Below are 55308 nucleotides of genomic sequence, written 5' to 3'. Positions count from 1 at the left end.
AAGCCGTTGCTGGACCCGCTTGGGCTGACCTATCCACAGTTTCTGGTGATGATGGTGCTGTGGGCCAGCGACCATCATTCGGTGGGCGGTATCGGCGACAGCCTTGGTCTGGACAGCAGCACCCTGACGCCGTTGCTCAAGCGGCTGGAGGCGGCCAATCTGGTGACGCGCAAGCGCGATATGCGAGACGAGCGGCGGGTGATCGTATCCCTGACGCCCCAGGGTGCCGCGCTCCACGGTCAATCGGAACGGGTACGCACCTGCGTTGCGGGCAATACGGGCTTGAACCAGGAGACGGCACAGGCGTTACGCGAACAGCTGCGCCGCCTGCGACATCGGCTGCAACAGCCCTCGCAGGACTAGGCTGACCCTTGCGGTTTTCCCCGTGGCGGTGCAAGGGACGAACACGATGACCCGGATCCATGACATTCCCGACATGCCCGCGCTGCGGGTTGAAATCGACCTGTTGGACGAACAGCTGATGGCGCTGCTGGCACGGCGCCACGCGTTGATCGATCGTGCGGCGCAGATCAAGGCGGGCAACGGCATGCCCGCCCGCATCGACGCCCGCGTGGAGGAGGTGGTGGCCAACGTGCGCCGCCATGCCCAGGGCCATGGCCTTGACCCACAGCTGTACGACCGCTTGTGGCGCCAACTGATCGACGCGGCCATCGCCCAGGAAGAACGACAGCTGAACAAGGACCGCCCATGACTGCACAGACCCTTGATGGCAAGGCCTTTGCCGCCCGCCTGCGTGCCCGAATCGCGACGCAGGTCGCCGACCTTGCGGGCAAAGGCATCGTGCCGGGCCTGGCTGTGGTTCTGGTGGGCGAGGATCCTGCAAGCCAGGTCTATGTCCGCTCCAAGGGTCGCATGACGCGAGAGGTCGGGATGACCTCGTTCGAACACCGGCTGCCGGCATCGACCGATCAGGGCACTCTGATGGCGCTGATCGCGCGCCTGAACGCCGATCCGACGGTGAACGGCATCCTGGTCCAGCTGCCCCTGCCCAAGGGCATGGACGAGGCGGCGGTCATCAACGCCATCCTGCCCGAAAAGGACGTGGACGGGTTCCATATTCTGAATGTCGGGCGGCTGGCAACCGGGCAAAAAGCGATGGTGCCCTGTACGCCTCTGGGCTGTCTGATGATGCTGCGCGATCATCTGGGGTCGCTGGCCGGGCGTCATGCCGTGGTGATCGGGCGCAGCAACATCGTGGGCAAGCCCATGGCGCAACTGCTGCTGCGCGACAGCGCGACGGTCACGGTTGCGCATTCGCGCACGACCGATCTGGCGGGTCTGTGCCGTCAGGCCGATATTCTGGTCGCTGCGGTCGGTCGGCCACATTTCGTGCAGGGCGACTGGATTAAGCCGGGTGCTACGGTCATCGACGTGGGCATCAACCGGACCGATGACGGGTTGGTGGGCGATGTCGATTTCGCGGCCGCATCCCAGGTTGCCCGTGCGATCACACCGGTTCCGGGGGGCGTGGGGCCGATGACCATCGCCTGCTTGCTGGCCAATACGCTGACCGCCACCGCGCGCACCCACGGCCTCCCCGACCCCGAGGGGTTGACCCCCTAGGCGCCCAAACGCGCCGACAGCCGGAACGCATGGGCGGGCTGTGTTGCGGCCACCGGCAGCACCGGGTCATAGGCGGCCCTGATCAGCCCGGCCAGTGCGGGGGAAGGCGTCACGTCGCCCGAGAAGGTCAGGGTCGATTGCATCGTGATCCGCTCCGCAAGGGCGGCCGGGTGCGCGTCTGCCAGTGTGCCGCCCATTGACACAAAAGTCAGGCAGGCCCGGATGCCCCCGTCTTCGTCAAAGCGGAACAGCCGGTACTGGTCAGCGCTCTGCCCCGCCAGCCGGTCTGGCAATCCCGGGATCCCCGTCAGCCGGTCCAGGTCGGGCACGGTGCCAAGTTCGGACCAGTTCCGCACAAAGAACAGCATCAGGTTGGCGCCGGTTTCCGGGTCGGCATCGACGACCGGGTGGCGCGCATGGGCATAACCCGCCCGGATTGCGCCGCGAAAGATGTCCAGACTGTCATCGGCCAGACCGAACACGACCGGTGCGACCGGGCGACCCCAACGTGCGCACAGAAAGCTGTTGTCGGGGCGGGTGAACAGGGTTTCGATCGTGGCGGGGTCCATGGCGTCCTTTTCCAAGCATGAGAACGGGGGGCGAATGCCCCCCGGTCGGTTGTCAAAGCAGATCGGTCAGACCAGCGTTGCCTGTGTCGCGGCGCGCATATCGTCTTCGGTAATGCCATCTGCCAGCTGAACGATGCGCAGCCCGCCCGGCACGACGTCCAGCACGCCCAGGTTGGTGATGATCCGGTCCACGACCGCCTTACCGGTCAGTGGCAGGGTGCACGATTTCAGCACCTTGCTGTCGCCCGCCTTGTTGGTGTGGTCCATGACCACGATCACGCGGCCAACGCCCGCGACCAGATCCATCGCGCCGCCCATGCCCTTGACCAGCTTGCCGGGAATCATCCAGTTCGCCAGGTCGCCCTCCTCGGAGACCTCCATCGCGCCCAGGATAGCCGCCGCGATCTTGCCGCCGCGGATCATGCCAAAGCTGGTGGCGCTGTCGAAATAGCTGGTGCGGGACAGTTCGGTGATGGTCTGCTTGCCTGCATTGATGACGTCAGGATCCTCGTCACCCTCGATCGGAAAGGGGCCCATGCCCAGCATGCCGTTTTCAGACTGCAGGGTGATGTCCTTGTCGCCGACATAGTTCGCGACCAGCGTCGGGATGCCAATCCCCAGGTTCACGTACCATCCATCCTGCAACTCCTCGGCCGCGCGTGCGGCCATCTGGTTGCGATCCCAGCCTTTTGCTGCGTCGGCCATCACACAGCCTCCTTCTTGCGGGTGGTGCGCTGTTCGATGCGTTTCTCATGCGTGCCCTGAATGATCCGGTGGACATAGATGCCCGGCAGATGGATCAGGTCGGGGTCCAAGCTGCCACGCGGGACGATCTCCTCGACCTCGGCAACGCAGACACGCCCGCACATGGCCGCCGGCGGGTTGAAGTTTCGCGCCGTCTTGCGGAACACCAGGTTGCCGGTGTCGTCGGCCTTCCACGCCTTGACGATGGACAGGTCGGCAACGATTCCGCGTTCCAGGATGTAATCCTGACCGTCGAAATTCTTGACCTCCTTGCCTTCGGCAATGACGGTGCCGACGCCGGTCTTGGTATAGAACCCCGGGATGCCGCTGCCACCCGCACGCATGCGTTCGGCCAACGTGCCCTGCGGATTGAACTCCAGCTCCAGCTCTTTGGACAGGTACTGGCGCATGAACTCGGCGTTCTCACCGACATAGCTGCTGATCATCTTTTTGATCTGGCGCGTGTCCAACAGCTTGCCCAGGCCGAACCCATCGACGCCGCAATTGTTGCTGGCTATGGTAAGATCGCGAACCTTGGACGCGACCAGCGCGTCGATCAGCAGCTCGGGGATGCCGCACAGACCGAACCCCCCTGCCGCAATCAGCATCCCGTCATGCAAAAGCCCGTCCAGAGCCTCGCCTGCAGTGGCATAGACCTTTTTCATCGATCCCCCGTCCTTGATCCCGTTCTCCGCGCAAACTGTTGCGTGCGCTGGCCAGACTGTCAATCGCGGGGGCGATCTGTTAGCGCCGCCACCCGGTCCTAGCCCTCGTCAGACTTGGCCGCAGGCTTTTTCGCGGCCGTCTTTTTCGCGGCAGGTTTCTTGGCCGCGGGCTTTTTGGCAGCCGCTTTGGGTGCGGCCTTCTTGGCGGCGGGCTTTTTTGCCTTGGCGGGGGACTTGGCGGCCTTGGCCGCGATCAGCTCCAGCGCCTGCTCAATGGTCAGATCCTCGGGGGTGACGTCACGGGGCAGGGTCGCGTTGACCTTGGCCCATTTCACATAGGGACCGTACTTGCCGCCCATGATCTGGATCGGACCGCCGTCCGGATGATCGCCCATTTCGCGCAGGGGGGCGGCTGCGGCACCGCGGCCACGGGTCTGTTTGGCCGCCAGAACCTCGACCGCACGGTTCATGCCGATGATAAAGACCTCATCGACATCGGCGATGTTGGCGTATTTCGACCCGTGTTTCACATAGGGTCCGAACCGACCGATCCCCGCCTCGATCAGCACACCGTCCTCGGGGTGGGGGCCGACGGGACGGGGCAGGGCCAGCAGTTGCACAGCCTGATCCAGCTCCAGGCTGGCGACCTCCCACCCCTTGGGGATCGACGCGCGGGGCGGCTTGGGGGCCTCTTCGGTGGCGTCGCCGCGCTGGACATAGGGGCCGAACCGGCCCGTCTTCAGGCTGATCTGGTCGCCCGCATCCTCGCCCAGCACGCGGTCGCCGATGGGTGCCTCTCCGTCCGGGGCGGACAGGGGGCGCGTATAGCGGCATTCCGGATAGTTGGTGCAACCGATGAAGGCCCCGCCCGACCGCGCGGTCTTCAGGTTCAGGCGGCCCTGTCCGCAGACCGGACAGACGCGCGGGTCACCGCCATCCGCGCGGGGCGGATACAGGTGCGGGGCCAGCGCGTCGTCGATGGCTTCCAGCACCTCGGTGATGCGCAGCTCGGACGTGCCCTCCAGCGCCTTGGAAAAATCTTTCCAGAACCGCGACAGCACCTCGCGCCACAGGCGGTCGCCGGCGCTGATCTCGTCCAGTTCATTTTCCAGATCGGCGGTAAAATCATAGCTGACATAGCGCGGGAAATATTTCAGCAGAAAGATCGTGACCAGCCGCCCCTTGTCCTCGGCAATCAGGCGGTTCTTGTCCTTGCGGACATATTCGCGGTCCTGAATCGTGGTGACGATGCTGGCATAGGTCGACGGGCGGCCGATCCCCAACTCTTCCATGCGCTTGACCAAGGTAGCTTCGGTATAGCGCGGCGGGGGCTGGGTAAAATGCTGGCGCGCGGCGGCCTGCGCCGCCTCGCTGACCAACATGCCGGGTCCGCCCTGCAGGCCCGCGGGTGCCGCGATCACATCGCCGCCCTTGTCGCGGGCCTTGGCCAGTTCGTCGTCGAACGCGTTGGCGACCAGACGCGCGGCCTCACCCTCGGTGATCGCCGGCAGGCGGGCGCTGTCCTCGCCGTCGTCATCATCGCGGCCCTGATCATAGACCCGCAGAAAGCCGTCGAACAGCATCACCTGACCGGTCGCGCGCAGGCCGACTTGATCGTCGGGGCTAGCGATTTCAACCGTGGTCCGCTCCATCCGGGCGGCTTCCATCTGGCTGGCGATCGTGCGTTTCCAGATCAGATCGTACAACTTGCGCTGATCGTCGGCGGTGATCTTCGCCTTGTCGGGCGACGCCATCATGTCGGTCGGGCGGATGCATTCATGCGCCTCTTGGGCGTTCTTGGCCTTGTTCTTGTACATGCGCGGTGATTTCGGCAGGTATTTCTCGCCAAACTTTGCCTTGATCGCGTCGCGTGCCGCCATCACGGCCTCGGGGGCCATGTCGATCCCGTCGGTCCGCATGTAGGTGATCAGCCCGGCCTCGTACAGACGCTGCGCCGCGGACATGCAGGCCTTGGCCCCCATGCCCATCTTGCGGCTGGCCTCCTGCTGCAGGGTAGAGGTCATGAAGGGCGGCCAGGGGTTGCGGCTGGCAGGCTTGGCCGCAACCGATGCGACCTTCAGGTCGCGGCTGGCCACCGCGCTCAGCGCCATGGCGGCCTGATCGGCGGCGGCCAGATCGAACCGGTCCAGTTTTTTCCCGGCCAGCGACACCAGCGTGGCGTCGTATTCGTCGCCGCCCGGCGTGGCCAGACGCGCATGGACGGACCAGTATTCGCGCGCCTTGAAGGCCTCGATCTCCATCTCGCGGTCGACGATCAATCGCAGGCAGACCGACTGCACCCGACCCGCCGATTTCGCGCCGGGCAGCTTGCGCCACAGCACCGGAGACAGCTTGAACCCCACCAAATAGTCCAGCGCGCGGCGCGCCAGATAAGCATCGACCAGCGGCTGGTCGATCTGGCGCGGCTTGGCCATGGCCTCGGTCACGGCGGTCTTGGTGATGGCGTTGAAGGTGACGCGACTGACCGCGCTGCCCTTTTTCAGGGCAGGTTGAAGCGCCTCCAGCAAATGCCAGCTGATCGCCTCGCCCTCGCGATCGGGGTCGGTGGCCAGGATCAGGGTCTGGTCGTCCTTCAGCGCGTCCTTGATCGCCTTGAGATGTTTGCGGCTGTCGGCCGCAACCTCCCATTTCATGTCGAAATCATTGTCGGTATCAACGCTGCCGTCCTTGGGCGGCAGGTCGCGGACATGGCCGAAACTGGCCAGAACCCGATAGTCGGAACCCAGGTATTTCTCGATGGTCTTGGCCTTGGCCGGGGATTCGACGACGACGACGGGCATGATGACCTCGGACAGCTGCAATGGGGCGGCAAGATGGGTGCCGGGCGGCGCAGTGTCAACGGGGGGTGACAGCACAACACCGCAAGACGCGGGTCACGACAGCGCCAGCCGCCCCCCCGCCAGTCGCGTGACGCGGCCTTGCAGCTCCAGCGACAGGATCACCGCGCTGGCCGTTGCCGCCGCGACGCCCAGATCGCGGATAAGGTCGTTTTCCTCGGTCGGGGACGGGGACAGACGCTGCAGGATGCGGCTTTCCAGCTGAATCGGACCGCCGTGGTCGCGGGGCGGCGGCAGGGGTTCGGGCGTGGCAATGGCGATCGGTTCGGGCAGGGGCCGCGTCTGTGCCAGCGCATCGGCCACGTCGGCGGCGCTGCGCACCAGCGTCGCCCCGTCGCGGATCAGTGCGTTGCAGCCCGCAGCACGGGCATCCATCGGGTGACCGGGCACCGCCATCACCTCCCGGCCCTGATCCAGGGCGTTTCTGGCGGTGATCAGGGTGCCAGAGCGCTGCGCGGCTTCGATCACCACCACGCCTCGGGACAGGCCCGACACGATGCGGTTGCGGGTCGGGAAATGCCGCGCCGCCGGTTCGGTGCCCGGCGGCTGTTCCGACACCAATACGCCGCAATCGGCGATCCGCGCGGCCAGTTCGGCGTTTTCTGCCGGATAGATCACATCGACGCCCCCGGCCATCACGGCGATGGTTCCGGTGGGCAGGGCGGCGGCATGGGCCGCGGTATCGACGCCGCGCGCCAGCCCGGCGACGACGGTGAACCCGGCCTCACCCAGACCAACGGCCATGCCGCGCGCCATGCGCAGCCCCAGGGACGAGGCGTTGCGCGCCCCGATCACCGCCATCACGTCGCGCGACAGCCATGCCGGGTCACCGCGCACCCACAGGATTGCGGGCGCGCCGTCGATCTGGCGCAGGCTGTCGGGATAATCCGGGCTGTCGTGGCGAACCAGCCGTGCCCCTGCGCGCCGGCCTGCGGACAGTTCGGCGGCCGCGACGCCTTCGGGGCACACGGCATAGTCGGCGATGCCGGACTGGGCCGCGATGCGGGGCAGCGCATCCAGTGCGGCGTGCGCGCTGCCGTGTTCGGCGATCAGGCGGTGAAAGGTCGTTGGTCCGACCCGTCGCGACCGGATCAGCCGCAGGACGGACAGGTCGTCATCGACCGCCGACGCGGGCAGGCCGAAACGGGCAGGGGCAAATCCGATCGTCATGGGTCACCTTGGGCTGGACCGCCTCAGCATAACCCGGTGGTGGTTAACAATCCGTTAGCATGCCCTCAGGCGGCTGATCCGCCGACCGTCAACCCGCCGATCATCAACGTCGGCTGGCCCACGCCCACCGGAACCCACTGGCCTTGCTTGCCGCAATTGCCGATGCCGGGGTCCAGCGCCATGTCGTTCCCGATGGCACGGATCTGCTGCAGCGCAGTTGCGCCGTCGCCGATCAGCGTTGCGCCGCGAATCGGGTCGCCCACGACGCCGTTCCTGACGCGATAGGCCTCGGTGCAGCTGAACACGAACTTTCCGTTGGTGATGTCGACCTGACCGCCGCCGAAACCCACCGCATAGATGCCGTCGCGCAGCTCGGCCAGAATCGCCGCCGGATCCGCGTCGCCGCCCGGCATGAAGGTGTTCGTCATCCGCGGCATGGGCACGTTGGCAAAACTTTCGCGCCTGCCGTTGCCGGTCGGTTCCACACCCATCAGCCGTGCGTTCTGGCGGTCCTGCATGTATCCGGTCAGGATGCCGTCCTCGATCAGCACGTTACGAGCCGGGGGCGTGCCCTCGTCGTCGATGTTGATGCTGCCGCGGCGGCCCGCGATGGTGCCGTCATCAACCACGGTGACGCCGGGCGCCGCGACGCGCTGGCCCATCAGCCCGGCAAACGCAGATGCCTTCTTGCGGTTGAAATCGCCCTCCAGGCCGTGGCCCACGGCCTCGTGCAACAGGATGCCGGGCCAGCCGGGCCCCAGCACCACGTCCATCACGCCCGCGGGCGCAGGCACCGATCGCAGGTTGACCAGCGCAATGCGCAGCGCCTCGTCGACCAGTCCCTGCCAGTGGTCCGGGGCCATAAGCTGCTCCAGCCGATGCCGCCCGCCGCCACCCGCGCTGCCGCTTTCGCGACGGTCGTTGTTCTCGACGATCACCGCAACGTTCAGGCGCGCCATCGGACGGATGTCTGTGGCAAGCCCCCCCTCCGGACGCAGAATGGCGACTTCCTGCAGGCTGCTGCCCATGGATATCGTCACCTGAACCACGCGCGGGTCCAATGCCCGGGCAAAGGCGTCGATTTCCCGCAGCAGGGCGATGCGACGGGCGATCGAAATTCCTTCGGCCGGGTCGATCGCGGGATACAGGTTGACCGGCCGCATGGCGGGCTCCATCGCTGCCGTGCCGCCACCACGCCCCACGGCCAGCCGCGCGGTTTCCGCCGCCCGGCGCAGTGCCGCCGCAGACAGGTCGGTGGAATGGGCATAGCCCGTGACTTCGCCCAGAACCGCGCGCAGGCCGAAACCGCGCCCGGCCGAGAAGCTGGAATTGCGCAACCGCCCATCGTCGAACACCAGCGATTCATGTTGGCTGCGTTCCAGGAACAGCTCTCCATCATCGGCGCCGGCCACCGCATCGCGCAGGATCTGCAGTGCGCCGTCCCGGTCCAGATCGGTCGAGAACGGGTCGAAGGACGGGCTGGGCATGGCGGATCTCCTGGCGTTTGGCGGGCGGGCTGGGCCTGCGGACAGGCGCGGCAGGGGGTCGCGTTTCCTTTGGACGGGGAAATGCTGTAGGTATGTCTTGCCCGTAAGGGCGAGATATGGTCATAGAACGGTCACTGTGAAAGGAAAAGGGGCAGCCTCCCGGCAGCCCCTGCGGTCATTGGGACCGGGCCACTGCAACGGGATGGAATGATGGCAAAAGCGATGATGGGCCGTGCATTCGCGGCAGCGACAGGGTTCGCGACGGCGGGCATGTTGGCCGGGGCTGCGACGGCGCAGGGCGTGCTGGGCGATCTGCCCACGATCGGCAAGCCGGTCGCGGGGGGCATGGGCTTTCAGCCGGCATCGACGGAATTGGCGCGCGATCAGCAATGGCTGGACCATTTCGTGCTGATCATCATTACGGTCGTGACCGTATTCGTCTGCCTGCTGTTGCTGTTCGTGATCTTCCGGTTCAACGCAAAATCGAACCCCGTGCCGGCAAAGTACACGCACAACACGCCGCTGGAAATCGGCTGGACGCTGGTTCCCGTGCTGATTCTGGTGGCCATCGGTGCGTTCTCTCTGCCGATCCTGTTCCGCAGCCAGGAGATGCCGGAAAACCCCGATGTCGTCATCAAGGCGACCGGCCAGCAGTGGTTCTGGTCCTATGAGTATCCCGACAACGGCATCGCCTTTGATTCGCTGATGCTGCCCGAGGACGAGTTGGCCGAAAACGGTTATTCGCCTGACGAATACCTGCTGGCGACCGATACCGCCGTGGTGGTGCCGGTCGGTCAGACCGTGCTGTTGCAGGTGACCGCCAGCGACGTGATCCATTCCTGGACCATTCCGGCATTCGCCGTAAAGCAGGACGCCGTCCCGGGCCGCATCGCCCAAGCCTGGTTCAACGTCGAACAGGAAGGCACCTATTTCGGCCAGTGCAGCGAATTGTGCGGCATCAACCACGCCTACATGCCGATCGTCGTCAAAGCCGTCAGCCCCGAGGTCTATGCGGCCTGGGTCGCCGAGCAGGGCGGCACCCTGGGCGACGAACCCGCGCCAACCGCCAGCCTGGACGCCGATGCGCAGGTCGATCTGGCCCGCGCGGACTGAAGGCTGACCCACCCAGGTCCGCGGCGGCATCCTGCCGGCGCGGCCACGGAACACAGATTGCAGGCCCGATGACCGATATCAACGCATATGACGCCGCCCCCGAGGGCGAGTTCGGCGACTATGTCGCGCTGCTAAAGCCGCGTGTGATGTCGCTGGTCGTGTTCACGGCATTCGTCGGGCTGTTCGTGGCGCCGGTGACGGTGCATCCGTTCATCGCCTTTTGCTCGGTGCTGTTCATCGCATTGGGTGGCGGCGCGTCCGGTGCGTTGAACATGTGGTACGACCGCGACATCGACGCGATCATGAACCGCACGCAAAGCCGACCCATCCCGTCGGGTCGGGTCGAACACAGCACGGCCCTGGGTCTGGGGCTGGTCCTGTCGATCATTTCGGTGATGATGCTGGGGCTGGTCGCGAACTGGTTCGCGGCCGGGTTTCTGGCATTTACGATCTTCTTTTATGCTGTGGTCTATACGGTGTGGCTGAAACGCTGGACGCCGCAGAACATCGTCATCGGCGGTGCTGCAGGCGCGTTTCCTCCGATGATCGGATGGGCCTGCGCCACGGGCGGCATCAGCGTCGAATCGCTGCTGATGTTTGCGTTGGTGTTCTTCTGGACGCCGCCCCATTTCTGGGCGCTGGCGCTGTTCATGAAGGAAGACTACCACAACGCGGGCGTTCCGATGCTGACCGTGACCCACGGTCGGCGTGTCGCGCGCCGTCATATCTTTGCCTATACGCTGGTGCTGGCGCCCTTTGCGCTGTGGCTGGGGCTGACCTCTGTCGGCGGGCCGCTGTACATGGCGGTCGCGGTCGTGCTGAACGCGGCGTTCATCCATGGCGGCTGGCAGATCCTGCGCCGCGAAGAGGATGCCGCCATCGCGGACGGCTATCTGGTCGAGCGGCGGGTCTTCAAGTTGTCGCTGTATTATCTATTCCTGCATTTCCTGGCACTGCTGGTGCAAAGCTGGATGGGAGGCTGGTAAATGGCTCTGAGAACCGAACATGAAATTCATGGCCGCCGCCGGTCCCGCAACGTGGGGCTGGGCATCGTGCTGCTGGGCTTTGTCGCGCTGGTCTTTGCGCTGACCGTGGTCAAGGTGCAGGAGGGCGGCTTGGTCGAGGGCTACGACCACCAGCCCCGCGTGTCGTTGACACCGATCGAGCCTCAGGCCGCGACCAACGCCCCGGCCCCCGCGCCGGAGGTGCCGGAATGAGACGTCTCAGCCCCGAGGGCCGCACCGTCGCCATGCTGCTGGGCGTCGTCATCACGATGGGCGCATTGGCATGGGCCGCCGTGCCTTTCTACAGCTGGTTCTGCCGCGTCACTGGTTTCGGCGGCACCACGCAGGTGTCCCAGACGACCTCCGACCAGATCCTGGACGAGGACGTGCGCATCCGGTTCGACGCAAACATCGATTCCAACCTGGAATGGACGTTCCGTCCGATGCAGCGTCGCATGGACCTGAAGATCGGCGAAAGCGGGCTTGCCTTCTATGAGGCCGTGAACAATTCCGACGTGCCGCTGACCGGAACGGCCAGCTACAACGTCGCGCCCGAGATTACGGGATATTATTTCATCAAGGTCGAGTGCTTCTGTTTCACCGAACAGACGCTGCAGCCGGGCGAGCGGGTCGAGATGCCGGTCAGCTTCTATGTCGATCCTGAACTGGTCGACGACCGCGATGCCGGTCATGTCCGCGACATCACTCTCTCCTATACCTTCCATCTGACCGAGCCGCGCAGCGCTGCGCTTGACAGCGGCGCGGCCGACACCATCAACTAAGACGAATACACGAGGGAGCCGACGGGGATCCGACATGGCGCATGCAAAGAACCACGACTATCATATCCTACCGGCCTCGGTCTGGCCGTTCCTGACCGCCATCGCGGTCTTTGTCATGCTGTTCGGCGCCGTGGCCTGGATGTCCGGGGACGTGACCGTCATGGGCGCACCGATCACGGGCCCCTGGATGTTCGCGATCGGCCTGGTCGGCACGTGCTATATCGCATTCGCCTGGTGGGCCGACGTGGTCCGCGAGGCCGAGCAGGGTGACCACACCCCGGTGGTCCGCATCGGCCTGCAATACGGCTTCATCCTGTTCGTGATGTCCGAGGCGATGCTGTTCGTGTCGCTGTTCTGGAACTTCATCAAGCACGCCATGTACCCAATGGGAGAGAACAGCCCCATCGTGGACGGTGTCTGGCCGCCCGAGGGGATCGAGACGTTTGACGCATGGCACCTGCCGTTCATCAACACGCTGATCCTGCTGTTGTCGGGCGTGGCCGTGACCTGGGCGCACCACGCCTGGGCGCACGAGGGCGACCGCAAGACCACGATCAACGGCCTGGCCGTCGCCGTGGTTCTGGGCCTGATCTTTACCGGGCTGCAGGCCTATGAATACAGCCACGCGGCCTTTGGCCTGGCCGACACCGCCTATGCGGCTGCGTTCTACATCGCGACGGGCTTTCATGGCCTGCACGTGATCATCGGGACGATCTTCCTGGCCGTCTGCCTGCTGCGCTTTCAAAAGGGCCAGATGACCAAAGACCAGCACCTGGGGTTCGAGGCCGCTGCCTGGTATTGGCACTTTGTCGACGTGATCTGGCTGGTGCTGTTCGCCGTCATCTATGTCTGGGGCAGCTGATCCCCGACGGTGACCGTCCAAGGCGCGCGGGGCATTCGTCCCGCGCGTTTTCCATTGTCCCTGGCCCTGGAACGCTCGCATGCGTCGCTATCTGTTTCCCCTGATCCTCGGCATCGCCGGCTGTGCCGTCCTGATCTATCTGGGCCTGTGGCAGCTGGATCGCCGCGACTGGAAAGAGGGGATGCTGGCCCAGATCACCGCCGGCATTCAGGCGGACCCCGTGCCGCTGCCCGACACCATAGACCCATCGATGAAGTACCTGCCCGTGACGGTCACCGGGACCACGACCGGCGCCGAAATCGACGTGCTGTCCCACACCCGCGAGGAAGGCGCCGGCTATCAGGTCGTGTCGCGTTTCGTCACCGATGACGGGCGTGCCATCCTGCTGGACCGGGGGTTTGTGCCGCAGGAGGCCCGGCGCCTGGATCGCCCGCCCGTCCGTCTGCAGGTGACCGGAAACCTGCACTGGCCGCAGGATGCCAGCAGTTCGACCCCGGCGCCGAACATGGACGAGAACATCTGGTTCGCCCGTGATGTCGACGCAATGGCCGTAACGCTGGACACATTGCCCGTGCTGGTCGTGGCCAGCGCCATCACCGGCGACAATCAGGGTGCCCGCCCCCTGCCGGTCGCCATTGATGGCATCCCCAACAACCACCTGTCCTATGCAATGCAGTGGTTCATGATCGCGGCCACCTGGGCGGTAATGACACTGGCGCTGATCTGGCGTATCAGGCAGCGCAGCTACTGAAGGATTTCCGATGCGTTACGTCTCGACGCGGGGCCAGGCCCCGGTGCTGAATTTCGAACAGGCCATGCTGTCGGGGCTGGCACGCGACGGGGGCCTGTACCTGCCCCAGACGATCCCCGTCTTCGAGGGGTTGGACCAGCTGGACGGCCTGTCCTATGAGGAGGTCGCGTTCCGCGTGGTGCGTCCGTTCACGGGCGACAGCTTTACCGACGACGAACTGCGCAGCGCCATCGACCGCGCCTATGCGCGCATCGCGCATGACGCCCGCGCGCCGCTGGTGCAACTGGCCCCGGGGCACCACCTGCTGGAGCTGTTCCACGGCCCCACGCTGGCGTTCAAGGATTTCGCGATGCAGCTGATCGCGCAGCTGTTCCAGATCGCCCTGACGCGGTCCGGCCAGCGGATCACCATCGTGGGCGCGACCTCGGGCGATACCGGGTCGGCGGCGATCGAGGCGTTCCGCGGCATCGACAATGTCGACGTGATGATCATGTATCCGCATGGCCGCGTCTCTGATGTGCAGCGCCGCCAGATGACCACGCCGCCCGCGGCCAATGTCCATGCACTGGCCGTGACCGGGCATTTCGACGATTGTCAGGCGCGGCTCAAGGACCTGTTCAACGACCATGCCTTCCGCGACCATGTCGGCCTTGCGGGCGTGAACAGCATCAACTGGGCCCGCGTCGTGGCGCAGATCGTCTATTACTTTACCGCCTGCGCGTCCTTGGGCATGCGTCCCACCGATTTCTGCGTGCCTACCGGGAATTTCGGCGACATCTTTGCCGGATCGATCGCGCGCCAGATGGGCCTGCCGATCCGCCGCCTGATCGTGGCCACGAACCAGAACGACATCCTGCACCGCGCGCTGAGCACCGGCGAACATCGGATGGGCGAGGTCGAACCGACCATCAGCCCGTCGATGGACATTCAGGTCAGCTCCAATTTCGAACGCGCGCTGTATCTGGCCTATGGCGGCGATGCGAACGCGATCCGGCAGTTGATGGAAGAGCTGAAGTCCGGCGGTTTCACGATCAGCCAGGGTGCGCTGGAAACGCTGCGCGAGCAATACGTGTCAGGCCGCGTGTCCGAACAGCAGACGTTGGACACGATCCGCGACATGCGCGACCGGACCGGAGAGATTTTGTGCCCGCACAGCGCCGTCGGCGTCGCCGTGGCGCAGCGCCATCTGGAACCGGGCGTGCCGATGGTCACGCTGGCCACCGCGCATCCGGCCAAGTTCCCTGACGCCGTGGAACGCGCTATCGGGGTCCGCCCCGGCCTGCCGCCGCATATGGCGGACCTGTTCGACCTGCCCGAGCGCGTGACGCGGGTTGAAAACGACGTGGACGCGATTAAGTCCCTGATCCTTGAACGGAGGACCGCGTGAGCCAAGACCCCACCCCGCGACTGACGACGCTGCCCAACGGCTTGCGCATCGTGACCCGGCAGATGCCCGGCCTGCATTCGGCTGCCCTTGGCATCTGGATTGCGGCCGGCGGCCGTCACGAACGCGCCGAACAGAACGGCATCGCCCATTTCCTGGAACATATGGCCTTCAAGGGTACCGCGACCCGCAGCGCGTTGCAGATCGCCGAGGCGATCGAGGATGTGGGCGGCTATATCAACGCCTATACCTCGCGCGATGCGACTGCATATTACGTCCGCGTGCTGGAGGACGACGTCGATCTGGCCTTTGACGTGATCAGCGACATCGTCCTGAACCCCGTCTTTGACGAGCGCGAGATCGAGGTCGAGCGCGGCGTGATCCTGCAGGAAATCGGGCAGTCGCTGGACACGCCCGACGACATCATCTTTGACTGGCTGCAGGAGGCCGCCTATCCGGACCAGCCGATGGGTCGCACCATCCTGGGTCCGGCGGAACGCGTGGGCAGCTTTGGCCGCGGCGATCTGTCGGGCTTCGTGATCGAGAACTACGGTCCCGGCCAGATGGTCGTGGCCGCCGCAGGCTCGGTCGATCACGACCGCATCGTTCGGCTGGCCGAAAAGGTGCTGGGCCATATCGCGCCGCGCCCCCAGGGGCCGCGCGAGCTGGCCCGGTGGCAGGGTCTGGAAAGCCGGACCGTCAAGCCGCTGGAGCAGGCCCATTTTGCGCTGGCGCTGGAGGGGCCGGGTTATCTGGCACCCGATTTCTATGCCGCCCAGATCTTTTCGTCGGCGCTTGGCGGGGGCATGTCGTCGCGCCTGTTCCAGAAGATCCGCGAGGAACGCGGGCTGTGCTATACCATCTTTGCACAGTCGGGTTTCCATGACGATACCGGCATGCTGACCATCTATGCCGGCACCGGGGCCGAGGATCTGGGCGATCTGGCCACCCTGACCATCGACGAGGTCAAGCGCGCCGCCGAGGACATGTCCGAAGCCGAGATCGCGCGCGCCAAGGCGCAGTTGCGCGCGGGCCTGTTGATGGGGCTGGAAAGCCCGTCCGGACAGGCCGAACGCATGGCGCGCAGCCTGGCGATCTGGGGCCGCGTCCCGGACCCGGCCGAGGTTGCCGAACGCATCGCCGCCGTGACCGCCGCCGACGTGCGCGCCCATGCCGAGGCGATGCTGGCCAATGCCCGTCCCGCGCTGGCATTGTACGGCCCGGTGGACGGTGCCCCGTCGCGCGAAGCCTTGGCTGAAAGGCTGGCTGCATGATTCTGGCGCGGCGCCGTGCCTTTCGGCTGGACGCCGAACGCATCGCGCTGCGCCTGCCTCTGCATTCCGATTTCGGCGCATGGCGGGCGCTGCGTCAGGACAGCCGCGCCTTTCTGACCCCATGGGAGCCGGTCTGGTCCCCCGACCACCTGTCCCGCAAAAGTTTCACCAACCGCGTCTATTGGGCGGCACGGTCCGCCAAGTTGGGAACGGCGTTCCCGTTGTTCGTCGTGCACCGCGACGGCACGTTGCTGGGCGCGATCACGCTGGACAACATCCGGCGCGGCCCGGCGCAGTCGGGGACTATCGGATACTGGATCGGTCGGAACCACGCCCGGCAGGGGTTCATGCGCGAGGCGATCGGGGTGCTGGTGCATCACGCCTTTGCCGCGCTGGACCTGTCCCGCATCGAGGCCGCCTGCCTGCCCGAAAACGCCGCATCGCGGGGCGTGCTGGAACGGTCGGGCTTCAAATACGAGGGCGTGGCCCAAAGCTATCTGCAGATCGACGGTCGCTGGCGCAATCACGTGCTCTACGCCAACCTGCGCAGCGACCGGCGTGGAAAGACCGAGGTGCGCTGATGCTGACCCCCGCCGACGACCGCCTGGCGGCGCTGCTGCCCGCAGGTGTGCTGCGCGACCCGTCCCCGGCCTATCTTGAGGAACCGCGCGGCCGCTTTCACGGACAGGCCGGGCTGATCGCCGCCCCGCGCGATGCGCAGGAATGTGCGGCCATAATCCGGGCCTGCGCCGCGGCGCGGGTGCCGGTGGTGCCGCGCGGCGGTGGCACCGGGCTGGTCGGCGGTCAGGTGATGACCGACGGACCCGCGCCCCTGATCCTGTCGATGGAGCGGATGACCGCGATTCGCGACACCTTCGCCGAAGAGGGGGTGATGATCGCCGAATCGGGCGTTACCCTGCAGGCGGCGCGGCAGGCGGCGATGGATGTCGGGCGACAGTTTCCCCTGTCGTTGGCGTCGCAGGGCTCGGCCCAGATCGGTGGTGTGCTGTCGACCAATGCGGGCGGGGTGAACGTTCTGCGTTACGGCAACGCCCGCGCACTGTGCCTGGGGGTCGAGGCCGTGCTGCCCGACGGGTCGGTGATGCATGACCTGAAGCGCCTGCGTAAGGACAACACCGGGTACGATCTGCGCGACCTGCTGATCGGGGCCGAAGGGACGTTGGGCATCATCACCGCCGCGTCACTGGTGCTGGCCCCCGTGCCAGCCGAAACCGGTGTTTCGATGCTGGTCGTGGACAGCCCCGCCGCCGCCCTTTCCCTGTTGGCCCTAGCACAGGCGCGCATGGCAGGCGGGGTGACCGCGTTCGAGTTGATTTCGGGTCAGGGCCTGCATTTCCTGGACGCCGCCTTTCCCGACCTGCGCCAACCCTTTGCCGATTGCCCCGACTGGCTGGTGCTGATCGAGGTCGGCCTGCCTGCGGGCCTGTCCGCCGATGGCGCGCTGGAGGGGCTGTTCACCGCTGGTACAGAGGCCGGCCTGGTCCACGACGGCGTGATCGCGCAATCGGGCCAGCAGGGCGCCGACCTGTGGGCACTGCGCGAGCATATCCCGCTGGCCAACCGCCATGTCGGCGCGATCGCCAGCCACGACATCAGTCTGCCCCTCAGCCAGGTTGCCCGGTTCATCGACGACGCCGGGGCGTGGCTGGCGGGGCAGGGGGACATGCGCGTCAACTGCTTTGGCCATCTGGGCGACGGCAACCTGCATTACAATCTGTTCCCAGCAGCAGGCCGGACCCGCGACGATTACGAACAGGTCCGCCGCGACCTGTCGCGCGGGATCCACGAGATGGTCATGGCCCGCGGTGGATCATTTTCCGCCGAACACGGCGTTGGGCGGCTCAAAGCTGCCGATCTGGCGCGGTGGGGCGATCCGGCGCGGCTGGCCGCGATGCGGGCCATCAAGGGGGCGCTGGACCCCCTTGGCATCATGAACCCCGGCGCGGTGCTGGCCTAGGCACCGTCGAACGCGCACAGGGCGTGCACGGGCATGTCCATGCCCTCCAGCACCTTGCGGCCGCCCAGTTCGGGCAGGTCGATGACAAAGGCGCACCCGATGACATCGGCCCCAAGGCGTCGGCACAGGGTGATGGCGGCCGCCGCCGTGCCACCGGTGGCCAGCAGGTCGTCCACGATCAACACCTTTTCGCCCGGCTTCAGCGCATCGTCATGGATCTCCATGATCGCCTCGCCGTATTCCAGCTGATAGGCCTCGCTGATGACGGTGCCGGGCAGCTTGCCCTTTTTCCTGATCGGGACAAAGCCTGTGGACAGCTGATGCGCCACCGCACCGCCCAGGATAAAGCCGCGCGCCTCCAGCCCCACGACCTTGTCGATGCGCATCCCGGCATAGGCATGCAGGATCTGGTCCACCGCCATGCGAAAACCGCGCGCATCCGCGAACAGCGTGGTGACGTCGCGGAAAATGATTCCCTCATGCGGGAAATCATGGATCGAACGGACATAGTCCTTGACGGTAGGGTTCATTCAGGGCGGTCCATTGCAAAAAGATCGGTCACGGCGGCATAATCCTTGTATCCCAGCCGCGCAATCCAGCCGCCCGCGGCACGCGGGTCGAACCGCCCGTCGACCACGCAATCGTCGCGCATGTGGACGCCCGTCACGACGCCGAACACCGCGAAATTGGACTGTCCGGCCAGCGGCACGATCTGGGTCATCCGGCATTCCAGCGCCGCCGCCGCACCCGCCACGCGGGGACAGTCGATGGTCGTGCAATCGGCGGCCTCGATCCCCGCGGCGTCGAATTCGCTGGTGCCCGCGGGCAGCGGAGCCGAGGTCGCGTTGACCGCATCGCGCAGGTCGCCCGTGGCGATGTTCACGCAGAACACGCCGGTTTCGATGATCTGGGCCACGCTGTCCTTGGTGCCGGGGCGGTCGCCCTTGGCGCCGGTCGATGCGAACATCACCTGCGGCGGTGTATAAGCAACGGCGTTGAAGAACGAATAGGGCGCAAGGTTGTCGCCCTTTGACCCGCGGGTCGAGATCCAGCCGATGGGGCGGGGCGCGATGATCGCGTTGAAGGGATTGTGCGGCAGGCCGTGTCCGGCTTCAGGGCGATAGAACATGGGCGGCCTCCTTGTGGGTTCGGGCGCCAACCTGCCCCGCTTTTTCGCGCGACGCAATGTATCGCCCGCCTTGCGCCCGTGCTAAAGGCCCGCGCGACAGCAAGGAGGCGCGATGTACGAGATCTGCCCCGAGACGCCCGCCGACGAACCCGAGGTCGAGGGCCTGTACGATCTGTGCTTTGCACCGGGTCGGACGGCGTTGTCATCCTATCGCTTGCGCGACGGGGTGCCGCGGGTGGCCGACCTGTGCCTGGTGCTGCGCGATGCGGGCGGCACGCTGATGGCCGCGATCCGGTTCTGGCCGGTGCGCGTCGATGACCGGTCCGTGCTGCTGCTAGGGCCCATCGCGGTTCACCCCACCGCGCAGGGCGAGGGGCTGGGCGGCCTCTTGATGCGCGACAGCCTGACCCGCGCGCGGCACATGGGGTTCGACAGGGTCCTGCTGGTTGGGGATGCGCCGTATTACAGCCGCTTTGGGTTCCAGCGCCTTGACGATGTGGTAATGCCGCCACCAACGAACCCTGACCGCGTGCTGGGTCTGGAACTTAGCCCGGAGGCATGGGTTGGCGTGGTAGGTCCCGTCCACAGAGAGACGTGGCCGCTTGTCGACCCGCCTGTGCCGGACATCACGGCCTGCACTCAGGTTGACCCTCCGAAAAGGCCCATTGATGACAGCCCCGACACCCCTCGTCCTGCCCCCGATCACTGACCCGGCCCTGCACGCCCAAATCGATCGGCTGGCCGCACGCTATCTGGCGGCGGGGGGATTGGGCATGCAGATCATGTCCCGCATCGGCAACAGTGCCGAAGGGCTGATCGAACGCCTGCCAGGCTTTGTGCGTTCGCGTTTGGACAGCGTTACCCGGGCGGCACTGACGCGGGCCTTTGGTGCGGCCAGCGGATCGCGCAAGGTGGTGCGTGATCGTGGCGATTGGTTCAATCGGATGGCGTCGACCGTCAGCGGCGCGGCTGGCGGCATCGGCGGTTTCGCGGGCGCGCTGGTCGAGCTGCCGTTCACCGTCACCCTACTGTTGCGCGCGATGCTGGACATCGCGGCCGAACACGGCCTTGATCCCGAAAGCGAGGAGGTGCGCCTGGAATGCCTGCGGATCTTCGCCGCGGCGGGGCCTATGGCCTCTGACGACCAGACCGACCTGGGGATGCTGGCCGCACGCCTGTCAGTGACCGGTCAGACGGTGCAAAGCCTTGTCAGCAAGGTCGCCCCGCGCCTGTCCGTCTCTCTGGGGCAGAAGATGGCGGCACAGGCGGCGCCGGTCTTTGGCGCCGTGGTGGGTGCGTCGATCAACTACACCTTTGCGCGCTACTATCAGGAATTGGCCCGCGTCCATTTTGGCGTCATGCGCCTGTCCCACGAAACCGGCATCCCGCACGAAGCCCTGACCGAGGCGCTGCGCTTGTCGATCAGGCGCCAGACACCTCAGGACCCTACGCGCTGACTGCGGGGGGTCCGGGGGGCGGCAGCCCCCCGGCGTCGCGGGACGCAATCACTCCTCCTCGGCGTCCAGCGCCAGGGGCGCGACAGGTGCCACCAGATCATCCGTCGACAGCGGCCCGGCCGGACGCGCCAGTCGCGCCTTTGTTACCCAGTACAACCGCTCCTGCGCGCGGGTGATTGCCACATAGGTCAGCCGCTTCCACAACTGGACCCCAGCCTCGGACCGGTTGGACCAGGCGGCGGCGGCGATATCGGGGCCGAACACTTGGACCTCGGGCCATTGACTGCCCTGTGCCTTGTGGATCGTGACCGCCGCCCCGTGCAGGAATGCCGCCCCCATGCGCGCGGCAAAGGGAATGAACGGCTCCTCGGCGTCCGGCATTTCGATCTTGACGATGCTGGCGGCGGATAGGCGCGGATCCTCGGCCCCGATCACATGCAGGCGCGAAAACCCCGGCTTGCGACCCGGTCCCAGATAGACGACCTGCGCCCCCTTGATCAGACCGCGCGCCTCCAGATCGATGCGCTTTTTGCGGTGCTTCAGCGGCAGCTCCAACCCGTCGCAGACCAGCGGCTCCCCGGGCAACAACGCGTCGCCCGGCGCACCGAAGGCGGTCCGGAACGCATGGATCAGGCGGATGCGCGTCGCGTTGCGCCAGACCAGAACCGGGCTGCGCGCCATCAGGTCGCTCTCCACCCGCTCTGCCCATACCACGCGGTCGTCCTTGCGCGCCGCATCGCGGATCATCTGTTCGAAATCATCGAACCCCAGCTGATCGTCCGCCAGCGCATGGGCCAGATCCAGGATCGGGCTGTCATCCGCCTGCCGGTGTACCCGGCTCAGCATCAGACGTTGCGCCGGGGCCAGCTTGTCGAACACCATCTCGCCGGACTGACCGACGGGGGCCAACTGGGCCGGGTCGCCGAACAGGACCAGCACCGGAAAGATCTCGCGCAGATCCTCGAACTGCTTTTCGTCCAGCATCGAGGCCTCGTCGATCAACCCCACGTCCAGCCCGTCCTCGCGCCGGGTCCAGCCGCGGATGAAATCCGACCCCCGCAGCCCGGCCGTGGCCAGCGCCCCGGGAATCGATGCATGCTGGTCATAGAACGCCTTGGCCTTGTCCAGCGCCGTGTCCGACAGTTCGGGAATGACCGGGCGCTCGGCGGTGCCGGTCAGCCATTCGGCGATCTTCTCATATTGCGGGTCATAGACGGGGGTGTACAGAATCCGGTGGATCGTCGTCGCCGGCACGCCGCGCATGCGCAAGACGAACGCGGCCTTGTTCGTCGGCGCCAGAATGGCGACGCTGCGCCGGTCCTTGCGGCGGCGTCCCTCGTAATCGGGGCTGATCAGCTCGACCCCCGCCTCCAGCAGGGCCTTGGTGATCTGCGACAGCATCAGCGTCTTGCCCGATCCGGCCTTGCCGATGACCGCCATGACGCGACCTTTTCCCGACTGGGGCGGATGCAGTTCCTCTGCGATGATGTCGATGCCCGCCGCACCAAAGGTTTCGGCCAGCGCGTCCCAGGCATCGGCCTGGTCGGGCGAAAGGGTCGGGGCGGGGACGGGGCTGTTCATGCCAGACCCTTAGCCTGCCTTCGCGGCCAAGGCAAAGCGCCGCGCAACTTTTCCGCCCCGGGCCGCGTGCCCGCGGCGCAGACCGACAGGAGAGACGCGATGATCGAATTGTTTTTCGTCACCTGCCTGCTCACCGACCCGCAGCGGTGCAGCGATCACAGCCTGCTGTTCGAGGAACGCAACGGCCTGTTCACCTGCATGCTGCAGAGCCAGTCCGAGCTTGCCAAATGGGTGGCCACCCATCCGACCGAACAGGTCCGCGAATGGAAATGCCGCCGCGCTGGAGAGGCCGACCGCAAGATCTGATCCGCCGAACCGACCTGCGGGGGGTCCGGGGGGCGGCATGCCCCCCGGCACGTCGCGGGACGCAATTCAGCGACGCCCGGCTTCCAGCGCATCCTCAAATGTCCGCAACCCGGTGCGCGGCGACTGAACCAGCACGGCCATGTTGCCCGGCTTGTGCTCGTTGCGGAACATCTTCATGTGCGCGGCCGGGATGTCTGCCCATGGGAACACCTCGGACATGCAGGGGTCCAGCCGACGTTCCAGCATCAGCTTGTTCGCCGCGCTGGCCTGTTTCAAATGCGCGAAATGTGATCCCTGCACCCGTTTCTGGTGCATCCACAGGTACCGAACGTCAAAGGTACAGTTGAACCCAGTCGTCCCGGCACAAATGACGATCATGCCGCCCTTTTTGCAGACCAGCGTGGACACCGGGAACGTCGCCTCTCCGGGGTGCTCGAACACGATATCGACATTGCTGCCCTTGCCGGTGATGTCCCAGATCGCCTTGCCGAACTTGCGCGCCTCGGTGAACCACTCCTTGTATTCGGGGGTGTTCACCTTGGGCAGCTGACCCCAACAGCGGAATTCCTTGCGGTTGATGACACCCTTGGCGCCCAGACCCATGACAAACTGACGCTTGTCCTCTTCGCTGATAACGCCGATGGCATTGCCGCCCGCCGCGTTGATCAGCTGGATCGCATAGGACCCCAGGCCCCCCGACGCGCCCCAGACCAACACGTTCATGCCTGGCTTCAACTCGTGCGGCTCATGCCCGAACAGCATCCGGTACGCGGTGGCCAGCGTCAGCGTATAGCAGGCCGACTGCTCCCACGTCAGATGGCGCGGGCGCGGCATCAACTGCTGGGACTGAACGCGCGTGAACTGGGCGAAACTGCCGTCTGGCGTCTCGTACCCCCAGATCCGCTGCGTGGTCGAAAACATCGGGTCGCCGCCGTTGCATTCCTCGTCGTCGCCGTCGTCCTGATTGCAGTGGATGACAACCTCGTCGCCGACCTTCCACCGCTTGACCTTGTCGCCGACCGCCCAGACGATGCCCGACGCGTCCGAGCCTGCGATGTGATAGGGCTCGCCATGCCCGTCGAACGGGCTGATCGGCTGGCCCAGACCGGCCCAGATCCCATTGTAGTTCACGCCTGCCGCCATCACCAGGACCAGCACCTCGTTGCTGTCGATCGACGGGGTGTCCACGACCTCCAGCTGCATGGCGGTGTCAGGCTCTCCGTGACGTTCGCGGCGGATCGCCCAGGCGTGCATGCGGGCAGGGACATGCCCCAAGGGCGGCATCTCGCCCACGGCGTACAGATCCTTGACCGGAGCATCATAGGGCGCGATCGGGGTCGGGGCGTCGAGGGCCATCTTCATCTCCTGTCCTGTGCCGCAGTGCAGAATCACCGCGCCGATGGCCCCGTTCTACGGCACGGAAAGTAATAATTCAACCATCCTGGCAATATATACGCAATAATATGTCCCAAGGGGCATAAGTTTGCCGCACTGCAGCGAATTGACGGCGCAGCTTTCTGTCTATATTCGTTTTCACAGTGACATATTCTTGCGAGGGAATAATGGCTGATAAGGATAAACCTTGGCTGTTCCGCACCTATGCGGGGCACTCCACGGCGGCGAAATCGAACGCGCTGTATCGGACCAACCTGTCGCGCGGGCAGACCGGCCTGTCGGTGGCCTTCGACCTGCCGACCCAGACCGGCTATGACAGCGATCACGTTCTGGCCCGCGGAGAGGTCGGCAAGGTCGGCGTCCCCGTCTGCCATCTGGGCGACATGCGTGCGCTGTTCGACCAGATCCCGCTGGAACAGATGAACACGTCGATGACGATCAACGCCACTGCGCCGTGGCTGCTGGCGCTGTACATCGCCGTGGCCGAGGAGCAGGGCGCCGATGTCAGCCGCCTGCAGGGCACCGTCCAGAACGACCTGATCAAGGAATACCTGTCGCGCGGCACCTATATCTGCCCGCCCGCGCCCTCACTGGCGATGATCACCGACATCGCCGCCTATACGCGCCAGCATCTGCCGAAATGGAACCCGATGAACGTCTGCAGCTATCACCTGCAGGAGGCAGGGGCCACGCCCGAGCAGGAGCTGGCCTATGCCCTGGCCACGGCGGTCGCGGTGCTGGACGATCTGCGCGACAAGGTGCCTGCGGACAGCTTTCCGCAGATGGTCGGGCGCATCAGCTTTTTCGTGAACGCGGGCATCCGTTTCGTCACCGAGCTGTGCAAGATGCGCGCCTTTACCGAGCTGTGGGACGAGATCACCCGCGACCGCTATGGCATCGTGGATGAGAAATACCGCCGATTTCGGTATGGCGTGCAGGTCAACAGCCTGGGCCTGACCGAACAGCAGCCCGAAAACAACGTCTATCGCATCCTGCTGGAGATGCTGGCCGTCACATTGTCGAAAAACGCCCGTGCCCGCGCCGTCCAGTTGCCCGCGTGGAACGAAGCGCTTGGCCTGCCGCGACCGTGGGATCAGCAATGGTCCCTCCGGATGCAGCAGATTCTGGCCTATGAAACCGACCTGCTGGAATATGGGGACCTGTTCGACGGCAATCCGGTAATCGCCGCTAAGGTCGAAGCGCTGAAGCAGGGTGCGCGGGACGAATTAGCCCTGCTGGACCAGATGGGCGGCGCGATCGCGGCGATCGACCACATGAAGGCGCGGCTGGTCGAATCGAACGCCGCCCGCCTTGGCCGGATCGAGACGAACGAGACGGTCGTCGTCGGCGTGAACCGCTGGCAACAGGCTGAACCGTCACCGCTGACGGCGGGCGATGGCGGGATCATGGTCGTCGACCCGGCGGTCGAGGCCGATCAGGTCGGCCGCCTGACCGCGTGGCGCGCGGAACGCGATGCCGGCGCGGTCGAGGCGGCGCTGGCATCGTTGCGCCACGCGGCGCAGACCGGCGCGAATATCATGGAGCCGTCGATCGCCGCCGCCCGCGCGGGGGTCACGACGGGCGAATGGGCGGGCGTGATGCGCGCCGTTCATGGCGAATACCGCGGGCCGACGGGGGTGTCGCAGGCGCAATCGAACCGGACCGAGGGGCTGGAGCAGATCCGCGTCGCGGTCGACGCGGTCAGCACCCACCTTGGGCGGCGGTTGAAGTTCCTGGTGGGCAAGCCGGGTCTGGACGGCCATTCCAACGGCGCCGAGCAGATCGCGTTCCGCGCCCGCGATTGCGGCATGGACATCACCTATGAGGGCATCCGCCTGACACCGGAGGAGATCGTCGCCCGCGCCCGCGAACAGGACGTCCATGTCGTGGGCCTGTCGATCCTGTCGGGCAGCCACCTGCCGTTGATCGAGGATCTGATGGCCCGCATGCAGGCCGCCGGGATGGGCCACGTGCCCGTGATCGTCGGCGGCATCATCCCCGACGACGACGCCGCGCGCCTGTCGGCGATGGGCGTGGCGCGGGTCTATACGCCCAAGGATTTCCAGCTGAACACCATCATGATGGACATTGTCGGGCTGGTCGCGCCGGGGGCCGCTGCCGCGTGATCGCGCATGGTGCAGATAAGGCGCCCTGCGGGTGAACCAGATCGGCGCCAAGTCGTTGACAAGGTTGCACGACAAAGGCCCGGTCCATGACGTCACCAACCCGGCGCAACAGCGCCATCGATCCGCTGCGCATCGTTCTGGCGCTGACGGTCATTGCTCTTCACACCGGATTTCCGGATGCCGCCCCGCCGCTGGTCAAGCAGGTGCTGTTCAACGGGCTGTACCGCCTGGCGGTGCCGGTCTTTGCGCTGATATCGGGGTATTTCTTTCTGTCGGCCATGCAGGGCGGGCGCAGCGGGCCGTATCTGCGCCGCATCCTGGCGCTGTATTTGCTGTGGATGGCGATCTATCTGCCGATCTATGGGCCTGACCTGACGGGTCCGGGGCATGCGCTGCAGACGCTGGTCTTTGGTTATTTTCACCTGTGGTTCCTGCCGGGGCTGCTGGTGTCCGCAACACTGGTCATGGCGCTGCGCAGGCCCGCGCGGATCGCCGGGGCGGCGGCGCTGCTGGCGGGTACGGGGCTGGTCCTGCAGACGCTGGTCCTGACGGGGCAGGCAGAGATCCAGCTGGACCATTACCGCAACGGGGTCTTTACCATCTTTCCGTTCTTTGCGCTTGGCGTCCTGCTGGCGCATGGATGGGGCGCGGGTCTGCAGGGGCGGGCCTTGCCGTTGGCCGGGCTGGCGCTGTTGGCGGTGATGGGGGAAAGCCTGATCTGGCGTATGATCGCGGGCGGGGGCTGGGGCGTCGACATGATGCTGTCGCTGTTGTTGGCGGCGCCGATGCTGTTTCTGGCGGCACGGCGTGTCCAGGGTCCGTGGGACGGCAAGCGCGCGGCAAGCACCGCGGCCTTTGTCTATTTCGTGCATGTGTTGATCATGATCTGTGCCAGCCGCTTTGGGCTGGAGGGCGACGTCAAGGCGCTGAGCGTCATGGCGCTGTGCCTTGGCATGGCCGCATGGCTGTGCATGGGAGAGCGCCGCCGCGTGCTGGCGTTCTTTACCTGACCCCAAAATGCGAAACGCCGCCCCGAAGGGCGGCGTCTGCAGTATCGATGGTGGCGTGGATCAGAAGCCCAGGCCAGCGTATTTCGACTTGAACTTGGTCACGCGGCCACCGGCATCCATCAGGCGCGACGAACCACCGGTCCAGGCCGGGTGCGAGGTCGGGTCGATGTCCAGCGTCATCGAACCACCCTCTTCGCCCCAGGTGGAGCGCGTTTCGTAGGTGGTTCCGTCCGTCATCTTGACCGAGATCATGTGATAATCGGGGTGAATCTCTTTTTTCATGGCGTGACCTCTGCTCAGGCTTTCGCGTCCGAAAGCGGACGGTAGTTGGTCTTTTCGACGATACGGGCCGACTTGCCGCGACGATCGCGCAGATAGTACAGCTTGGCGCGACGGACCTTACCGCGACGAACGACCTCGATCGTGGCGATGTTGGTCGAATACAGCGGGAACACGCGTTCCACGCCCTCGCCAAAGCTGATCTTGCGCACGGTAAAGCTGGCTGCGATGTTGCTGCCGCCCTTGCGCGAGATGCAGACGCCTTCGTAGTTCTGGACGCGGGTACGAGTACCCTCGGTCACTTTGTAGCCGACGCGGATGGTGTCGCCGGCCTTGAAGTCGGGAATAGTCTTGCCAAGCTCTGCGATTTGCTCGGCTTCGAGTTGTGCGATCAGGTTCATCGCTTTGGTTCCTTGTCATGCTCGCGGTATATCCGCGATTGGTCTGATGCGCCCGAGCGCTGTCGGTCCTTAGCCGGGTCCACATGCGTTTCCGCATATGCCCGCCACAGATCGGGGCGGCGTTCTTGTGTCAGCCTCTCGGCCTCACCGGACCGCCATGCGGCGATGGCTGCGTGATTGCCCGATAACAGCACGGGCGGTATCTCGCGGCCATCCCAGAGGGCGGGCTTGGTGAACTGCGGCGCTTCCAGAAGACCCCGGTTGCCGATGGAAAAGGACTCCTCGGCCAGGGAATCATGATTGCCCAGCACGCGCGGTATAAGCCGGACCGTCGCGTCGATCAAGACCTGTGCGGCGATCTCTCCGCCGGTCAGGACATAATCACCGATGCTGACCTCCTCAATCGCGTGTTTGTCCAGCACGCGCTGGTCGATCCCCTCGAACCGACCACAGATCAGCGTGACGCCCGGACCCTGCGCCAGCGCGCGGGCGCGGGCCTGGGTCAGGGGCTTGCCGCGCGGCGACATGTACAGGACGGGCGGCGCCGGTCCCGGTCCGGACTGCGCCTCGGTCAGGGCCGCGTCCAGCACATCGGCCCGGATCACCATGCCGGCCCCGCCACCCGCGGGCGTGTCGTCGACATTGCGGTGCCGGCCCATGCCGAAATCGCGCAGGCCGATGGTGCGGATGTTCCACAGTCCCTGTGCCAGCGCCTTGCCGGTCAGGGACAGGCCCAGGATGCCGGGAAAGGCCTCGGGGAACAGGGTGACGATCCGCGCAGTCCACGCGCCTGCCACCTGCGGTTCGGTCATCAGTTCGCGCGGGCGCAGGCTGGGGCGGGCGGTCAGGCGGCCATGCGACCGAGGCGTGTCGCTCATGCGTCGTCGCCGGGTGGGTCCACGACGATGCGGCGCGCGGCCAGATCGACGGTCGGCACGATGGCGCGAGTAAAGGGCAGCATCAGCACCTGCGTGCCGCCCACCACCTCGATGATATCGCCGGCACCGTGATCGTACAGCGCACGCACCCGGCCAAGGGACTTGCCGCCGGTATCGACGACATCCAGCCCGATCAGGTCGGCGTGATAGAATTCGTCGTCGGGCAACGCAGGCAGGGCGCCGCGCGGGGCCCACAGGGTGACGCCGCGCAGTGCGTCGGCATCCTCCTTGGTGGCGACGCCCTTGATGCGCGCGCCCAACGCCCCCGTTACCTCACGGGTCAGCGACACGTCGAACAGGCGGGTGCCGTCCTCGGATGTCAGCGGGGAATAATTTGCGATGTCGGCAGGGTCCGAGCAGAAGCTTTTCAGCCGCACCTCTCCGTGGACCCCAAAGGCCCCCGCGATGGCGCCGACGCAGATGCGGTCTTCGGTCATGTCACACCCTTGCAATAAAGGACTGGCGGGGTTTCCCCCGCCAGCGTCAGATCACTCTGCTTCGGCCGGGGCTGCTGCCTTGGCGGCGCGCTCGTCGGCGCGGGCCTTGGCTTTCTTGCCGGGCTCTGCCTTCTTCATGTTCTTGCGCTCGGCCTTTTCCTTGACGCCTGCGGCTTCCAGGAAGCGGGCGACGCGGTCGGTCGGCTGCGCGCCGTGGCTCAGCCAGTACTGGATGCGCTCGACATCCATCTTGACGCGGTCTTCGCTGTCTTTTGCCAGCAGCGGGTTGTAGGTGCCCAGCTTCTCGATGAAGCGGCCGTCGCGGGGCATGCGCGAATCCGATGCAACGATGGCGTAATGCGGGCGCTTCTTGCTGCCACCACGGGCCAGGCGGATCTTCATGGACATCAGATAGTCTCCTTGGGTTGTCGTCCGGTCAGGACTGATAATGTTCGTGGTGCCGAATGACTTCGGCGATCACGAAGTTCAGGAATTTGCGCGCGAATTCCGGGTCGAGATCGGCCTCGCGCGCGAGGCGTTCCAGGCGTTCGATCTGGCTTGCCTCGCGCGAGGGATCGGACGGCGGAAGGTCGTGCCGGGCCTTGAGGCGGCCGACGGACTGGGTGTGCTTGAACCGTTCGGCCAGCGTATAGACCAGAATGGCGTCAAGCCGGTCGATGCTGGCGCGATGTTCGCGCAGCAGGTCGGCCGCGCGGGCGGTGGCGTCGGTCATGCGGCCTCCGGGCTGTGGCGATAGACAAGGCAGTGCTTGTCAAAGACCGGCTGCCGCGCGCTGCGGTCGCGCACCGCGCCCAGCCGTTCGGCCAGCGCGATGGACCGGGCGTTGTCCGGGTCGATGTAGCTGACGGCCGTGTTCCAGCCCAGATCGCGGAACGCATGCGCCCGCACCGCTTGGGCGGCCTCGGCGGCATAGCCGCGACCTTCGGCGGCCTGCGACCAGACGGTCCAGCCCAGTTCCTGTTCGGGCCATCCATCAGGGTACCACGGGCCTGTCATGCCCAGAGGCGTGTCATCGCCCTTGAGACAGAACACGAACATCCCGAAACCGCGCATCACCCAATGGCCGGTCAGGTGGCCAAAGGCCCGCCAATAGGCGCCGGGCTTGGGTTCGGGCGACCCGCCGCCCACGAACTGTGCGCGATCCGACTGATAAAAGCTGCGCCAATGCGGCCAGTCGCTGCCCAATGGCGCGCGCAGGATCAGGCGTTCCGTTTCCAGAACCGGGGTGGGGGACAGGGTGATCATTTCTTGCCGAACAATCCGCCCAGACCGGCGGGCAGGCCCGCGCGGCCCAGTTGCCCGCCCAGACCCTTGGGGTCGGCCAGCATCTTCTGGGCCTCGGCCATCTTGGCGGGGTCCAGGTTGTCCATGTCTGGCAGGCCGCCGCCCTTGCCGGACATGGCGCGCATGGCCTGCTTCATCAGCCCGCCCTTGCCCATCTTGCCCAGCTTTTTCATGGTGTCGGCCATCTGCTTCTGCATCTTCAGCAGCTTGTTCAGGTCCGACACGTCCATACCCGCGCCTGCGGCAATGCGCTTTTTGCGGCTGGCCTGCAGCATGTCCGGGTTGGCGCGTTCCTTTTTCGTCATCGAATTGATCAGCGCGATCTGATGGCGGACGACCTTGTCGTCATATCCTGCGGCCTCGGCCTGCTTGGCCATCTTGGCCATGCCCGGCATCATCCCCATGACCGACGACATGCCGCCCATCTTCTGCATCTGCTCCAACTGGCCGCGCAGGTCGTTCATGTTGAACAGACCCTTTTGAAAGCGCTTCATCATGCGCTCGGCCTGCTCGACCTCCAGCACCTGCTGCGCTTTTTCGACCAGGGCGACGATATCGCCCATGCCCAGGATACGGCCCGCGACGCGTTCCGCATCAAAGGTCTCCAGCGCGTCCATCTTTTCGCCCAGACCGACAAAGCGGATCGGCTTGCCGGTCACGGCGCGCATCGACAGGGCGGCACCGCCGCGCCCGTCGCCGTCCATCCGCGTCAGCACGACGCCGGTCACGCCGACCTTGGCGTCGAATTCGGTCGCGACGTTCACCGCATCCTGGCCGGTCAGGCCGTCGACGACCAACAGCGTCTCGCGCGGGTTCGCGATGTCGCGGACCTGCTGGACCTGGGTCATCAGCGCTTCGTCGATATGCAGCCGCCCGGCGGTGTCCAGCATGACCACGTCATAGCCGCCCAAACCCGCCTGCGTCTTGGCGCGCTGCGCGATCTGTACGGCAGTCTGGCCCATCACGATGGGCAGCGTGTCGACGCCGATCTGCTGGCCCAGAATGGCCAGCTGTTCCATCGCAGCGGGGCGGTTCGTGTCCAAAGACGCCATCAGCACGCGCTTTTTCTCGCGGTCCTTCAGGCGCAGGGCCAGTTTCGCGGTCGTGGTGGTCTTGCCCGACCCCTGCAGGCCGACCATCAGGATCGCGGCGGGCGGGTTGTCGATGCGCAGCGCCTCGGGGGCGTCGTCGCCCTGCAGGACGCGGATCAGTTCGTCATGGACGATCTTGACGACCTGCTGGCCGGGGCTGACCGATTTCGTGACCGATGCACCGGTGGCCTTGGCAGTGACCGCCTTGACGAAATTGCGCGCCACCGGCAGCGAAACGTCCGCCTCCAGCAAAGCGACGCGCACCTCGCGCATGGCGGCGGTCACGTCCTCTTCGGACAGGGCACCCTGTTTGGTCAGCCGGTCGAAGACGCCGCCCAAGCGATCGGAAAGGTTCTCGAACATGGCCGGGCCTCCTATGGCTCCAAATCGGTTTAGCCCCCGTGGGCGCAACGCGCTGACGGGGGGCGATCCCCGCATCTGGCGCAGGGACCGGAAGGCGGTGCTTCCGGGAATCTAGGATTGCTTACGAAAGAACGCCCCCCAAGTCAACCTTGGGGGGCGTTCTTGCCGAAACGCGGTCTCAGGCGGCGATCTGGTCCATCGCCTGCTGCGCGCGGGCCATGCCGGCCTCGCGGTCCATGGCCAGTCCGTCGGCGGCCACGAATGTCACATCGGTGATCCCCAGGAATGCCAGCATGTGACGCAGATAGCCCGAGGCGTGGTCCAGGTCCGACCCCATCGGCGTACCGGCGGCGGTATAGGCGACAAAGGCGCGCTTGCCGGTCAGCAGACCCTCGGGGCCATCGGCGGTATAGCGAAAGCTGACACCGGCGCGGGCGATCTGGTCCAGCCATGTCTTGAGCTGCGACGGCAGGAAAAAGTTATAGATCGGCAGCCCGATCACCAGCGTGTCGGCAGCCTGAACCTCGGCCAGCAGCGCGTTCGAGGTGTCGATCTGGGCCTGTTGCGGCGCGGTCGGATCGTCGGTGCCCACGCGCACACCCTTGAACCATGCGGTGTCGATCGCGGGCACGCCCTGGCTGAGGTCGCGATAGGTCACCGTCGCGTCGGGATTGGCGGCCGTCAGGCGCGCAAGGATGTCGGCGGTCAGCTGACGCGACACCGATGCGTCGGCGGTGATGGCGCTGTCGAGATGCAGGATGTTCATGGCAAGCCCTCATAAAGGATGTTTCTGCGTTGCAGCGTATTTATGTCTATGCATCTGCGAACGTAAGGGCGATAACTGCGCAATCACTGTGCGGGGATGCACATGCAGGTCGAATCCTGGGACGATATTCGGGTCGCGCTGGCCGTGGCGCGTACCGGAACGGTCAGCGGCGCGGCCGCCGATCTGGGTGTCCATCATGCCACCGTGATCCGTCGCATCGACGCGCTGGAAGCCGCCCTGCGCACCCGGCTGTTTCAGCGCCACACCCGCGGCTATGCCCTGACCGAGGCAGGGCGGACGATGCTGGCCGCGGCGGGAGAGGCGGATGAACGATTCGCCCAGATGGCCGCCCGGATCGCAGGCGACGGGGATCGGATCGAGGGAGAGCTGGTCGTCACTTCGCTGCCGGAACTGGTCGATCTGGTCCTGCCGCAGCTGATCGCGCTGATGGGGCGGCACCCGGACCTGCGCCTGACCTATCTGACCGATGCGCGCCTGTTCCGTCTGGGCGCCGGAGAGGCGCATATCGCCATCCGCGGCGGCGCCAAGCCGACCGAGCCGGACTATGTCGTGCGCGCGATGGGGCGGATGGGGCAGGTGATGTATGCATCACAGGCCTATCTGGACCGGCATGGTCCGGTCGATGACCCGCGCGACCACCGCTTTGCGCTGCCCGGTGCCGATGCGCGGGGTGCGCCCCTCATGCGCTGGCTGCAGGACCGCATCGGACCCGAGAACATCGCGGTCACCGCCAATGAGGCCACCGCACGCGAGGCCGTGATCCGCGCCGGGCTGGCGGTCGGCGCGCTGCCGCTCAGTTTGGCCCATGGCCTGTTGCCGGCCTTGGCCTTGCCGGAATGGGAATCCGATTTGTGGCTGGTGACCCATGTCGACCTGCACCGCACCCCAAAGGTCCAGGCCGCGCTGACCGCCCTGCGCGACGGCTGACCCCTTTCCCCCGGCCCCGCCTTGGGGCAGCGTGCGCGCCAGGAGGACCCATGACCCATTCACACCCATCCACCGACAGGACCGCCCGATGATCACCACGCGCATGAGCGCGTCCGACTGGGGCCTGCTGCTGTTGCTGTCGCTGATCTGGGGCGGGTCGTTCTTTCTGATCGCGGTGATCGTGGGTCACCTGCCGGTCCTGTGGGTGGTGACGCTGCGCGTGATGATCGCGGCCACGGTCCTGTGGGCCATCGTGCTGGCGACCGGGCGCGCGCTGCCGCGGGGGGCAGGCCTGTGGGGTGCGTTTCTGGTCATGGGCGTGGTGAACAACGCCATCCCCTTCGGCCTGATCGTCTGGGCGCAGGGGTCGATCCCGGCCGGGCTGGCCTCCATCCTGAATGCGACGACGCCGCTGTTCACGGTGCTGGTATCCACGCTGGTGCTGGCAGATGAACGCGCGGGGCTGATGCGGCTGGCGGGGGTCGCCCTGGGCCTGGGCGGTGTCGCGGTGATGATCGGAGTGGACGAACTGGCCGGTCACGGTCACGGGTTGCTGCCGCAGCTGGCGATGCTGGGGGCCGCGATCAGCTATGCCTGCGCCGCGGCATTCGGGCGCCGGTTCCGCACGCGGGGCGTCGATCCGCTGGTGACGGCGGCGGGCATGGTGACCGGGTCCAGCGTCGTTCTGCTGCCGCTGGCGATGCTGCGCGACGGGCTGCCGCCGGCGGCACCCGCGCAGGTCTGGTTGGCGCTGGCCCTGCTGGGGGTGGTCTGTACCGGGCTGGCCTATGTTCTGTTCTTTCGCATCCTTGGCCGGGCGGGGGCGACGAACATCTCTCTGGTCACGTTTCTTGTGCCCGTTTCCGCGATCCTGTTGGGCTGGCTGTTTCTGGACGAGGTCTTGGGCCTGCCGCAGGTGCTGGGCATGGCGGTCATCGGGGCGGGGCTGGCGATGATCGATGGACGTCTGCTGCGGCGATAGGGCGACACATGGCAGGCGGCGCGGCGCGGCGGGTTTCCATCCGCCTGTAGGCTCGCTAGGTTTCCCGTCGGGACAGCACAAGAGGCGGCTCGTGGCGCATATCATCGTGGTCGGAAACGAAAAGGGCGGCTCTGGCAAGTCCACGACCTCGATGCATGTGGCGACCGCGCTGGCGCGGATGGGGCACAGGGTCGGCGGCCTGGATCTGGACGTCCGCCAGCGCAGCTTTGCCCGCTATCTGGAAAATCGCGCGGCCTTTCTGGCGCGAAAGGGGCTGGACCTGCCCATGCCGGTGCTGGCCCAACTGGGCGACGGCGCCGACCCCCTGACGCCCGCGCTGGAACAGCTGGAGCGGGACTGCGACTTCATCCTGCTGGATTGCCCCGGATCGCATACAAAGCTGAGCCAGATGGCGCATACGGTCGCCGACACGCTGATCACGCCGCTGAACGACAGTTTCGTCGATTTCGACCTGCTGGCGCGAATGTCGCCCGACGGCGAGGTTCTGGGCCCGTCGATCTATGCCGAGATGGTCTGGAATGCGCGCCAGTTGCGCGCGCAGGCGGGGGCGGGGGCCATCGACTGGCTGGTGCTGCGAAACCGCCTTGGCACCCAGCAGATGCACAACAAGCGCAAGGTCGGCGGCGCACTGGCCGACCTGTCCAGGCGTATCGGATTTCGCGTGGCGCCCGGTTTTTCCGAACGCGTGATCTTTCGCGAACTGTTTCCGAATGGTCTGACCCTGCTGGACCTGAAGGATGTCGGCACCGACACCATGAGCATGTCCCAGATCGCTGCCCGTCAGGAACTGCGCGACCTGATCAATGAACTGCGTCTGCCGGGCGTCACCGTCACGTTCTGACAACGAAAGACGGCGGACCAATGGCCCGCCGTCCGTTCCGTTCCGTTGCGCGGCTGGTCAGGCCAGCATGCCCATCGGGTTTTCCAGATGCGCTACGATCGCCTCCAGCAACTGTGCGCCAAGCGCGCCGTCGATCACGCGGTGGTCGACCGACAGGGTCATCGACATGACGTTGCGCACGACGACCTCGCCCTTTTCGACGACCGGGGTCGGGATGCCCGCACCCACGGCCAGGATCGCGCCATGCGGCGGGTTGATCACGGCGTCAAAGTTTTCGATGCCGAACATGCCCAAGTTGCTGATCGCAAAGCTGCCGCCCTGATATTCATGCGGGGCCAGCTTCTTGGATTTCGCGCGACCGGCCAGATCCTTCATCTGCGCGGACAGGGCCGACAGGGTCTTTTGATGCGCGTCCTTCAGCACAGGCGTGAACAGCCCGCCCTCGATCGCGACGGCCACGGCCACGTCCGACGGCTTGAGCTTGAGGATACGATCCCCCGCCCAGACCGCATTCGCGTCCGGCACCTGCTGCAGCGCCAAGGCACTGGCCTTGATGATGAAGTCGTTGACCGACAGCTTGATGCCCCGGCCTTCCAGCTGCTTGTTCAACGTGGCGCGGAACTCCATCAGCGCATCCAGCTTGGCCGAACGGCGCAGATAGAAATGCGGGATGGTCTGCTTGGCCTCGGACAGACGACCGGCGATGGTGCGGCGCATGCCGTCCAGCGCGACCTCCTCGGTCTCGCGGTCGGCATACATCTTCAGCACGGCCTCGGTGGACAGGCCCTTGGGGGCCTGGGCCGGGGCGGCGGCGGTCGCGGGGGCCGCCTTGGCATCAGATGGGGCCGTTGCGGCGGCGGCAGGCTTGGCCGCGCCGGGCTGGGCGTTCTCGACATCAGCCTTGACGATACGGCCGCGCGGGCCGCTGCCCTGAACCTGCGACAGGTCCAGACCCTTGTCCTTGGCGATCCGCCGCGCCAGGGGCGAGGCGAACACCCGGTCGCCCTTGGGCGCGTCGTCCGTGGCCTTGGCGTCACCGGCCACCGGCGCGCCGATCGGGCCGCCATAGCCCTTTTCCGTGGGCTCCGGCTCTGCATCCGCCTTGGGTGCGGGGGTGTCCTTGGCCTCGGCCTTGGGGGCCTCGATATCGCCCGCGTCCTCACCTTCCTCCAGCAGGACGGCGATCGCGGTGTTGACCTTGACCGCCGAAGTGCCCTCGGCAATCAGGATCTTGCCGATGGTCCCCTCATCGACGGCCTCGAACTCCATCGTGGCCTTGTCGGTCTCGATCTCGGCGATCACGTCGCCGGACTTGACCGTATCGCCTTCCTTGACCAGCCATTTGGCCAGCGTGCCCTCCTCCATCGTCGGGGAGAGGGCGGGCATCAGGATTTCCGTGGGCATCGCGCAGCTCCCTTATTTGTAGGTGACTTTTTTCACGGCTTCGACGATCTCGGCGGGCGTGATCAGCGCGTGCTTTTCCAGGTTGGCGGCATAGGGCATCGGCACGTCCTTGCCGGTGCAGTTGATGACCGGCGCGTCCAGATAGTCGAACGCGTTCTCCATCAGCCAGGCCGAGATGTGGTTGCCGATGGCGCCCACGGGGAAACCCTCCTCGACGGTCACGCAGCGGTTGGTGCGCTTGACCGATGCCAGGATCGCGTCATAGTCCAGCGGCCGCAGGGTGCGCAGGTCGATCACGTCGGCCTCGATGCCCTCTTCGGCCAGCTTGGCCGCGGCCTCCAGCGCATGCGCCACGCCGATGCCGAAACTGACCAGCGTCACGTCGTCGCCCGACCGGACCGTGTTGGCCTTGCCGAACGGGATCGTAAAGTCTGGCAGGTCAGGCACCTCAAAGCTGCGCCCGTAGAGGATCTCGTTTTCCAGGAAGATGACCGGGTTGTTGTCGCGGATCGCCTGTTTCATCAGGCCCTTGGCGTCAGCCGCCGAATAGGGGATCACGACCTTCAGACCGGGGATCGCCGCGTACCACGCCGAATAGTCCTGGCTGTGCTGTGCACCCACGCGAGCGGCTGCGCCGTTCGGACCACGGAACACGATCGGACAGCCCATCTGGCCCCCCGACATGTACAGCGTCTTGGCGGCCGAGTTGATGATATGGTCGATGCCCTGCATGGCAAAGTTGAACGTCATGAACTCGACGATCGGACGCAGGCCGGCCAGCGCCGCCCCGGTGCCGATGCCGGCAAAGCCCATCTCGCTGATGGGCGTGTCCACGACGCGGCGCGGGCCGAACTTTTCCAGCATCCCCTGGCTGATCTTGTAGGCGCCTTGATACTCGCCCACCTCCTCGCCCATCAGAAAGACGGTTTCGTCGCGCTCCATCTCCTCGACCATCGCCTCGCGCAGGGCTTCCCGCACGGTCATGGTCTTCATCTTGGTGCCTTCAGGCCAGTCGGGACTGCGCGGCTTGGGCTGCGGGGTCACGACCTCCTCGATGGCCGACTTGCCGGGCTGGGCGCCGTCGTCCTTCTTGGGGGCCTGTGCCTCGGCGGGCTTTTCCTCGGCTTTGGGGGCCGGGGTCGCGTCGGCGTCCTCTCCCTCCTCGACCAACACGGCGATCGGGGTGTTCACGGCGACGCCCTGGGTGCCTTCGGCCACCAGCAGCTTGCCCATGATCCCCTCATCGACGGCCTCGAACTCCATCGTGGCCTTGTCGGTCTCGATCTCGGCGATGATGTCGCCGGACTTGACCGCATCGCCCTCTTTCTTCAGCCATTTGGCCAGCGTGCCTTCCTCCATGGTGGGGGACAGGGCGGGCATCAGGATTTCAATTGCCATGTGACGGTCCCCCTCAGGCGTTCTCTTCGGCACTGCCCTGGGGCAGTTCTTCGGCATAGATGTCGGTCCACAGCTCGGCCAGGTCGGGCTCTGGGCTGGTCTTGGCGAACTCGGCGGAATCGTTGACGATGTCCTTGATTTCCTTGTCCAGCGCCTTGAGGTCTTCCTCGGTCGCGTGCTTGCCGGTCAGCAGCATGTCACGGATGTTCTCGATCGGATCACGCTCGTCGCGCATCTTCTGGACCTCTTCGCGGGTCCGGTACTTGGCCGGGTCCGACATCGAGTGTCCACGATAGCGATAGGTCATGACCTCGAGGATGTAGGGGCCCTTGCCGGCGCGGCAATGGGCCACGGCCTTCTCTCCGGCCGCCTTGACGGCCAGCACGTCCATGCCGTCGACCTGTTCGCCGGGAATGCCAAAGGATTCGCCGCGTCCAAAGAACGTCGTGGATTTTGTCGACCGCTTGACCGACGTGCCCATTGCGTACTGGTTGTTCTCGATCACGAAGACGACCGGCAGGTCCCACAGCTCGGCCATGTTGTAGGTCTCATAGACCTGGCCCTGGTTCGCCGCGCCATCGCCGAAATAGGTAAAGGTGACGTTGTCGTTGCCAAGATACTTGTCGGCAAAGGCCAGCCCGGCGCCAAGCGGCACCTGAGCCGCGACGATCCCATGACCGCCATAGAAATGCTTTTCGCGGCTGAACATGTGCATGCTGCCGCCCTTGCCTTTGGAATAGCCGTCCTGACGCCCGGTCAGTTCGGCCATAACGCCGCGCGCCTCCATTCCGCAGGCCAGCATGTGACCGTGGTCACGATAGCTGGTGATACGCTTGTCGCCTTCCTTGGCGCAGGCCTCCAAGCCGACGACGACCGCCTCCTGGCCGATGTACAGGTGGCAGAACCCACCGATCAGGCCCATGCCGTACAACTGTCCTGCCTTTTCCTCGAATCGGCGGATCAGCAGCATGTCACGATAATAATTCAGCAACTCTTCCTTCGACGAATTCGAAGGAGCCTCCTGTTGGGGGCTGGGTTTTCTGGCCATGCGGCGTGTCCTCCTGGAAGCGTGGCGGATAGTTCAGCGTTAAACTATCCGTAGCGCATCACCGACAGCCGTGCAATCCCGCCCCTAGCGGAGCAGGATCTCATCCGCCCGCAACAGCCCCAGGACCTCGCGGGCGCGTTCGTCCAGCAGGTCCAGATCCAGATAATCGTCCGACAGGCGGCGCGTCAGATTCTGCATGCGCGTCACATCTGCCTGCAGCTGATCGCGGGTTTCGCGCAGATCGTCGGTCTCGGCCTGGATCTGAATACGGCGCAGGATGCCCGACGGCCCCTGGACCGCCGCATAGGCGAAATACAGGCCCAGAAGGACTGTCAGGACCAGGAATATGGTGGCGCCGATCGACAGGCGTTGGGGCATGGCGGGAAATCCTTGTGGTCGGACTGATCATGCCACAGCACAATCGCCGGGGGTATCCCCGTCAGGCGCGGTCGCGGAACATCGCCTCGATCTGGCGTGCGTGGTCGGCCAGCCCCCAGGGGGCGTTCAGCACGAACATGCCGGATCCGATCATCGAATGTCCTGGACGGGTGGGCGGGAATGACACCTCGGAAAGCAGGGCGTCGGGAAAATCGCTGACCAGCTGCGCGGTCATGCCGATGTGGCGGTGATCCGTCAGGATCGGATACCACAGCGCGATGACGCCCACGTTCCATTTGCGGGCAATCAGCCCGATCTGGCGCGGGATCGCGGCGTAATCCGTCTTGACCTCATAGCTGGGGTCGATCAGCAGCATCCCGCGCCGCGGATTTGGCGGGCAGACCGCCTGCGCCATCGCGAACCCGTCCTGCTGATGCAGGGTCGCAAAACCTGCAACCCTCCGCAGCGCTTGGAATTCGGCAGGATGCAGTTCGGCCAGGTGGGCCTTGTCCTCGTACCGCAGGAAATGCCCCGCGATCAGCGGAGAGCCGGGATAGGACTGATCGCCGCGCAGGGTACGGATCGCCTGCAGCGCCTGCATCAGGGGGTGATCGTCCGGCAACCATCGTTCTACCGTGGCGCGGGCTATGCCCTGCGCAGCCTCCTGCGTCTTCTGCGCCTCATCCCCGGTCAGGTCATAAAGACCACGGCCTGCATGGGTTTCCAGATAGGACAGCGGCTTGTCCTTGCGGGTCAGGTAATCCATTCCGACCGCCAGCAGCGCGTGCTTGTGCAGATCTGCCAGGTTCCCGGCGTGATAGGCGTGTTGATAACTGAGCATCTGTCAGCCTTATCGCGGGTCAATGCCGGGGAAAAGCCGTCAATCCGTGCGACGCAGTTCTGATCGGCCCTTCAGCACCTGCGCGCCGTCGTCCTGTTCGATCAAATAGGCGGGGTCATCGTTGGATGCCTTGCGCTTGATCTTGCTGCCCTTGATCGTCCGTTCGACGTCATCGGTAAAGATATCGGTGATTTTTCCGGATGCCGTATGGCCCGACCAATCCCATTCCACCGTGGTTCCCTTGCGCAAAATCATGATGCCTCCGACTGTTTGTCGAAGGCAATGCATCATGGCCGCGTTGGTTCCGGACGGAGGGTGCGGCGACCTCCAGGGAGGAGGAGGGAGGTCGCCGCTGAACGCTGGCCCAGGGAGGAGGAGGGGCCGCGTATGGGTCGCGGTTCCGGCCAGGGAGGAGGAGAGGCCATCACCGCTAACGACCGGGCAGGGAGGAGGAGAGCCCGACGTATCTGTATGCCGCAAACAAGGCGGCTATGAGAGCGCGGCGACCTCCAGGGAGGAGGAGGGAGGTCGCCGCTGAACGCTGGCCCAGGGAGGAGGAGGGGCCGCGTATGGGGTGCGGTATGGCCAGGGAGGAGGAGAGGCCGTACCGCGAACGCCGGGTCCGGGAGGGAGGAGGAGAGGACCGGGCGTATCAGCGTGCCGCGAATGGGGCGGCTATGAAACTTTTGCGGCGACCCCTGGGAGGGAGGAGCGGGGCCGCCGCCTGGCGCACAAACCCGGGGAGGAGGGTCAGGTTCCTGCGCGTCTTTTGGGCGGCACCCTCCAGGGAGGAGGAGAAGAGGATGCCGCCGATCCCGAACCCAGGGAGGAGGAGAGGGTCGGGAATGCGAATTCTTTGTGTCCCAGCCTTACTGGGCCGAGCCCCATGCCGCTTCGTGCGCCAGGCGGGTGATCATCGAGCGATTGATGCCCAGATCATCCAGGTCGCGGGTCGTCAGAGCATTGAGTTCACGCACGGTCTGGCGGTAAACAGCGCGGCGGGCGCGGTTTTCCTGCATCCGCTGGATCGCGCTCAGCATGCGGCCACGCAGGCCTGCTTCGGCGGTGACGTTGTGTGCTTGGGCGATAACAGCCATGGTCGTATCCTTTCGGTTCATCTCGTCTGCGCCGTTCCCGGATTGGCCCGGCGTTTCGTTGAGTTGAAGATGGCCTTGTTAGCGCCATTACACAACGGACGGTTTCGTAATGCTGCCATGCAGCAATTGCATAGCAAAGGCTGACCTATCGTCTTCTTTAACGATGAATTAACGACATAAAATTGACACGATACATCTGTTAGCGATCACGCTGCAGGTGCAAAAACCACCTGTTTCAAAGCGTTTAGCGCATGGCTGTACGGATTGTCGCAGGGGGTGTTGAGGGCCGGGCATCTATGCTTCATGCTGCCGGCCGAACAAAGATACAGGTCCTTCACATGCCCGTCACACGCGAAACGATCCTCACGGCAATTTCGGATATTGTCCTTCCGCAGGGGGGAACGCTGGGTCAGGCCGACCTGATCCGCGCCCTGAGCATTGATCAGGACACGGTGCGATTCGTCCTTGAGGTCGAGAACGCAGCCACAGCGCAAGCCATGGCACCGGTCGAGACCGAGGCACGCGCCCGGCTGGAGCGGCTGCCCGGCGTGGGCAAGGTCCAGATCGTCATGACTGCCCCCGCCAAACCCGCGCCGCCAAAGGCCGTGTCGGGCCAAGGTGCGGCACCGTCGCTGAAGATCGGCGGACACCCCACGCCCCAGGCCGGACCGCAGGCGATTCCCGGTGTGCGCCACATCATCGCCATCGGCTCGGGCAAGGGTGGCGTCGGAAAATCGACCGTCACATCCAACCTGGCGGTGGCGTTGGCAAAGGCGGGGCGCAAGGTCGGGCTGTTGGATGCCGACATCTATGGTCCCTCGCAGCCGCGGATGATGGGCGTGTCGGGCCGACCCGCCAGCCCCGATGGTCAGCGCATCGACCCGATGCACGCTCATGGCGTCACCGTCATGTCGATCGGCCTGATGCTGAAGGAGGGCGAGGCGCTGGTCTGGCGCGGGCCCATGCTGATGGGCGCATTGCAGCAACTGTTGCAGCAGGTGAACTGGGGTGAGCTGGACGTGCTGTTGATCGACCTGCCGCCCGGCACGGGTGATGTTCAGCTGAGCCTGTGCCAGAAGGCCCCTGTCACCGGCGCGATCATCGTGTCCACGCCACAGGACGTGGCCCTGTTGGATGCGCGCCGCGCCATCGACATGTTCGGCAAGCTGAAGACCCCGGTGCTGGGGTTGATCGAGAACATGTCCACCTATGTCTGTCCGAAATGCGGTCACGAGGCGCATCTGTTCGGTCATGGTGGCGTCGCCGCCGAAGCGGAGGCGCTGAACCTGCCGTTTCTGGGGGCGCTGCCGCTGGAACTGGAGGTTCGGGTGGCTGGCGATTCGGGGCGTCCGGTTGCATTGGGCGATGGCGCGGTCGCACAGGCCTATGCCCGTCTGGCCGATCGCCTGATTCAGGGCGGCATCGCCTGAACTGGGAATGAACGGGATGAACGGGATTTTGCGGGACGGGGGGGTTGATCTGACCTCTCGGTTCCGTGACCTGTTGTGATCCGTTACGAAAGTTTCGCAGGTCTCTCCATATTTTTGCCTTGCGGCACCGTGAACTGTGGTGAATTGGACCCAGTCACCTGAAAAACATCACTAGCACTCTCCTTCTAGATGTGGTGTGGCTTTCGCGGCACTCTACCAAATTTTGTTGATCAAGTGCCGCGATGGCATTGTCTGGCGATTCGCGCCTGTTTTGGGCCCCCGGCGGAATGCGGCTGGTGGCCCAATAATACCGTTGCTTCCCATGAAATCCCATGTCACAACCGGATCACGAAAACGGGCAGTTCAAGGGGCATCAAGACCCCGGACAGGCGAAGCAGAGTTCATACAGGCAACCGTTTTCCAACATAGTCGGCCCGCGTGCGCGAGCAGCACCTCCCCCAGGTGGCGCGCGGAGGGTCGGCAACCAACCCCGCAAAGGGGCCCGGGTAATCGGGAACGAGGGCGGCGGATCGGGCAGTGGCAGCGGCCCGATCCGCCCTTTCTCTTTCGGACGTCCCGAAAGGGCAGGACAGTGAGGGCGGGCCCAGGTGGCGCGGAAGTTCAGAGGCACCGAAACCGTCAAGGTCGATGGCAAGGGTCGGATGTCGATCCCGGCCCGCCTGCGCCGCGTGTTCGATGCCGGCGATCCGTCATTCTCGGGCGGGAACACCGGGCGCACGCAGCTGGTGGCCGTCTATGGCCCCGACTGGTGGAACTGGCTGGAGCTGTACACCATCGAGGCCATCGAACAGATCGACGAACAGATCGACCGCCTGACCCGCGGCAGCCAGGAACGCCGCTGGCTGGAGCTGTTGATGAACGGACAATCCACCGACCTTGAAATCGACCGCGAGGGCCGTCTGGTCCTGCCCGCAAAGCTGCGCGACAGGCTGGGCTTTGCCGACGGGACCGAGACGATCTTTGAATCGCGCGGCGACTATATACAGGTCTATCACCCCGAATCGCGTCCCAAGGACGTGCAGGCGCTGGAGGATTTCGCCGCCAGCAAGGGCCCCGAATTCGACCCGCGCGCCTTTCTGCAGCAATCGATCGAGGGTTAGGGCATGGCGGATCCGCATATTCCCGTCCTGCTGGCGCCGCTGCTGCGCGCGACAGCACCCATCGGCGGTGTCTGGCTGGACGGCACGTTCGGCGCGGGCGGGTATGCCCGCGGGCTGCTGGACGCGGGCGCTGATCTGGTGATCGGCGTCGACCGCGACCCGTCGGTGTTCCAGATGGCCGAGGCGTGGCGGGGGCAGTACGGTGACCGTCTGCGTCTGGTCGAGGGCACGTTTTCCGACATGGACGTGCTGGCCGGACAGCCGCTGGATGGGGTTGTGCTGGACCTTGGGGTCAGTTCGATGCAGCTGGATCAGGCCGATCGCGGGTTCTCGTTCATGCGCGATGGGCCACTGGACATGCGGATGGGGGGCGACGTGCCATCCGCCGCCGACCTGCTGAACAGCGCCGAGGAAGCGGAGATCGCCGATGTGCTGTACCATTACGGCGAGGAACGCGCCGCGCGCCGCATTGCGCGCGCCATCGTGGCCGCGCGCCCGCTGACCCGCACCACGCAGCTGACGCAGGTGGTCACCGGCTGCCTGCCGCGCGCCAAACCGGGGCAGAGCCATCCCGCGACGCGCAGCTTTCAGGCGATCCGGATCTGGGTGAACGATGAATTCGGTCAGCTGGTCGCGGGTCTATCGGCTGCCGAACGCGCATTGAAACCGGGCGGCCAGCTGGCTGTGGTCAGCTTTCATTCGCTGGAGGACCGGATCGTCAAGCGGTTCATGCAGGCCCGGTCCGATGCGGGTGGGGGCGGCAACCGCTATGCCCCGGTCACGCAGGTCGTCGAGCCCGCATTCCGGTTGCCCTTCCGGCGCGCTATCGGTCCTGACCCGGACGAACTGGACGTGAACCCCCGTGCGCGATCCGCGCTGTTGCGCGTCGGCATCCGCACCGATGCCCCCGCGGGCGAGGTCGATGCCCGGTCGCTGGCGATGCCACGTCTTCCGGGGGATGGCTGATGCGGTCGCTGACCTATCTGGGCTGCGTGCTGGTGGTCATGGGCCTGGCCTTCTGGGCCTATCGCGAGAACTATGCCACCCAGGCCGCGATCGGAGAGATGTCCCAGGTCCAGCGCCAGATCGCTGGCCTGCGCGAGGAGTTGGGCGTGCTGCGGGCCGAATGGGCCTTTCTGAACCGGCCCGACCGCCTGCGCCAGCTGGTCGACCTGAATTTCGAGCGGCTGGAACTGGGTCCGGTCGAATCCGGCCAGTTTCTGGATCTGGGCCATATCGACTATCCCAAACCGCCGCCGCCGCCCGACATGGTCAGCGACCTGCTGCCCGAAACCGACCCTGCCGAGGAGTCTCAGCCATGATCCGCACCCCCCTGCGCCCGCTGGCCCGCATCCTGAGGGCCCGCGAACGTGGCGAAAACCCTGATGACATCGAGGCCGAGAACCGCCGTCGTCGCCACGAACAGATCCAGGATCGTGCCCGCCGGCGGGCCGAGGGACGGCTGGTCGTCATGGCGGGCTGTTTCATGTTGGCGTTCGGCACGGTTGCGGTGCGCATGGGCACGCTGGCCTCCAGCGAGGCGGCGGAACCGCGCGCGCAGGTGCTGTCGTCCCAGATCATCTCTCAGCGGGCGGATATCACCGACCGGCGGGGCCGCGTGCTGGCCACCAACCTGCTGACGCATTCGGTCTATGCCCACCCCCACCAGATGGTCGATCCGATCGGCACCGCGCAGGGTCTGGCCGCCATCTTTCCCGACCTGGACGTTCAGCGCCTGACACGCGATTTCACCGGCAGCCGCAAGTTCATGTGGATCAAGCGCAAGATCAGCCCGGAACAGATGCAGGCCGTCCACGACCTGGGCGAGCCCGGCCTGCTGTTCGGTCCGCGCGAGATGCGCATCTATCCCAACGCCGATCTGGCCAGCCACATCCTGGGCGGGTCGGGTTTCGGCAACGAGGGCGTCAACAGTGCCGAGGTCATCGGCGTCGCGGGTGTCGAGAAGGCGTTCGACGCCTGGCTGCGCGATCCCGGCAACGAAGGCGCGCCGCTGGCGCTGTCCATCGACCTGACCCTCCAGCAGGCGATGGAGGACGTTTTGTGGTCGGGCATGAACGTCATGAACGCCAAGGGCGCCACCGGCGTCCTGATGGAGGTCAAGTCCGGAGAGATCCTGGCGATGGCCAGCCTGCCCGATTTCGACCCGAACGACCGCCCCCGGCCCCTGCTGACCGGAGAGCCGTCGGACAGCCCGCTGTTCAACCGTGCCGTCCAGGGCCAGTACGAACTGGGATCGACGTTCAAGATCTTTCCGGTTGCGCAGGCGCTGGACCTGGGGCTGGTCAATCCGTCGTCGGGCATCAATGCGACGGCGCCCATGCGGATCGGGCGGTTCCTGATCAACGATTTTCACAATTACGGCCGCGAGTTGAGCGTGACGGACGTGATCGTCAAGTCCTCGAACGTGGCGACGGTGCGGATCGCGCAGATGATCGGCCCCGACCGTCAAAAGGATTTCCTGGAAAAGCTGGGCCTGTTCGTGCCGACCCCCATCGAGATGGTCGAGGCCCCCACCGGGCAGCCGCTGGTGCCCGCCCGCTGGCCTGCCGTGACCTCTGCCACGGTCAGTTTCGGCCACGGTCTGGCGGCCAGCCCGCTGCACCTGGCCGCGGCCTATGCGACGATCGCGAATGGCGGCAAGCGCGTGACGCCGACGCTGGTCCATGGCCGCCAGCGCCCCGAGGGCGAACAGGTGCTGTCGCCCCGCGCCGCGGCGATGGCCGTCGACATGCTGCGCCAGGTCGTCACCCGCGGCACCGCGCGCCAGGCCGAGGTTCCGGGATACGAGGTGGCGGGCAAGACCGGCACCGCCGACAAGCCCCGCGCCGCCGGCGGGTATTATGAGAACAAGGTCATCGCTACGTTCGCCTCGGTCTTCCCGGCCAGCGACCCCAAATACGTGCTGATCACCGTTCTGGACGAACCGACCGCCAATATCGGCAATGGACAGGAAAGCCGCACCGCCGGTTACACCGCCGTGCCCGTCGCCGCCGAGATGATCCGCCGCCTTGGCCCGCTGCTGGGGCTGGAGCCGATCAACGACGAAATCCTGCCGACGATCACCGCGCGGTTCGAACCGCGTGTTGAACCCGACAAGGAGGCTGCGGTAAGGCTCGTCGCAAATCAATGACGGGTGGGACTGTGGACAAGGACGACGTGACGCTGTCGCAACTGGGGCTGCGTGCCCCCGGCGGGCGCGACCCGCGGATCACGGGGCTGTCCATCGACAGTCGCACGGTCAAGCCCGGTCACCTGTTCGCGGCCTTGCCGGGTTCGGCGGTTCATGGCGGGGAATTCATCCAGTACGCATTGCGGATGCAGGCCGCCGCCATCCTGACGGACCGCCAGGGCGCCGAGATTGCGGCCGACGTGCTGTCGGGCTGGGATGGGGCGCTGATCGTGGCCGAGGATCCGCGCGCGGCCCTGGCGGGGGCGGCGTCGCTGTGGTTCGCCGATCAGCCCGACCATGTCGTGGCCGTCACCGGCACCAGCGGCAAGACCAGCGTCGCCAGTTTCACCCGCCAGATCTGGCAGGCCCTGGGACACAAGGCGATCAGCCTTGGCACGATGGGGGTCGAGGGCGATCATCAGGCCAAGCTGGCCCATACCACGCCCGACCCCCTGACTTTGCACCGCGTTCTGGCCGAGGCGGTGGCCGCGGGCGTGACCCATGCCGCGATGGAGGCCTCCAGTCACGGTCTGGACCAGCGCCGTCTGGACGGCGTTCGGGTGCAGGCCGGGGCCTTTACGAATTTCAGCCAGGATCATCTGGATTACCACGCGGGCTTTGACGAATATTTCGCCGCCAAGGCGTTGCTGTTCAACCGCGTGCTGGATGACGGTGCCGCCGCCGTCATCAACATCGACAGCCAGCGCGGCCGTCAGATGGCCGAGATCGCGACCGATCGCGGTCTGGCCCTGACCACGGTGGGCACCGGAGAGGCCGCGATGCTGCGGATTCTGGGCCAGCGCTATGATGCGACGGGGCAGGACCTGCGGTTTTCGGTGATGGGGCGGGCGCATCTGGTGCGGCTGCCGCTGATCGGCGGGTTTCAGGCGGAAAACGTGCTGGCCGCGATGGGGCTGTGCCTGGCGTCTGGCGACAGCGCCGACGACATCCTGCGCGTGTTGCCGCAGCTGACCACCGTGCGGGGCCGGATGCAGCTGGTCGCGCAACGTGACAACGGTGCGGCGGTCTTTGTCGATTACGCGCACAAGCCCGGCGCCGTGACGGCGGCGCTGCAATCGCTGCGCCCGCATGTGATGGGCCGCATCGTCTGCATCATCGGTGCGGGCGGCGACCGCGACCGGGGCAAACGGCCGCTGATGGGACAAGCCGCGGCCGATCATGCCGACGTGGTGATCGTGACCGACGACAACCCCCGGACCGAGGACCCGGCTCTGATACGCGCCGCCGTCATGGCCACCGCCGGCCCCGACGCGACCGAAATCGCCGACCGGGCCGAGGCGATCCTGCGCGGCGTCGATGCACTGCAGCCGGGCGATGCGCTGTTGATCTGTGGCAAGGGTCACGAAACCGGTCAGATCGTGGGACACGACGTCTATCCCTTTGACGATGCCGAACAGGCCTCGGTCGCGGTGGCGGCACTGGACGGTCGGATATGACACTGTGGACATCTGAGGACGCAGAGCGCGCCACCGGCGGGCGGGTCACGACCGCATGGGCCGCAACGGGCGTGTCCATCGACACCCGGACCATCGCCCCCGGCGACCTGTTCGTGGCGCTGCAGGCCGACCGTGACGGGCATGATTTCGTGGCGCAGGCGCTGTCCAAGGGGGCCGCCGCCGCGCTGGTCAGTCGCGTGCCCGACGGCGTGGCGTCGGACGCGCCACTGCTGATCGTGACCGACGTGCTGGCCGCGCTGGAGGATCTGGGCCGGGCGGGTCGCGCGCGCATGTCGGGCCGCGTCATCGCCATCACAGGGTCGGTCGGCAAGACCTCGACCAAGGAGATGGCGCGCATTGCGCTGGCGGGGCAGGGCGTGATCCACGCGGCCGAGGCCAGCTACAACAACCACTGGGGCGTGCCGCTGACCCTGGCGCGGATGCCCGCCGACACCGATTTCGCAATCATCGAGATCGGCATGAACCATTCCGGCGAAATCGCCCCCCTGTCGCGCATGGCGCGTCCGCAGGTGGCGATGATCACCACCGTCGCCGCAGCCCATCTGGAGGCCTTTGGCGCGATCGAGGGGATCGCCCACGAAAAGGGCGCCATTTTCGACGGTGTTCAGCCCGTGGGCCACGCCATCATCCCCGAGGACCTGTCCGTCACCCAGATCCTGCGCGATTGCGCGGACCGGGCCGGCGCGGTCGTCGTGGGGTTCGGGGACCATGGCGCGGCACGGCCGTTGCGCATCGTTCCGCAGGACGGGGCGCTGTCGTGTCATGTCCGCATCATGGGCGACACGCTGGCATTCACCCTGCCCACGACGGGGCGGCATTTCGCGATGAATGCGGTCGGCGTGTTGGCGGCCCTGTCGGTTGCGGGCGCGGATCTGGCGCAGGCGGCGGTGCATCTGTCCGACTGGCACCCCCCCAAAGGGCGCGGCGCGGTCGAGAATCTGGGCGGCATCCGCCTGATCGACGACGCCTTCAACGCCAACCCGGCATCGCTGGCCGCGGGGCTTGCCACGCTGGCGGGCCTGCAGGGCGGGCGGCGCGTGGCGATCCTGGGCGACATGCTGGAACTGGGCGCGGACGAGGTTGCGATGCACCGCGCGGTGGCAGACGATCCGTCCATGGCGCAGATCGACATCGTTCACTGTGCCGGGCCCCTGATGCGGCACCTGCACGACACGCTGCCCGCGGACAAGCGCGGGCTGTGGACACAGACGGCGGCTGAACTGGCCACCCAACCCGACAAACTGATTTCCGCCGGCGACATCGTGCTGGTGAAAGGCTCGAAATCCTCGCGGATCTCGACGGTGGTTCAGGCGCTGCGCGCCGGTGCCGCCCAAGAAAAAGGATAACGCCATGCTCTACTGGCTCAGCAACCTGTCCGAGGGCGGGGATTTCTTCAACCTGTTCCGATACATCACCTTTCGCGCAGGGGCCGCGTTCTTTACGGCGCTGTTCTTTGGCTTCATCTTTGGTCGGCCGCTGATCAACTATCTGCGCCGGGTCCAGAAAAAGGGTCAGCCGATCCGCGATGACGGCCCGCAAAGCCATTTGGCCAAGGCGGGGACGCCGACGATGGGCGGGCTGCTGATCCTGTCGGCGCTGCTGTTCTCGACCCTTCTGTGGGCGCGGCTGGACAATGGTTATGTCTGGATCGTGCTGCTGGTGACGGCGGGATTTGCGATGATCGGGTTCGCCGACGACTATGCCAAGGTGACCAAGCAGAACACCAAGGGCGTCAGTTCGCGCATCCGGATGCTGATGGGTCTGGCGATCGCGGCCTGTGCCGGGATCGCGGCGACACTGCTGCACCCCGAAGCCCTGACGAACCAGCTGGCCCTGCCGATCTTCAAGGATGTCCTGGTCAACCTGGGTTGGTTCTTTGTGCCGTTCGCGATGATCGTGATCGTGGGGGCGGCCAATGCGGTCAACCTGACCGACGGTCTGGACGGGCTGGCGATCATGCCGGTGATGATCGCGGCGGGCACTCTTGGCATCATTGCCTATACCGTGGGCCGCGTCGATTTTACCGAATATCTGGGCGTTCACCATGTTCCCGGTACCGGAGAGATCCTGATCTTTGTCGCGGCCCTGATCGGCGGCGGGCTGGGGTTCCTGTGGTACAACGCCCCTCCGGCGGCTGTCTTCATGGGCGATACCGGGTCGCTGGCTCTGGGCGGCGCCCTGGGTGCCATCGCCGTCGTCACCAAACACGAGATCGTTCTGGCGATCGTGGGCGGCCTGTTCGTCGTCGAGGCCCTGTCCGTCATCATCCAGGTGCTGTACTTCAAACGGACCGGCAAGCGTGTGTTCCTGATGGCCCCGATCCACCACCATTTTGAAAAGAAGGGTTGGGGAGAGGCGCAGATCGTCATCCGTTTCTGGATCATTGCGCTGATTCTGGCGCTGATCGGGTTGGCGACGCTGAAGCTGCGCTGATCCCCACCCGTTTTCGCAAGGAGCCACCCATGATCCCCGTTCAGGGCGTCGAAGAACTGACCATCGCGGTGCTGGGCCTGGGCCGGTCCGGCAAGGCCACCGCTGCGGCACTGGCCGCGGGCGGGGCGCAGGTCGTGGCCTGGGACGACGGGGTCGACACGCGCGACGCGGCAGAGGCCGACGGCGTGCGCATTCTGGATCTGACGCGCGAGGCGAATTGGCAGGGCATCACGATGCTGATCGTCAGCCCCGGCATTCCGCATCTGTATCCCCGCCCACATCCGGTCATCGCGATGGCCTGGCAGCTGGGGATCCCGGTCGACAACGACATCGGCCTGTTCTTTCGCAGCTATGCGACCGGGGACTGGGATCAGTTCGACCGCGCGCCCCGGGTGATCGCCGTCACCGGGTCGAACGGCAAATCGACCACTACGGCACTGATCCATCATGTGCTGGAGGAATGCGGCCGGCCCACGCAGATGGGCGGCAATATCGGCACCGGCGTTCTGTCGCTGGAACCTGCGATCGATGGCGAGGTCGTGGTGCTGGAACTGTCCAGCTATCAGACCGATCTGGCACGTGCGCTGACCCCGGATGTGGCGGTGTTCACAAACCTGTCGCCGGATCACCTGGACCGCCACGCCGGCCTTGGCGGCTATTTTGCGGCCAAGCGGCGGCTGTTCTCCGAAGGTGGTCCGGACCGGGCCGTGATCGGCATCGACGACCCCGAGGGGATGTATCTGGCCAACCAGATAGCAATGGGCCCGACCGACGACCGGGTGATCCGGGTGTCGTCGGGGCAAAAACTGGACCGGGCGGCGTGGTCGGTCTTTGCGCGCAAGGGGTTCCTGTCGGAATACCGCAAGGGGCGGCAGGCGGCATCGATCGACCTGCGCGCAATGCAGGGTTTGCCGGGCGCGCACAACCATCAGAACGCCTGCGCCGCCTATGCGGCCTGCCGTGCCGTGGGCTTGGCGCCCCGAGAGATCGAGGCTGCGTTCCACAGTTTCGCGGGCCTGCCGCATCGCAGTCAGACGGTGGCGCAGATCGATGGCGTGCGTTACGTCAACGACAGCAAGGCCACCAATGTCGATGCCGCAGCCAAGGCGCTGCAGGCCTTTCCGCGCATCCGCTGGATAGCCGGGGGGCTGGGCAAGGAGGGTGGCATCGCCGCATTGCAGCCCCATCTGGGCGCGGTGGCCAAGGCCTATCTGATCGGCCATTCCGCCCGCGATTTTGCGCTGGAGATGGGTCAAACCCCGTACGAAATCGCTGACACGATGGAACAGGCGGTGGCGCATGCTGCTGCCGAGGCCGAGCCTGGCGATACCGTCCTGCTTGCACCTGCCGCCGCAAGTTTCGACCAGTATCCGAACTTCGAAAAGCGCGGAGAGCATTTCGTTGCCATCGTTCAGGCATTGGCAGCGCGCACTGGGGGATCAGTCACCGTCTGACGGGTGACTGTCCATCAACGCATCGCGCCCCTCGACTGTCTGTGGCACGACCATTTTGATGCACATCACCCCGGGCATGGCCGGGGAGGATCGACGGTAACGTTGGTCCGGATGGGCGGGGTGGGCGCGTTTGCCCATGCGGGACACGTGGTGCGGCGTGGCGACCCTCGGCGATGTACGGCTGGGGCACGGATCATCGGTGTCAGATCGGCATGCTGCTGGTACAAACGCGCAAGTCCGGCCCGATCTGCCGCAGATCGGGCCCGGCGCATAGGGCTTTGCCCTCGACGGACAGAATCACGATCCGCGCTTCGGCGCCGATATCGGCAAGGGCCGCGATCAGCGTCCTGATGATCTGCAGCGATGGGGCGTCGACGACTGGGATTGCAACAGTCTGAGGCGGGGCGCGGTGCCAGGGGCGCTGCAGCAGGTCGTCCGTTCTTGCATCCTCTCTCTTTTGGCGAAAGCCTCAGGCCGGGACACATCGGAGAAAGCATGGCAATCGTGATGGACAAGGATGCGTTGAACGCGTTTTCTGGCGCGTAAGTTTCCGCAGGTGGCCGACAGCTATTGAGTCGAGGCGACGACCGCGACGGGTCTGACCGCGCGCCTGATCGTGGGGGACCACCATCTGCGCCCGGGCGGAACGGTCAGCGGGCCGGCGATGTTCGCGCTGGCCGATCTGGCGATCTATTGCGCGATCCTGTCCCGGATCGGGCCGGTGCGGTTGGCGGTCACCACGAACGCGTCCATCGATTTCATGCGAAAGCCCGCGGCGGGCGTCGATTTGCTGGCGGAATGCCGGGTGCTGAAGCTGGGTCGCGTACTGGCGGTGGCCGAGGCGCTGATCGTGGCGCAAGGGCAGGGGGATCCCGTCGCAAGCTGTTCGATTCCGCCGAAAGCCAGCGATTTCCGCGCTGTATGATGTGGTAACAAAATACCTAACTTGCAGGGTGTTGATTTTACGTTATTAATCAGATGCCGCTGCACTTGACGTCCGGCGGGCAATCTTCGATACACCGCCATCTCTTACGATTACGACCCTGAAGGGACGACAGATGAAAACCTATACCGCGAAACCGGCGGAGATCGAGAAGAAGTGGATCCTGATCGACGCCGAGGGCGTCGTTCTGGGCCGCCTCGCCACGATCGTCGCCAGCCGCCTGCGCGGCAAGCACAAGCCCACCTTCACGCCGCACATGGACATGGGCGACAATGTCATCATCATCAACGCCGACAAGGTGCAGATGACCGGCAACAAGCGTGAAGACAAAAAGTACTACTGGCACACCGGCCACCCGGGCGGCATCAAGCACCGCACCGCGCGCCAGATCCTGGAAAGCGCGCACCCCGAGCGTGTGGTGGTCAAGGCCGTCGAGCGCATGATCAGCCGCAATAAGCTGGGCAAGCAGCAGATGACGAACCTGCGCGTCTATGCCAGCGCCGAACACCCGCACGAGGCCCAGCAGCCCGAAGTTCTGGACGTCAAAGTCCTGAACAAGAAAAACACCCGGAGCGCATGATCATGGCCGACGACATCAAAACTCTGGACGATCTGAAATCCGCCGTGTCGGGCACCCCCGCCGCCGTCGTCGAGGCCGCCATCAACCGCGAGCCGCAGATCGACAGCCTGGGCCGCAGCTATGCCACCGGCAAGCGCAAGGACGCGGTCGCCCGCGTCTGGGTCAAGCCGGGTTCCGGCAAGGTCACCGTCAACGGCAAAGAGATCAACGCCTACTTTGCGCGTCCCGTTCTGCAGATGATCCTGAAGCAGCCGTTCGAGGTTGCGGGCGTGGTCGGCCAGTACGACGTGGTTGCCACCGTCAAGGGCGGTGGCCTGTCGGGCCAGGCAGGCGCCGTCAAGCACGGCATCAGCCAGGCACTGCAGCTGCACCAGCCGCACCTGCGCGCCGCGCTGAAGGCCGCGGGCTTCCTGACCCGCGATAGCCGCGTGGTGGAGCGCAAGAAGTACGGCAAAGCCAAGGCTCGCCGCAGCTTCCAGTTCTCGAAGCGCTGATTTTCGACCATCGACATGCAAAGGCGCGCCCCATTGGGCGCGCCTTTCGCGTTTCAGGACCCTGGATTCGGCCAGATTCTGCTGATCTGAGTTTATTTGTTCCCCATGGCCATGATTCCGGCAGCCGGAAACACCCGAGTGCCTTAGCGTCGGGCATAAATAAGATCATAACATCAACAAGATGACAGAAATATGGCGGCGACTGTTGTTTTTGTGCTTGCGTCCCTCGGCACCTCGGCCTAAACACCGCTTCACCGAAGGCGGGAACGCTGGAGGGGCCGGGAAGGCGGCGCTGAGAGGCGCGGTTGGATCGGGAGACATTCTGGGGATTTGGTGACGGTTGTGGCGTCGAGTTGACGTCGTGATCGTGATTTTGGTTCTCTTGCTTTTTGACATTGATGGATATCTGAAGAGATAT

General features: G+C 65.6%; 58 protein-coding genes and 1 pseudogene (1 of these 59 only partly in view). 33 read left to right on the top strand and 26 right to left on the bottom strand.

Going from position 1 to position 55308, the window contains the following annotated elements:
- The 3 genes in view from ACJJVR_RS05585 to folD are tightly spaced (at most 46 nt apart) and all read left to right on the top strand, a layout consistent with a single transcriptional unit that may run on beyond the window.
- On the top strand, positions 1–363 hold the 3' portion of the coding sequence (locus ACJJVR_RS05585) for a MarR family winged helix-turn-helix transcriptional regulator (protein ID WP_405402882.1). The gene continues 96 nt to the left of window position 1, outside the view; 363 of the gene's 459 nt are visible here — the last part of the coding sequence; its start codon lies off the left edge, out of view; it ends in the stop codon at positions 361–363.
- A gap of 46 nt (positions 364–409) precedes the next feature.
- Positions 410–712 carry a chorismate mutase gene (locus tag ACJJVR_RS05580; RefSeq protein ID WP_405402879.1) on the top strand — a complete coding sequence of 101 codons (303 nt, stop codon included), beginning with the start codon at positions 410–412 and terminating at the stop codon, positions 710–712.
- Positions 709–1584: a bifunctional methylenetetrahydrofolate dehydrogenase/methenyltetrahydrofolate cyclohydrolase FolD gene (gene folD / locus ACJJVR_RS05575; protein WP_405402877.1), complete on the top strand. Its 876-nt coding sequence runs from the start codon at positions 709–711 to the stop codon at positions 1582–1584. The genes ACJJVR_RS05580 and folD overlap by 4 nt, the downstream gene beginning before the upstream one ends.
- On the opposite strand, the gene ACJJVR_RS05570 is transcribed toward folD, so the two are convergent.
- From ACJJVR_RS05570 to tldD, 6 genes are all read right to left on the bottom strand, one after another.
- Positions 1581–2153, bottom strand: a complete 573-nt coding sequence (locus ACJJVR_RS05570; RefSeq protein WP_405402876.1) for a hypothetical protein — start codon at positions 2151–2153, stop codon at positions 1581–1583. The genes folD and ACJJVR_RS05570 overlap by 4 nt on opposite strands.
- A gap of 66 nt (positions 2154–2219) precedes the next feature.
- The gene (locus ACJJVR_RS05565; protein ID WP_405402875.1) at positions 2220–2858 is read right to left on the bottom strand and encodes a 3-oxoacid CoA-transferase subunit B; all 639 of its coding nucleotides are present in this window, start codon (positions 2856–2858) and stop codon (positions 2220–2222) included.
- Positions 2858–3562: a CoA transferase subunit A gene (locus ACJJVR_RS05560; protein WP_405402874.1), complete on the bottom strand. Its 705-nt coding sequence runs from the start codon at positions 3560–3562 to the stop codon at positions 2858–2860. Before ACJJVR_RS05560 ends, ACJJVR_RS05565 begins: the two co-directional genes overlap by 1 nt.
- Before the next feature lie 98 nt (positions 3563–3660).
- Positions 3661–6363, bottom strand: a complete 2703-nt coding sequence (topA, locus tag ACJJVR_RS05555) for a type I DNA topoisomerase (RefSeq protein ID WP_405402873.1) — start codon at positions 6361–6363, stop codon at positions 3661–3663.
- Positions 6364–6456: 93 nt separating this feature from the next.
- Positions 6457–7590 (bottom strand): DNA-processing protein DprA, encoded by a 1134-nt coding sequence (gene dprA, locus ACJJVR_RS05550; RefSeq protein WP_405402871.1) that lies wholly within the window; start codon positions 7588–7590, stop codon positions 6457–6459.
- A gap of 65 nt (positions 7591–7655) precedes the next feature.
- The gene (tldD, locus tag ACJJVR_RS05545; RefSeq protein ID WP_405402869.1) at positions 7656–9077 is read right to left on the bottom strand and encodes a metalloprotease TldD; all 1422 of its coding nucleotides are present in this window, start codon (positions 9075–9077) and stop codon (positions 7656–7658) included.
- Between the two features lie 222 nt (positions 9078–9299).
- Here tldD and coxB point away from each other — a divergent pair, with 222 nt between their 5' ends.
- The 10 genes from coxB to ACJJVR_RS05495 all read left to right on the top strand — a co-directional run bounded on the left by coxB (position 9300) and on the right by ACJJVR_RS05495 (position 18225).
- Positions 9300–10190: a cytochrome c oxidase subunit II gene (gene coxB, locus ACJJVR_RS05540; protein ID WP_405402867.1), complete on the top strand. Its 891-nt coding sequence runs from the start codon at positions 9300–9302 to the stop codon at positions 10188–10190.
- Between the two features lie 68 nt (positions 10191–10258).
- On the top strand, positions 10259–11176 hold the full coding sequence (gene cyoE / locus ACJJVR_RS05535) for a heme o synthase (RefSeq protein ID WP_405402866.1): 918 nt from the start codon (positions 10259–10261) through the stop codon (positions 11174–11176).
- Entirely contained in the window at positions 11177–11407 is a 231-nt protein-coding gene (locus ACJJVR_RS05530) for a hypothetical protein (protein WP_405402865.1), read from the top strand.
- On the top strand, positions 11404–11976 hold the full coding sequence (locus ACJJVR_RS05525) for a cytochrome c oxidase assembly protein (RefSeq protein WP_405402864.1): 573 nt from the start codon (positions 11404–11406) through the stop codon (positions 11974–11976). Before ACJJVR_RS05530 ends, ACJJVR_RS05525 begins: the two co-directional genes overlap by 4 nt.
- 34 nt (positions 11977–12010) lie before the next feature.
- The gene (locus ACJJVR_RS05520; protein WP_405402862.1) at positions 12011–12838 is read left to right on the top strand and encodes a cytochrome c oxidase subunit 3; all 828 of its coding nucleotides are present in this window, start codon (positions 12011–12013) and stop codon (positions 12836–12838) included.
- 79 nt (positions 12839–12917) lie between these two features.
- Positions 12918–13589, top strand: a complete 672-nt coding sequence (locus tag ACJJVR_RS05515) for an SURF1 family protein (protein ID WP_405402861.1) — start codon at positions 12918–12920, stop codon at positions 13587–13589.
- 10 nt (positions 13590–13599) lie between these two features.
- Positions 13600–14976, top strand: a complete 1377-nt coding sequence (gene thrC, locus ACJJVR_RS05510) for a threonine synthase (protein WP_405402860.1) — start codon at positions 13600–13602, stop codon at positions 14974–14976.
- Entirely contained in the window at positions 14973–16247 is a 1275-nt protein-coding gene (locus ACJJVR_RS05505) for a M16 family metallopeptidase (protein ID WP_405402858.1), read from the top strand. Before thrC ends, ACJJVR_RS05505 begins: the two co-directional genes overlap by 4 nt.
- On the top strand, positions 16247–16828 hold the full coding sequence (locus tag ACJJVR_RS05500; RefSeq protein ID WP_405403545.1) for a GNAT family N-acetyltransferase: 582 nt from the start codon (positions 16247–16249) through the stop codon (positions 16826–16828). Before ACJJVR_RS05505 ends, ACJJVR_RS05500 begins: the two co-directional genes overlap by 1 nt.
- Positions 16828–18225 (top strand): FAD-binding oxidoreductase, encoded by a 1398-nt coding sequence (locus ACJJVR_RS05495; RefSeq protein WP_405402856.1) that lies wholly within the window; start codon positions 16828–16830, stop codon positions 18223–18225. The genes ACJJVR_RS05500 and ACJJVR_RS05495 overlap by 1 nt, the downstream gene beginning before the upstream one ends.
- Here the strand turns inward: ACJJVR_RS05495 and ACJJVR_RS05490 are convergent.
- Together ACJJVR_RS05490 and ACJJVR_RS05485 are read right to left on the bottom strand one after the other, a co-directional pair.
- Positions 18222–18755, bottom strand: coding sequence for an adenine phosphoribosyltransferase (locus ACJJVR_RS05490; RefSeq protein ID WP_405402855.1), 534 nt, complete (start codon positions 18753–18755; stop codon positions 18222–18224). The genes ACJJVR_RS05495 and ACJJVR_RS05490 overlap by 4 nt on opposite strands.
- Positions 18752–19354 (bottom strand): flavin reductase family protein, encoded by a 603-nt coding sequence (locus tag ACJJVR_RS05485; RefSeq protein ID WP_405402854.1) that lies wholly within the window; start codon positions 19352–19354, stop codon positions 18752–18754. Before ACJJVR_RS05485 ends, ACJJVR_RS05490 begins: the two co-directional genes overlap by 4 nt.
- A gap of 112 nt (positions 19355–19466) precedes the next feature.
- Between ACJJVR_RS05485 and ACJJVR_RS05480 the strand changes: the two genes are divergently transcribed.
- Both ACJJVR_RS05480 and ACJJVR_RS05475 read left to right on the top strand, forming a co-directional pair.
- Positions 19467–20063 (top strand): GNAT family N-acetyltransferase, encoded by a 597-nt coding sequence (locus ACJJVR_RS05480; protein WP_405402852.1) that lies wholly within the window; start codon positions 19467–19469, stop codon positions 20061–20063.
- Complete coding sequence (locus tag ACJJVR_RS05475) at positions 20023–20811, top strand: EcsC family protein (RefSeq protein WP_405402851.1); 789 nt, start codon at positions 20023–20025, stop codon at positions 20809–20811. Before ACJJVR_RS05480 ends, ACJJVR_RS05475 begins: the two co-directional genes overlap by 41 nt.
- A gap of 48 nt (positions 20812–20859) precedes the next feature.
- Here ACJJVR_RS05475 and ACJJVR_RS05470 read toward each other — a convergent pair whose 3' ends face one another.
- Positions 20860–22392, bottom strand: coding sequence for an ATP-dependent RecD-like DNA helicase (locus ACJJVR_RS05470; protein WP_405402850.1), 1533 nt, complete (start codon positions 22390–22392; stop codon positions 20860–20862).
- A 99-nt stretch (positions 22393–22491) separates the two neighbouring features.
- On the opposite strand from ACJJVR_RS05470, the gene ACJJVR_RS05465 reads away from it, so the two are divergent.
- On the top strand, positions 22492–22698 hold the full coding sequence (locus ACJJVR_RS05465; protein WP_405402849.1) for a hypothetical protein: 207 nt from the start codon (positions 22492–22494) through the stop codon (positions 22696–22698).
- A 66-nt stretch (positions 22699–22764) separates the two neighbouring features.
- Here ACJJVR_RS05465 and ccrA read toward each other — a convergent pair whose 3' ends face one another.
- The gene (gene ccrA, locus ACJJVR_RS05460) at positions 22765–24054 is read right to left on the bottom strand and encodes a crotonyl-CoA carboxylase/reductase (RefSeq protein WP_405402848.1); all 1290 of its coding nucleotides are present in this window, start codon (positions 24052–24054) and stop codon (positions 22765–22767) included.
- A 206-nt stretch (positions 24055–24260) separates the two neighbouring features.
- Here ccrA and ACJJVR_RS05455 point away from each other — a divergent pair, with 206 nt between their 5' ends.
- A complete protein-coding gene (locus ACJJVR_RS05455; protein WP_405402846.1) occupies positions 24261–26219 on the top strand; it encodes a protein meaA in 1959 nt (652 codons plus the stop codon).
- Positions 26220–26305: 86 nt separating this feature from the next.
- Complete coding sequence (locus ACJJVR_RS05450; RefSeq protein WP_405402845.1) at positions 26306–27229, top strand: acyltransferase family protein; 924 nt, start codon at positions 26306–26308, stop codon at positions 27227–27229.
- A 60-nt stretch (positions 27230–27289) separates the two neighbouring features.
- On the opposite strand, the gene rpmE is transcribed toward ACJJVR_RS05450, so the two are convergent.
- The 9 genes from rpmE to ACJJVR_RS05405 form a co-directional block, all read right to left on the bottom strand.
- On the bottom strand, positions 27290–27511 hold the full coding sequence (gene rpmE, locus ACJJVR_RS05445) for a 50S ribosomal protein L31 (protein ID WP_405402844.1): 222 nt from the start codon (positions 27509–27511) through the stop codon (positions 27290–27292).
- A gap of 14 nt (positions 27512–27525) precedes the next feature.
- Complete coding sequence (gene rplS / locus ACJJVR_RS05440; protein ID WP_405402843.1) at positions 27526–27909, bottom strand: 50S ribosomal protein L19; 384 nt, start codon at positions 27907–27909, stop codon at positions 27526–27528.
- Positions 27906–28787, bottom strand: coding sequence for a tRNA (guanosine(37)-N1)-methyltransferase TrmD (trmD, locus tag ACJJVR_RS05435; RefSeq protein ID WP_405402841.1), 882 nt, complete (start codon positions 28785–28787; stop codon positions 27906–27908). The genes rplS and trmD overlap by 4 nt, the downstream gene beginning before the upstream one ends.
- Positions 28784–29284: a ribosome maturation factor RimM gene (rimM, locus tag ACJJVR_RS05430; protein WP_405402839.1), complete on the bottom strand. Its 501-nt coding sequence runs from the start codon at positions 29282–29284 to the stop codon at positions 28784–28786. Before rimM ends, trmD begins: the two co-directional genes overlap by 4 nt.
- 51 nt (positions 29285–29335) lie before the next feature.
- A complete protein-coding gene (gene rpsP / locus ACJJVR_RS05425) occupies positions 29336–29692 on the bottom strand; it encodes a 30S ribosomal protein S16 (RefSeq protein ID WP_405402838.1) in 357 nt (118 codons plus the stop codon).
- 28 nt (positions 29693–29720) lie between these two features.
- The gene (locus ACJJVR_RS05420) at positions 29721–30017 is read right to left on the bottom strand and encodes a chorismate mutase (protein ID WP_405402837.1); all 297 of its coding nucleotides are present in this window, start codon (positions 30015–30017) and stop codon (positions 29721–29723) included.
- Positions 30014–30550 (bottom strand): GNAT family N-acetyltransferase, encoded by a 537-nt coding sequence (locus ACJJVR_RS05415; protein WP_405402836.1) that lies wholly within the window; start codon positions 30548–30550, stop codon positions 30014–30016. Before ACJJVR_RS05415 ends, ACJJVR_RS05420 begins: the two co-directional genes overlap by 4 nt.
- Positions 30547–32043, bottom strand: a complete 1497-nt coding sequence (gene ffh / locus ACJJVR_RS05410) for a signal recognition particle protein (RefSeq protein ID WP_405402834.1) — start codon at positions 32041–32043, stop codon at positions 30547–30549. The genes ACJJVR_RS05415 and ffh overlap by 4 nt, the downstream gene beginning before the upstream one ends.
- A gap of 178 nt (positions 32044–32221) precedes the next feature.
- Positions 32222–32809, bottom strand: coding sequence for an FMN-dependent NADH-azoreductase (locus ACJJVR_RS05405; protein ID WP_405402832.1), 588 nt, complete (start codon positions 32807–32809; stop codon positions 32222–32224).
- A 102-nt stretch (positions 32810–32911) separates the two neighbouring features.
- Between ACJJVR_RS05405 and ACJJVR_RS05400 the strand changes: the two genes are divergently transcribed.
- The 3 genes from ACJJVR_RS05400 to ACJJVR_RS05390 all read left to right on the top strand — a co-directional run bounded on the left by ACJJVR_RS05400 (position 32912) and on the right by ACJJVR_RS05390 (position 35601).
- Positions 32912–33757 carry a LysR family transcriptional regulator gene (locus ACJJVR_RS05400; protein WP_405402831.1) on the top strand — a complete coding sequence of 282 codons (846 nt, stop codon included), beginning with the start codon at positions 32912–32914 and terminating at the stop codon, positions 33755–33757.
- An 88-nt stretch (positions 33758–33845) separates the two neighbouring features.
- The gene (locus ACJJVR_RS05395; protein ID WP_405402829.1) at positions 33846–34739 is read left to right on the top strand and encodes a DMT family transporter; all 894 of its coding nucleotides are present in this window, start codon (positions 33846–33848) and stop codon (positions 34737–34739) included.
- A gap of 91 nt (positions 34740–34830) precedes the next feature.
- Positions 34831–35601 carry a division plane positioning ATPase MipZ gene (locus ACJJVR_RS05390; RefSeq protein ID WP_405402828.1) on the top strand — a complete coding sequence of 257 codons (771 nt, stop codon included), beginning with the start codon at positions 34831–34833 and terminating at the stop codon, positions 35599–35601.
- A 57-nt stretch (positions 35602–35658) separates the two neighbouring features.
- On the opposite strand, the gene ACJJVR_RS05385 is transcribed toward ACJJVR_RS05390, so the two are convergent.
- From ACJJVR_RS05385 to ACJJVR_RS05355, 7 genes are all read right to left on the bottom strand, one after another.
- Positions 35659–37005, bottom strand: coding sequence for a pyruvate dehydrogenase complex dihydrolipoamide acetyltransferase (locus ACJJVR_RS05385; RefSeq protein ID WP_405402827.1), 1347 nt, complete (start codon positions 37003–37005; stop codon positions 35659–35661).
- Positions 37006–37017: 12 nt separating this feature from the next.
- Positions 37018–38403 carry a pyruvate dehydrogenase complex E1 component subunit beta gene (locus ACJJVR_RS05380; RefSeq protein WP_405402826.1) on the bottom strand — a complete coding sequence of 462 codons (1386 nt, stop codon included), beginning with the start codon at positions 38401–38403 and terminating at the stop codon, positions 37018–37020.
- A gap of 13 nt (positions 38404–38416) precedes the next feature.
- On the bottom strand, positions 38417–39451 hold the full coding sequence (gene pdhA / locus ACJJVR_RS05375) for a pyruvate dehydrogenase (acetyl-transferring) E1 component subunit alpha (RefSeq protein WP_405402824.1): 1035 nt from the start codon (positions 39449–39451) through the stop codon (positions 38417–38419).
- An 84-nt stretch (positions 39452–39535) separates the two neighbouring features.
- Positions 39536–39829: a septum formation initiator family protein gene (locus tag ACJJVR_RS05370; RefSeq protein ID WP_405402822.1), complete on the bottom strand. Its 294-nt coding sequence runs from the start codon at positions 39827–39829 to the stop codon at positions 39536–39538.
- 61 nt (positions 39830–39890) lie between these two features.
- Positions 39891–40670: a 23S rRNA (adenine(2030)-N(6))-methyltransferase RlmJ gene (gene rlmJ, locus ACJJVR_RS05365; protein ID WP_405402820.1), complete on the bottom strand. Its 780-nt coding sequence runs from the start codon at positions 40668–40670 to the stop codon at positions 39891–39893.
- A 39-nt stretch (positions 40671–40709) separates the two neighbouring features.
- On the bottom strand, positions 40710–40925 hold the full coding sequence (locus tag ACJJVR_RS05360; RefSeq protein ID WP_405402819.1) for a DUF2945 domain-containing protein: 216 nt from the start codon (positions 40923–40925) through the stop codon (positions 40710–40712).
- 614 nt (positions 40926–41539) lie between these two features.
- Positions 41540–41767, bottom strand: a complete 228-nt coding sequence (locus tag ACJJVR_RS05355; RefSeq protein ID WP_405402818.1) for a DUF1127 domain-containing protein — start codon at positions 41765–41767, stop codon at positions 41540–41542.
- Positions 41768–42105: 338 nt separating this feature from the next.
- Between ACJJVR_RS05355 and ACJJVR_RS05350 the strand changes: the two genes are divergently transcribed.
- The 12 genes and pseudogenes from ACJJVR_RS05350 to rpsI all read left to right on the top strand — a co-directional run bounded on the left by ACJJVR_RS05350 (position 42106) and on the right by rpsI (position 54890).
- A complete protein-coding gene (locus tag ACJJVR_RS05350; protein WP_405402817.1) occupies positions 42106–43197 on the top strand; it encodes a P-loop NTPase in 1092 nt (363 codons plus the stop codon).
- A 608-nt stretch (positions 43198–43805) separates the two neighbouring features.
- On the top strand, positions 43806–44318 hold the full coding sequence (locus tag ACJJVR_RS05345) for a division/cell wall cluster transcriptional repressor MraZ (protein WP_405402815.1): 513 nt from the start codon (positions 43806–43808) through the stop codon (positions 44316–44318).
- Positions 44319–44321: 3 nt separating this feature from the next.
- On the top strand, positions 44322–45284 hold the full coding sequence (rsmH, locus tag ACJJVR_RS05340; protein WP_405402814.1) for a 16S rRNA (cytosine(1402)-N(4))-methyltransferase RsmH: 963 nt from the start codon (positions 44322–44324) through the stop codon (positions 45282–45284).
- The gene (locus ACJJVR_RS05335; RefSeq protein WP_405402813.1) at positions 45284–45640 is read left to right on the top strand and encodes a cell division protein FtsL; all 357 of its coding nucleotides are present in this window, start codon (positions 45284–45286) and stop codon (positions 45638–45640) included. Before rsmH ends, ACJJVR_RS05335 begins: the two co-directional genes overlap by 1 nt.
- Positions 45637–47469 (top strand): peptidoglycan D,D-transpeptidase FtsI family protein, encoded by a 1833-nt coding sequence (locus ACJJVR_RS05330; protein WP_405402811.1) that lies wholly within the window; start codon positions 45637–45639, stop codon positions 47467–47469. The genes ACJJVR_RS05335 and ACJJVR_RS05330 overlap by 4 nt, the downstream gene beginning before the upstream one ends.
- Positions 47466–48965: a UDP-N-acetylmuramoyl-L-alanyl-D-glutamate--2,6-diaminopimelate ligase gene (locus ACJJVR_RS05325; protein ID WP_405402810.1), complete on the top strand. Its 1500-nt coding sequence runs from the start codon at positions 47466–47468 to the stop codon at positions 48963–48965. Before ACJJVR_RS05330 ends, ACJJVR_RS05325 begins: the two co-directional genes overlap by 4 nt.
- Complete coding sequence (murF, locus tag ACJJVR_RS05320; protein WP_405402808.1) at positions 48962–50332, top strand: UDP-N-acetylmuramoyl-tripeptide--D-alanyl-D-alanine ligase; 1371 nt, start codon at positions 48962–48964, stop codon at positions 50330–50332. The genes ACJJVR_RS05325 and murF overlap by 4 nt, the downstream gene beginning before the upstream one ends.
- Before the next feature lie 4 nt (positions 50333–50336).
- Entirely contained in the window at positions 50337–51419 is a 1083-nt protein-coding gene (mraY, locus tag ACJJVR_RS05315; protein ID WP_405402807.1) for a phospho-N-acetylmuramoyl-pentapeptide-transferase, read from the top strand.
- A 29-nt stretch (positions 51420–51448) separates the two neighbouring features.
- Positions 51449–52873, top strand: a complete 1425-nt coding sequence (gene murD / locus ACJJVR_RS05310) for a UDP-N-acetylmuramoyl-L-alanine--D-glutamate ligase (protein WP_405402806.1) — start codon at positions 51449–51451, stop codon at positions 52871–52873.
- 495 nt (positions 52874–53368) lie between these two features.
- A pseudogene (locus tag ACJJVR_RS05305) lies at positions 53369–53798 on the top strand (PaaI family thioesterase).
- Between the two features lie 133 nt (positions 53799–53931).
- Entirely contained in the window at positions 53932–54396 is a 465-nt protein-coding gene (rplM, locus tag ACJJVR_RS05300) for a 50S ribosomal protein L13 (RefSeq protein WP_042248180.1), read from the top strand.
- A 2-nt stretch (positions 54397–54398) separates the two neighbouring features.
- Complete coding sequence (rpsI, locus tag ACJJVR_RS05295; RefSeq protein ID WP_405402805.1) at positions 54399–54890, top strand: 30S ribosomal protein S9; 492 nt, start codon at positions 54399–54401, stop codon at positions 54888–54890.
- The last annotated feature ends 418 nt before the right edge of the window (positions 54891–55308 follow it).

Source organism: Paracoccus sp. Ld10, from assembly GCF_045064235.1.
Lineage (GTDB): Bacteria > Pseudomonadota > Alphaproteobacteria > Rhodobacterales > Rhodobacteraceae > Paracoccus.
The sequence above is the reverse complement of the archived record's forward strand: the minus strand, read 5'-3'. Positions and strand labels throughout refer to the sequence as shown.

Bases quoted from the DNA above. Each gene is read 5' to 3' on its own strand.
- ACJJVR_RS05580 (WP_405402879.1), top strand. From the start codon at position 410: ATGACCCGGATCCATGACATTCCCGACATGCCCGCGCTGCGGGTTGAA.
- folD (WP_405402877.1), top strand. From the start codon at position 709: ATGACTGCACAGACCCTTGATGGCAAGGCCTTTGCCGCCCGCCTGCGT.
- ACJJVR_RS05570 (WP_405402876.1), bottom strand. From the start codon at position 2,153: ATGGACCCCGCCACGATCGAAACCCTGTTCACCCGCCCCGACAACAGC.
- ACJJVR_RS05565 (WP_405402875.1), bottom strand. From the start codon at position 2,858: ATGGCCGACGCAGCAAAAGGCTGGGATCGCAACCAGATGGCCGCACGC.
- ACJJVR_RS05560 (WP_405402874.1), bottom strand. From the start codon at position 3,562: ATGAAAAAGGTCTATGCCACTGCAGGCGAGGCTCTGGACGGGCTTTTG.
- topA (WP_405402873.1), bottom strand. From the start codon at position 6,363: ATGCCCGTCGTCGTCGTCGAATCCCCGGCCAAGGCCAAGACCATCGAG.
- dprA (WP_405402871.1), bottom strand. From the start codon at position 7,590: ATGACGATCGGATTTGCCCCTGCCCGTTTCGGCCTGCCCGCGTCGGCG.
- tldD (WP_405402869.1), bottom strand. From the start codon at position 9,077: ATGCCCAGCCCGTCCTTCGACCCGTTCTCGACCGATCTGGACCGGGAC.
- coxB (WP_405402867.1), top strand. From the start codon at position 9,300: ATGATGGGCCGTGCATTCGCGGCAGCGACAGGGTTCGCGACGGCGGGC.
- cyoE (WP_405402866.1), top strand. From the start codon at position 10,259: ATGACCGATATCAACGCATATGACGCCGCCCCCGAGGGCGAGTTCGGC.
- ACJJVR_RS05530 (WP_405402865.1), top strand. From the start codon at position 11,177: ATGGCTCTGAGAACCGAACATGAAATTCATGGCCGCCGCCGGTCCCGC.
- ACJJVR_RS05525 (WP_405402864.1), top strand. From the start codon at position 11,404: ATGAGACGTCTCAGCCCCGAGGGCCGCACCGTCGCCATGCTGCTGGGC.
- ACJJVR_RS05520 (WP_405402862.1), top strand. From the start codon at position 12,011: ATGGCGCATGCAAAGAACCACGACTATCATATCCTACCGGCCTCGGTC.
- ACJJVR_RS05515 (WP_405402861.1), top strand. From the start codon at position 12,918: ATGCGTCGCTATCTGTTTCCCCTGATCCTCGGCATCGCCGGCTGTGCC.
- thrC (WP_405402860.1), top strand. From the start codon at position 13,600: ATGCGTTACGTCTCGACGCGGGGCCAGGCCCCGGTGCTGAATTTCGAA.
- ACJJVR_RS05495 (WP_405402856.1), top strand. From the start codon at position 16,828: ATGCTGACCCCCGCCGACGACCGCCTGGCGGCGCTGCTGCCCGCAGGT.
- ACJJVR_RS05490 (WP_405402855.1), bottom strand. From the start codon at position 18,755: ATGAACCCTACCGTCAAGGACTATGTCCGTTCGATCCATGATTTCCCG.
- ACJJVR_RS05485 (WP_405402854.1), bottom strand. From the start codon at position 19,354: ATGTTCTATCGCCCTGAAGCCGGACACGGCCTGCCGCACAATCCCTTC.
- ACJJVR_RS05480 (WP_405402852.1), top strand. From the start codon at position 19,467: ATGTACGAGATCTGCCCCGAGACGCCCGCCGACGAACCCGAGGTCGAG.
- ACJJVR_RS05475 (WP_405402851.1), top strand. From the start codon at position 20,023: ATGACAGCCCCGACACCCCTCGTCCTGCCCCCGATCACTGACCCGGCC.
- ACJJVR_RS05470 (WP_405402850.1), bottom strand. From the start codon at position 22,392: ATGAACAGCCCCGTCCCCGCCCCGACCCTTTCGCCCGACCAGGCCGAT.
- ACJJVR_RS05465 (WP_405402849.1), top strand. From the start codon at position 22,492: ATGATCGAATTGTTTTTCGTCACCTGCCTGCTCACCGACCCGCAGCGG.
- ccrA (WP_405402848.1), bottom strand. From the start codon at position 24,054: ATGGCCCTCGACGCCCCGACCCCGATCGCGCCCTATGATGCTCCGGTC.
- ACJJVR_RS05455 (WP_405402846.1), top strand. From the start codon at position 24,261: ATGGCTGATAAGGATAAACCTTGGCTGTTCCGCACCTATGCGGGGCAC.
- ACJJVR_RS05450 (WP_405402845.1), top strand. From the start codon at position 26,306: ATGACGTCACCAACCCGGCGCAACAGCGCCATCGATCCGCTGCGCATC.
- rpmE (WP_405402844.1), bottom strand. From the start codon at position 27,511: ATGAAAAAAGAGATTCACCCCGATTATCACATGATCTCGGTCAAGATG.
- rplS (WP_405402843.1), bottom strand. From the start codon at position 27,909: ATGAACCTGATCGCACAACTCGAAGCCGAGCAAATCGCAGAGCTTGGC.
- trmD (WP_405402841.1), bottom strand. From the start codon at position 28,787: ATGAGCGACACGCCTCGGTCGCATGGCCGCCTGACCGCCCGCCCCAGC.
- rimM (WP_405402839.1), bottom strand. From the start codon at position 29,284: ATGACCGAAGACCGCATCTGCGTCGGCGCCATCGCGGGGGCCTTTGGG.
- rpsP (WP_405402838.1), bottom strand. From the start codon at position 29,692: ATGTCCATGAAGATCCGCCTGGCCCGTGGTGGCAGCAAGAAGCGCCCG.
- ACJJVR_RS05420 (WP_405402837.1), bottom strand. From the start codon at position 30,017: ATGACCGACGCCACCGCCCGCGCGGCCGACCTGCTGCGCGAACATCGC.
- ACJJVR_RS05415 (WP_405402836.1), bottom strand. From the start codon at position 30,550: ATGATCACCCTGTCCCCCACCCCGGTTCTGGAAACGGAACGCCTGATC.
- ffh (WP_405402834.1), bottom strand. From the start codon at position 32,043: ATGTTCGAGAACCTTTCCGATCGCTTGGGCGGCGTCTTCGACCGGCTG.
- ACJJVR_RS05405 (WP_405402832.1), bottom strand. From the start codon at position 32,809: ATGAACATCCTGCATCTCGACAGCGCCATCACCGCCGACGCATCGGTG.
- ACJJVR_RS05400 (WP_405402831.1), top strand. From the start codon at position 32,912: ATGCAGGTCGAATCCTGGGACGATATTCGGGTCGCGCTGGCCGTGGCG.
- ACJJVR_RS05395 (WP_405402829.1), top strand. From the start codon at position 33,846: ATGATCACCACGCGCATGAGCGCGTCCGACTGGGGCCTGCTGCTGTTG.
- ACJJVR_RS05385 (WP_405402827.1), bottom strand. From the start codon at position 37,005: ATGCCCACGGAAATCCTGATGCCCGCCCTCTCCCCGACGATGGAGGAG.
- ACJJVR_RS05380 (WP_405402826.1), bottom strand. From the start codon at position 38,403: ATGGCAATTGAAATCCTGATGCCCGCCCTGTCCCCCACCATGGAGGAA.
- pdhA (WP_405402824.1), bottom strand. From the start codon at position 39,451: ATGGCCAGAAAACCCAGCCCCCAACAGGAGGCTCCTTCGAATTCGTCG.
- ACJJVR_RS05370 (WP_405402822.1), bottom strand. From the start codon at position 39,829: ATGCCCCAACGCCTGTCGATCGGCGCCACCATATTCCTGGTCCTGACA.
- rlmJ (WP_405402820.1), bottom strand. From the start codon at position 40,670: ATGCTCAGTTATCAACACGCCTATCACGCCGGGAACCTGGCAGATCTG.
- ACJJVR_RS05360 (WP_405402819.1), bottom strand. From the start codon at position 40,925: ATGATTTTGCGCAAGGGAACCACGGTGGAATGGGATTGGTCGGGCCAT.
- ACJJVR_RS05355 (WP_405402818.1), bottom strand. From the start codon at position 41,767: ATGGCTGTTATCGCCCAAGCACACAACGTCACCGCCGAAGCAGGCCTG.
- ACJJVR_RS05350 (WP_405402817.1), top strand. From the start codon at position 42,106: ATGCCCGTCACACGCGAAACGATCCTCACGGCAATTTCGGATATTGTC.
- rsmH (WP_405402814.1), top strand. From the start codon at position 44,322: ATGGCGGATCCGCATATTCCCGTCCTGCTGGCGCCGCTGCTGCGCGCG.
- ACJJVR_RS05335 (WP_405402813.1), top strand. From the start codon at position 45,284: ATGCGGTCGCTGACCTATCTGGGCTGCGTGCTGGTGGTCATGGGCCTG.
- ACJJVR_RS05330 (WP_405402811.1), top strand. From the start codon at position 45,637: ATGATCCGCACCCCCCTGCGCCCGCTGGCCCGCATCCTGAGGGCCCGC.
- ACJJVR_RS05325 (WP_405402810.1), top strand. From the start codon at position 47,466: ATGACGGGTGGGACTGTGGACAAGGACGACGTGACGCTGTCGCAACTG.
- murF (WP_405402808.1), top strand. From the start codon at position 48,962: ATGACACTGTGGACATCTGAGGACGCAGAGCGCGCCACCGGCGGGCGG.
- mraY (WP_405402807.1), top strand. From the start codon at position 50,337: ATGCTCTACTGGCTCAGCAACCTGTCCGAGGGCGGGGATTTCTTCAAC.
- murD (WP_405402806.1), top strand. From the start codon at position 51,449: ATGATCCCCGTTCAGGGCGTCGAAGAACTGACCATCGCGGTGCTGGGC.
- rplM (WP_042248180.1), top strand. From the start codon at position 53,932: ATGAAAACCTATACCGCGAAACCGGCGGAGATCGAGAAGAAGTGGATC.
- rpsI (WP_405402805.1), top strand. From the start codon at position 54,399: ATGGCCGACGACATCAAAACTCTGGACGATCTGAAATCCGCCGTGTCG.